Origin of the sequence: Angustibacter sp. Root456 (assembly GCF_001426435.1) — a bacterium.
GTDB lineage: Bacteria > Actinomycetota > Actinomycetes > Actinomycetales > Angustibacteraceae > Angustibacter.
Genome location: NZ_LMER01000020.1, coordinates 310054 through 365638, shown reverse-complemented (window position 1 = coordinate 365638; position 55585 = coordinate 310054). Strand labels below are relative to the sequence as shown.

Annotated in this window: 54 protein-coding genes and 1 pseudogene (2 of these 55 running past the window's edge); 36 read left to right on the top strand and 19 right to left on the bottom strand. The window is 73.8% G+C overall.

The genetic code is table 11. The features are described 5' to 3' along the window. The 5 genes from glyA to ASD06_RS16460 form a co-directional block, all read left to right on the top strand. On the top strand, positions 1–879 hold the 3' portion of the coding sequence (gene glyA, locus ASD06_RS16480) for a serine hydroxymethyltransferase (protein ID WP_056680165.1). The gene continues 429 nt to the left of window position 1, outside the view; the window shows 879 of its 1308 coding nt (coding positions 430–1308); its start codon lies beyond the left edge, outside the window; its stop codon occupies positions 877–879. A gap of 90 nt (positions 880–969) precedes the next feature. Further along, positions 970–1647: a DUF1345 domain-containing protein gene (locus tag ASD06_RS16475; RefSeq protein WP_082538145.1), complete on the top strand. Its 678-nt coding sequence runs from the start codon at positions 970–972 to the stop codon at positions 1645–1647. A gap of 59 nt (positions 1648–1706) precedes the next feature. After that, on the top strand, positions 1707–2303 hold the full coding sequence (locus ASD06_RS16470) for a TetR/AcrR family transcriptional regulator (protein WP_056680162.1): 597 nt from the start codon (positions 1707–1709) through the stop codon (positions 2301–2303). Between the two features lie 43 nt (positions 2304–2346). Continuing rightward, positions 2347–3255, top strand: a complete 909-nt coding sequence (locus ASD06_RS16465) for an NAD(P)-dependent oxidoreductase (RefSeq protein ID WP_056681157.1) — start codon at positions 2347–2349, stop codon at positions 3253–3255. A 66-nt stretch (positions 3256–3321) separates the two neighbouring features. Further along, positions 3322–3939 carry a phosphatase PAP2 family protein gene (locus ASD06_RS16460; RefSeq protein WP_056680159.1) on the top strand — a complete coding sequence of 206 codons (618 nt, stop codon included), beginning with the start codon at positions 3322–3324 and terminating at the stop codon, positions 3937–3939. Positions 3940–3948: 9 nt separating this feature from the next. Here ASD06_RS16460 and ASD06_RS16455 read toward each other — a convergent pair whose 3' ends face one another. Both ASD06_RS16455 and ASD06_RS16450 read right to left on the bottom strand, forming a co-directional pair. Continuing rightward, a complete protein-coding gene (locus tag ASD06_RS16455) occupies positions 3949–4851 on the bottom strand; it encodes a cation diffusion facilitator family transporter (protein ID WP_056680156.1) in 903 nt (300 codons plus the stop codon). Next, positions 4851–5243: a helix-turn-helix transcriptional regulator gene (locus ASD06_RS16450; RefSeq protein WP_056681154.1), complete on the bottom strand. Its 393-nt coding sequence runs from the start codon at positions 5241–5243 to the stop codon at positions 4851–4853. Before ASD06_RS16450 ends, ASD06_RS16455 begins: the two co-directional genes overlap by 1 nt. 109 nt (positions 5244–5352) lie before the next feature. Between ASD06_RS16450 and ASD06_RS16445 the strand changes: the two genes are divergently transcribed. Further along, positions 5353–6390 carry a cation diffusion facilitator family transporter gene (locus tag ASD06_RS16445; protein WP_056680152.1) on the top strand — a complete coding sequence of 346 codons (1038 nt, stop codon included), beginning with the start codon at positions 5353–5355 and terminating at the stop codon, positions 6388–6390. 4 nt (positions 6391–6394) lie between these two features. Here the strand turns inward: ASD06_RS16445 and ASD06_RS16440 are convergent, their stop codons facing one another. Next, complete coding sequence (locus tag ASD06_RS16440; protein WP_056680149.1) at positions 6395–7885, bottom strand: glycosyltransferase family 39 protein; 1491 nt, start codon at positions 7883–7885, stop codon at positions 6395–6397. A 174-nt stretch (positions 7886–8059) separates the two neighbouring features. On the opposite strand from ASD06_RS16440, the gene ASD06_RS16435 reads away from it, so the two are divergent. Beyond that, positions 8060–8491, top strand: a complete 432-nt coding sequence (locus ASD06_RS16435; protein ID WP_056680146.1) for a MerR family transcriptional regulator — start codon at positions 8060–8062, stop codon at positions 8489–8491. Positions 8492–8495: 4 nt separating this feature from the next. Further along, complete coding sequence (locus ASD06_RS16430; RefSeq protein ID WP_056680143.1) at positions 8496–10070, top strand: peptide chain release factor 3; 1575 nt, start codon at positions 8496–8498, stop codon at positions 10068–10070. 6 nt (positions 10071–10076) lie between these two features. Here ASD06_RS16430 and ASD06_RS16425 read toward each other — a convergent pair whose 3' ends face one another. Continuing rightward, on the bottom strand, positions 10077–11582 hold the full coding sequence (locus tag ASD06_RS16425) for a SulP family inorganic anion transporter (RefSeq protein WP_056681151.1): 1506 nt from the start codon (positions 11580–11582) through the stop codon (positions 10077–10079). A 297-nt stretch (positions 11583–11879) separates the two neighbouring features. On the opposite strand from ASD06_RS16425, the gene ASD06_RS16420 reads away from it, so the two are divergent. From ASD06_RS16420 to ASD06_RS16400, 5 genes are all read left to right on the top strand, one after another. Continuing rightward, a complete protein-coding gene (locus ASD06_RS16420; RefSeq protein WP_056680141.1) occupies positions 11880–12320 on the top strand; it encodes an EAL domain-containing protein in 441 nt (146 codons plus the stop codon). A gap of 165 nt (positions 12321–12485) precedes the next feature. Beyond that, entirely contained in the window at positions 12486–12962 is a 477-nt protein-coding gene (locus ASD06_RS16415) for a hypothetical protein (protein WP_056680138.1), read from the top strand. 178 nt (positions 12963–13140) lie between these two features. Continuing rightward, positions 13141–14196, top strand: a complete 1056-nt coding sequence (locus ASD06_RS16410) for a zinc-dependent alcohol dehydrogenase family protein (RefSeq protein ID WP_056680135.1) — start codon at positions 13141–13143, stop codon at positions 14194–14196. A gap of 79 nt (positions 14197–14275) precedes the next feature. Then, entirely contained in the window at positions 14276–15214 is a 939-nt protein-coding gene (locus ASD06_RS16405; protein ID WP_056681149.1) for an aldo/keto reductase, read from the top strand. Between the two features lie 75 nt (positions 15215–15289). Beyond that, entirely contained in the window at positions 15290–16582 is a 1293-nt protein-coding gene (locus tag ASD06_RS16400; protein ID WP_157371766.1) for a hypothetical protein, read from the top strand. Positions 16583–16585: 3 nt separating this feature from the next. Here the strand turns inward: ASD06_RS16400 and ASD06_RS16395 are convergent, their stop codons facing one another. Beyond that, entirely contained in the window at positions 16586–17437 is an 852-nt protein-coding gene (locus tag ASD06_RS16395) for a CAP domain-containing protein (protein WP_157371765.1), read from the bottom strand. After that, positions 17437–18144 (bottom strand): peptidoglycan-binding protein, encoded by a 708-nt coding sequence (locus ASD06_RS16390; protein ID WP_162248101.1) that lies wholly within the window; start codon positions 18142–18144, stop codon positions 17437–17439. Before ASD06_RS16390 ends, ASD06_RS16395 begins: the two co-directional genes overlap by 1 nt. A 148-nt stretch (positions 18145–18292) precedes the next feature. Here ASD06_RS16390 and ASD06_RS16385 point away from each other — a divergent pair, with 148 nt between their 5' ends. From ASD06_RS16385 to ASD06_RS16365, 5 genes are all read left to right on the top strand, one after another. Further along, positions 18293–19153, top strand: coding sequence for an Fpg/Nei family DNA glycosylase (locus ASD06_RS16385; protein WP_056680122.1), 861 nt, complete (start codon positions 18293–18295; stop codon positions 19151–19153). A 14-nt stretch (positions 19154–19167) separates the two neighbouring features. Further along, positions 19168–19491, top strand: a complete 324-nt coding sequence (locus ASD06_RS16380) for a rhodanese-like domain-containing protein (protein ID WP_056680119.1) — start codon at positions 19168–19170, stop codon at positions 19489–19491. A 156-nt stretch (positions 19492–19647) separates the two neighbouring features. Further along, positions 19648–20841, top strand: a complete 1194-nt coding sequence (locus tag ASD06_RS16375; protein WP_056680116.1) for an ATP-binding protein — start codon at positions 19648–19650, stop codon at positions 20839–20841. Positions 20842–20844: 3 nt separating this feature from the next. Beyond that, a complete protein-coding gene (locus ASD06_RS16370) occupies positions 20845–21768 on the top strand; it encodes an AEC family transporter (protein WP_056680113.1) in 924 nt (307 codons plus the stop codon). Positions 21769–21904: 136 nt separating this feature from the next. Next, a complete protein-coding gene (locus tag ASD06_RS16365; RefSeq protein WP_056681145.1) occupies positions 21905–23335 on the top strand; it encodes an amino acid permease in 1431 nt (476 codons plus the stop codon). A gap of 113 nt (positions 23336–23448) precedes the next feature. On the opposite strand, the gene ASD06_RS16360 is transcribed toward ASD06_RS16365, so the two are convergent. Continuing rightward, the gene (locus tag ASD06_RS16360; protein ID WP_157371763.1) at positions 23449–24234 is read right to left on the bottom strand and encodes a hypothetical protein; all 786 of its coding nucleotides are present in this window, start codon (positions 24232–24234) and stop codon (positions 23449–23451) included. A gap of 34 nt (positions 24235–24268) precedes the next feature. Here ASD06_RS16360 and ASD06_RS16355 point away from each other — a divergent pair, with 34 nt between their 5' ends. The 3 genes from ASD06_RS16355 to ASD06_RS16345 all read left to right on the top strand — a co-directional run bounded on the left by ASD06_RS16355 (position 24269) and on the right by ASD06_RS16345 (position 26628). Beyond that, positions 24269–25072, top strand: coding sequence for a glycerophosphodiester phosphodiesterase family protein (locus ASD06_RS16355; protein WP_056680107.1), 804 nt, complete (start codon positions 24269–24271; stop codon positions 25070–25072). Positions 25073–25214: 142 nt separating this feature from the next. Next, positions 25215–25634, top strand: a complete 420-nt coding sequence (locus ASD06_RS16350; RefSeq protein WP_056681144.1) for an ATP-binding protein — start codon at positions 25215–25217, stop codon at positions 25632–25634. 19 nt (positions 25635–25653) lie between these two features. Next, entirely contained in the window at positions 25654–26628 is a 975-nt protein-coding gene (locus tag ASD06_RS16345) for a DUF5926 family protein (protein ID WP_056680104.1), read from the top strand. A 12-nt stretch (positions 26629–26640) separates the two neighbouring features. Here ASD06_RS16345 and ASD06_RS16340 read toward each other — a convergent pair whose 3' ends face one another. Next, the gene (locus ASD06_RS16340) at positions 26641–26889 is read right to left on the bottom strand and encodes an SCO4226 family nickel-binding protein (protein ID WP_056680101.1); all 249 of its coding nucleotides are present in this window, start codon (positions 26887–26889) and stop codon (positions 26641–26643) included. A 140-nt stretch (positions 26890–27029) separates the two neighbouring features. On the opposite strand from ASD06_RS16340, the gene ASD06_RS16335 reads away from it, so the two are divergent. Further along, complete coding sequence (locus ASD06_RS16335; protein ID WP_056680098.1) at positions 27030–27914, top strand: aldo/keto reductase; 885 nt, start codon at positions 27030–27032, stop codon at positions 27912–27914. A 70-nt stretch (positions 27915–27984) separates the two neighbouring features. On the opposite strand, the gene ASD06_RS16330 is transcribed toward ASD06_RS16335, so the two are convergent. Then, positions 27985–29196, bottom strand: coding sequence for an arginine deiminase (locus ASD06_RS16330; RefSeq protein WP_056680095.1), 1212 nt, complete (start codon positions 29194–29196; stop codon positions 27985–27987). A gap of 177 nt (positions 29197–29373) precedes the next feature. Between ASD06_RS16330 and ASD06_RS16325 the strand changes: the two genes are divergently transcribed. Both ASD06_RS16325 and mptB read left to right on the top strand, forming a co-directional pair. Next, positions 29374–30105, top strand: a complete 732-nt coding sequence (locus ASD06_RS16325) for a glycosyltransferase (protein ID WP_056680092.1) — start codon at positions 29374–29376, stop codon at positions 30103–30105. A gap of 65 nt (positions 30106–30170) precedes the next feature. Next, positions 30171–31244, top strand: a pseudogene (gene mptB, locus ASD06_RS18995) (polyprenol phosphomannose-dependent alpha 1,6 mannosyltransferase MptB); the annotation flags it as partial. A 262-nt stretch (positions 31245–31506) separates the two neighbouring features. On the opposite strand, the gene ASD06_RS20065 reads toward mptB, so the two are convergent. Further along, positions 31507–33735, bottom strand: coding sequence for a hypothetical protein (locus ASD06_RS20065; RefSeq protein ID WP_369853771.1), 2229 nt, complete (start codon positions 33733–33735; stop codon positions 31507–31509). 62 nt (positions 33736–33797) lie between these two features. On the opposite strand from ASD06_RS20065, the gene ASD06_RS16310 reads away from it, so the two are divergent. Together ASD06_RS16310 and ASD06_RS16305 are read left to right on the top strand one after the other, a co-directional pair. Beyond that, positions 33798–35045: a glycosyltransferase 87 family protein gene (locus ASD06_RS16310; RefSeq protein WP_157371761.1), complete on the top strand. Its 1248-nt coding sequence runs from the start codon at positions 33798–33800 to the stop codon at positions 35043–35045. Positions 35046–35103: 58 nt separating this feature from the next. Then, a complete protein-coding gene (locus tag ASD06_RS16305; RefSeq protein WP_056680083.1) occupies positions 35104–35913 on the top strand; it encodes a PGPGW domain-containing protein in 810 nt (269 codons plus the stop codon). Between the two features lie 163 nt (positions 35914–36076). Here the strand turns inward: ASD06_RS16305 and ASD06_RS16300 are convergent, their stop codons facing one another. Genes ASD06_RS16300 through larB form a run of 3 tightly spaced genes read right to left on the bottom strand, consistent with a single transcriptional unit; the run spans position 36077 to position 38595 of the window. After that, complete coding sequence (locus tag ASD06_RS16300; protein ID WP_056680081.1) at positions 36077–36694, bottom strand: TMEM165/GDT1 family protein; 618 nt, start codon at positions 36692–36694, stop codon at positions 36077–36079. A gap of 33 nt (positions 36695–36727) precedes the next feature. After that, positions 36728–37930, bottom strand: a complete 1203-nt coding sequence (gene larC / locus ASD06_RS16295) for a nickel pincer cofactor biosynthesis protein LarC (protein WP_200942262.1) — start codon at positions 37928–37930, stop codon at positions 36728–36730. Continuing rightward, complete coding sequence (gene larB / locus ASD06_RS16290) at positions 37927–38595, bottom strand: nickel pincer cofactor biosynthesis protein LarB (RefSeq protein WP_056681138.1); 669 nt, start codon at positions 38593–38595, stop codon at positions 37927–37929. Before larB ends, larC begins: the two co-directional genes overlap by 4 nt. Before the next feature lie 108 nt (positions 38596–38703). On the opposite strand from larB, the gene ASD06_RS16285 reads away from it, so the two are divergent. The 3 genes from ASD06_RS16285 to ASD06_RS16275 are packed head-to-tail and all read left to right on the top strand — an operon-like array spanning position 38704 to position 40453. Next, positions 38704–39198, top strand: a complete 495-nt coding sequence (locus ASD06_RS16285) for a DUF4446 family protein (protein ID WP_200942261.1) — start codon at positions 38704–38706, stop codon at positions 39196–39198. Further along, positions 39195–40130 (top strand): prephenate dehydratase, encoded by a 936-nt coding sequence (gene pheA, locus ASD06_RS16280; RefSeq protein WP_056680079.1) that lies wholly within the window; start codon positions 39195–39197, stop codon positions 40128–40130. The genes ASD06_RS16285 and pheA overlap by 4 nt, the downstream gene beginning before the upstream one ends. Further along, positions 40130–40453: a hypothetical protein gene (locus tag ASD06_RS16275; RefSeq protein ID WP_056680077.1), complete on the top strand. Its 324-nt coding sequence runs from the start codon at positions 40130–40132 to the stop codon at positions 40451–40453. Before pheA ends, ASD06_RS16275 begins: the two co-directional genes overlap by 1 nt. 100 nt (positions 40454–40553) lie before the next feature. Here the strand turns inward: ASD06_RS16275 and ASD06_RS16270 are convergent, their stop codons facing one another. After that, positions 40554–41045 (bottom strand): hypothetical protein, encoded by a 492-nt coding sequence (locus tag ASD06_RS16270; protein ID WP_056680075.1) that lies wholly within the window; start codon positions 41043–41045, stop codon positions 40554–40556. 52 nt (positions 41046–41097) lie between these two features. Then, positions 41098–41418, bottom strand: coding sequence for an SHOCT domain-containing protein (locus ASD06_RS16265; RefSeq protein WP_157371760.1), 321 nt, complete (start codon positions 41416–41418; stop codon positions 41098–41100). A 246-nt stretch (positions 41419–41664) separates the two neighbouring features. On the opposite strand from ASD06_RS16265, the gene ASD06_RS16260 reads away from it, so the two are divergent. Beyond that, entirely contained in the window at positions 41665–43047 is a 1383-nt protein-coding gene (locus ASD06_RS16260) for a nitronate monooxygenase (RefSeq protein ID WP_056681132.1), read from the top strand. A gap of 108 nt (positions 43048–43155) precedes the next feature. Here the strand turns inward: ASD06_RS16260 and ASD06_RS16255 are convergent, their stop codons facing one another. Genes ASD06_RS16255 through ASD06_RS16245 form a run of 3 tightly spaced genes read right to left on the bottom strand, consistent with a single transcriptional unit; the run spans position 43156 to position 45739 of the window. Next, entirely contained in the window at positions 43156–43896 is a 741-nt protein-coding gene (locus ASD06_RS16255; RefSeq protein ID WP_056680070.1) for a phosphatase PAP2 family protein, read from the bottom strand. Continuing rightward, on the bottom strand, positions 43893–44657 hold the full coding sequence (locus tag ASD06_RS16250) for a phosphatase PAP2 family protein (protein ID WP_056680068.1): 765 nt from the start codon (positions 44655–44657) through the stop codon (positions 43893–43895). Before ASD06_RS16250 ends, ASD06_RS16255 begins: the two co-directional genes overlap by 4 nt. Continuing rightward, positions 44654–45739 (bottom strand): diacylglycerol kinase family protein, encoded by a 1086-nt coding sequence (locus tag ASD06_RS16245; protein WP_082538139.1) that lies wholly within the window; start codon positions 45737–45739, stop codon positions 44654–44656. Before ASD06_RS16245 ends, ASD06_RS16250 begins: the two co-directional genes overlap by 4 nt. A 43-nt stretch (positions 45740–45782) precedes the next feature. On the opposite strand from ASD06_RS16245, the gene serS reads away from it, so the two are divergent. The 4 genes from serS to ASD06_RS16225 are packed head-to-tail and all read left to right on the top strand — an operon-like array spanning position 45783 to position 50927. After that, positions 45783–47066: a serine--tRNA ligase gene (serS, locus tag ASD06_RS16240; RefSeq protein WP_056681125.1), complete on the top strand. Its 1284-nt coding sequence runs from the start codon at positions 45783–45785 to the stop codon at positions 47064–47066. Further along, the gene (locus ASD06_RS16235; protein ID WP_056680065.1) at positions 47063–47878 is read left to right on the top strand and encodes an HAD family hydrolase; all 816 of its coding nucleotides are present in this window, start codon (positions 47063–47065) and stop codon (positions 47876–47878) included. The genes serS and ASD06_RS16235 overlap by 4 nt, the downstream gene beginning before the upstream one ends. Then, positions 47875–48759 (top strand): hypothetical protein, encoded by an 885-nt coding sequence (locus tag ASD06_RS16230; RefSeq protein ID WP_056680062.1) that lies wholly within the window; start codon positions 47875–47877, stop codon positions 48757–48759. The genes ASD06_RS16235 and ASD06_RS16230 overlap by 4 nt, the downstream gene beginning before the upstream one ends. Before the next feature lie 41 nt (positions 48760–48800). Beyond that, positions 48801–50927 (top strand): bifunctional diguanylate cyclase/phosphodiesterase, encoded by a 2127-nt coding sequence (locus ASD06_RS16225; RefSeq protein WP_056680059.1) that lies wholly within the window; start codon positions 48801–48803, stop codon positions 50925–50927. A gap of 93 nt (positions 50928–51020) precedes the next feature. On the opposite strand, the gene ASD06_RS16220 is transcribed toward ASD06_RS16225, so the two are convergent. After that, positions 51021–53273 carry a SpoIIE family protein phosphatase gene (locus ASD06_RS16220; RefSeq protein WP_082538138.1) on the bottom strand — a complete coding sequence of 751 codons (2253 nt, stop codon included), beginning with the start codon at positions 53271–53273 and terminating at the stop codon, positions 51021–51023. A 319-nt stretch (positions 53274–53592) separates the two neighbouring features. Here ASD06_RS16220 and ASD06_RS16215 point away from each other — a divergent pair, with 319 nt between their 5' ends. Beyond that, positions 53593–54612 carry an acyl-CoA/acyl-ACP dehydrogenase gene (locus tag ASD06_RS16215; RefSeq protein WP_082538137.1) on the top strand — a complete coding sequence of 340 codons (1020 nt, stop codon included), beginning with the start codon at positions 53593–53595 and terminating at the stop codon, positions 54610–54612. Beyond that, positions 54606–55585: the 5' portion of a bifunctional PIG-L family deacetylase/class I SAM-dependent methyltransferase gene (locus tag ASD06_RS16210; RefSeq protein ID WP_056680048.1), read on the top strand. The gene runs 397 nt beyond the window's last position; the window shows 980 of its 1377 coding nt (coding positions 1–980); the start codon lies at positions 54606–54608; its stop codon lies beyond the right edge, outside the window. The genes ASD06_RS16215 and ASD06_RS16210 overlap by 7 nt, the downstream gene beginning before the upstream one ends.

Here is a 55585-nt window from a genome sequence, read left to right as displayed (position 1 = left end):
GACGTCGTGCCGTATCACACCGGGGCCGACGGCCGGGTCGACCTGGACGAGGTGCGCGCGCTGGCTCGCGAGCGCCGGCCCCGGATGATCGTGGCGGGCTGGTCGGCGTACCCGAGGGTCCTGGACTTCGCCGCCTTCCGGTCGATCGCCGACGAGGTGGGCGCGCTGCTCATGGTCGACATGGCGCAATTCGCCGGCCTGGTGGCCGCGGGCCTGCACCCCAGCCCGGTACCGCACGCGCACGTCACGACGTCGACCACCCACAAGACCCTCGGTGGGCCGCGCGGCGGGATCATCCTCACCGACGACCCCGCCCTCGCCAAGCGGATCAACTCCGCGGTCTTCCCCGGCATGCAAGGCGGACCGCTCGAGCACGTCATCGCGGGCAAGGCGGTGTGCTTCGCCCTGGCGATGTCGCCCGCGTTCCGCGACCGTCAGCAGCGCACCCTCGAGGGCGCGCGCCTGATCGCCGAGCGCCTGGCTCAGTCGGACGTGCGCTCGGCGGGCGTCGAGATCGTCAGCGGCGGCACCGACGTCCACCTGGTGCTGGTCAACCTCGTCGAGTCCGAGCTGGACGGCCGGCAGGCCGAGGACCGGCTGCACGCCCTGGGGATCACGGTGAACCGCAACGCGGTGCCGCACGACCCGCGACCGCCCATGGTGACGTCGGGCCTGCGCCTCGGCACCCCGGCGCTGGCCGCGCGCGGCTTCGGTGCCGCCGAGTTCGCCGAGGTGGCCGACATCATCGCGGCCGCGCTGAGCAGTGGTGCTGCCGAGCCCGCCGTCGCCGACCTGCGGGCACGGGTCGAGGCGCTGGCTGCCGCGCACCCGCTCTACCCCTCGGTGGCGCCGCTGTCGGAGCCGGCGCTCACGCACTAGTCGCGCCCGTCGGGGCGCCGGCCAGGCTCCTCGGCTCGGCACACGTGCTGGGTCGCGAGCGAGCCGGCGCCGTTGTGCCACAGTTCGCTCATGGCGTCCCGACAGGGTGCGAGCGCGCGGTCTCGCCACGTCTTCGCGCTGCGCGTCGGCCGGCGGCTGGCGGTGTCGGCAGCGGTCGGCGTGGTGGTGGGTGTGGCGGCGTGGGCGTTCGGCGGCGCGCTGTTCGCGCCGGCCCTCGCGTGGGACGCCGCCGCGGCGACCATGCTGGCCTGGACCTGGTGGATCATCTGGCCGCTGGACGCCGACGACACGGCGGCCCACGCCACGCGCGAGGACCCCAGCCGGGCCGCGAGTGACGCCCTGCTGCTCGGTGCGGCGATCGCCAGCCTCGCCGCGGTCGTGCTCATCCTGGTGCGGGCCAGCAGCACCAAGGGCGTCGCGGCCGACCTGCAGGCGGCCCTCGGCGTGCTCACCGTGCTGCTGGCCTGGCTCGTCGTGCACACGGTGTTCACCCTCAGGTACGCGCGGCTCTACTACTCCGGCACGGACGGCGGAGTCGACTTCAACCAGGATGACGAGCCCTGCTACAGCGACTTCGGCTACCTCGGCTTCACGGTGGGGATGGCGTTCCAGGTGTCGGACACGGCTCTGACCACTCGGGCGATGCGGTCCACCGCCTTGCGTCACGCCCTGCTGTCGTACCTGTTCAGCACGGTCATCGTCGCCACGACCATCAACCTCGTGGCCGGGATCGGCAGCTCGGGCTGAGCCGCGACGGCCCGGACGTCTGGGGGGCGCCTCGCGCTCGGGACTAGGGTGCGCACGTCATGAGTCCTGCAGACGCACTCGAACCCCACCCACGCACGCCGCGAGAGCGCCTCGTGCGCAGCGCGTTGGAGCTCGTGGGTCGCCAGGGTCCGAGCGGCACCGGGCTGCGGGCCGTGGTCGAGCGCGCCGACGCGCCGCGCGGGTCGCTGCAGCACTACTTCCCCGGCGGCAAGCGGCAGCTGGTGACTGAGGCGCTCGAGCTGGCGGGACGCGCGGGTGCGCGCTCGGCCCGTCCGGCGCATCCCGCCGGGCGGCCGTCCGAGGTGCTGGTGGCGCTTGTCGAGACCTGGCGGCGGTGGCTGACCGAGTCGCAGTACGCAACCGGCTGCCCGGTGGTGGCGACCGTCGTCGACGCCTCGGACGCCGACGCCGGGCTGCGCGAGGCCGCGGCCGCCGCCTTCGCGCACTGGCAGTCGGCGGTGGCGGACGAGCTGGTCACGGCAGGCGTCGACGTCGCGCGGGCGACGTCGCTGGCCGGCGTCGTCCTGGCCGCGCTGGAGGGAGCGATCCTGGTGTGCCGCGTGCGCCATGACGTCCAACCGCTCGACGACCTGCTGGCCGAGCTCGCTCCGGTACTGGACGCCGCGGCCGGCTGACACCGCACTATGACATCTGTCATAGTGCGTGCCGGAGGTGGTCATGGCCACGCACGGGCGCGCAGCCGTCGGCTTCGTCGGCACGGGGATCATGGGGCTTCCCATGGCGACGAACCTCGCGCGAGCCGGCGTCCCGCTGGTCGTCTGGAACCGGACGCCGCAGCGCGCGGCGCCCCTGACCGCCTTCGGGGCGTTGGTGGTGGACGACGTCGCAGAGGTCTTCGCGGGAGCCGACGTCGTCATCGCGATGCTGGCGGGCGAGCCGGCGCTGGACGACGTGCTGGGCCGGGGCACGCCGCGGCTGGCCGAGCTGGTGGCGGGCCGCACGCTCGTGGCGATGGGCACGACGTCGCCGCCGTACTCCCGATCGCTCGCCGCCGAGGTGCGGGCTGCTGGTGGCGAGTACGTCGAGGCCCCGGTGTCGGGGTCGCGAGCGCCCGCTGAGGCCGGCACGCTCGTCGCGATGCTGGCGGGACGCGACGCCGCCGTCGCCGCCGTCGAGCCGCTGCTGCAGCCGATGTGCCGTGAGGTGGTGCGCTGCGGTGACGTCCCCGAGGCGCTGCTGATGAAGCTCGCCGTGAACGTCTTCCTGATCGCCACCGTCACCGGCCTGGTGGAGGCGTGGCACTTCGCCGACCGGCACGGCCTCGACCTCGCGACGTTCCGCCGCGTCGTCGACAGCGGCCAGATGGCCAGCGACATCTCTCGGGTCAAGACCGCGAAGCTGCTCGCCGGTGACCTCGCCCCGCAGGCTGCGCTCGCCGACGTCCTGATGAACAACCGCCTGATCACGGCGGCCGCGCGGGAGGCCGGCATCTGCTCGCCGTTGCTCGACGTCTGTGACGGCTTGCTGAACGAGGCGGTTGACCTCGGGCGCGGAGCGCACGACATGGTGGCCGTGCAGGCCGCGCTCGAGGCCCGCACCGACCGATCGGCTCTCACCGATCTCTGAGGGAGCGCGCGTACGGTCGGCCGGATCGCGCGAGCCGCCGCGACGTCCGCCGCTCGAAAGGCCGCCATGCCCGTCACCACGTCGCTGCACCACCTCGACGACCGGCTGATGTACGCCGTGAACCGCCTCACCCGAGCCACCCCGGCGCTGCACGGTGCCGTCCTGGACTTCGCGACGTACGGGATCGCCGTGTTCCTCGTGCTTCTCCTGGCCGCGCTCCTCGTTGCTCGCCAGCGCTCGTCGCGTGACCTGGCAGCCACGGGCTGGACGGCGCTCGCGGCCCTGCTCGCGCTGGCCCTCAACCAGCCGCTCGGGCACCTCGTGCGCGAACCGCGCCCGTACGCCGTCCACCCGCAGCTGCTGCGCCTGGCCGACGTCACCAGCGACTTCTCGTTCCCCTCCGACCACGCGGTGATGGCCGGCGCGGTCGCCGCGGGGCTGCTCATCGCGCACCGGCGGCTGGGTGCGGTCGCCGTCGTCGCGGCGCTGGTCATGGCGTTCAGCCGCGTGTACGTCGGCGCGCACTACCCGTGGGACGTGGTGGCGGGGCTGCTCTTCGGCTCCCTCGTGGCCCTCGGCGGGTGGCTGCTGCTGCGGCAGCCGCTGACCGCCGCCACCGCTTGGCTGCGCAGCGCGCCTGGCGTGCGGTCGGTCTTCGGGGAGGCGTCAGTCGCGGTGGGCTGACGCCAGGCTTCAGATCGGGTTGACGTGGTCGCGGTGCGCCCGCGGCTCGCACTGGATCGTGGCGTGCGTGACGCCGTACTCCTCTGCCAGCAACGCGCAGACGCGGTCGAGCACGCTGTGCAGGTCGGCGTCGTCGTCCAGAACCACGTGCCCGGTGGCGGTCTCGAGGCCGGACGTGACGGTCCAGATGTGCAGGTCGTGCACCTCGGTGACGCCGTCGAGCGCGACGATCGCGCGCTCGACCTGCGCGACGTCGACGCCCGGCGGCGCGACCTCCATGAGGATCCGCAGCGCCTGGCCCATGAGCCGCCAGGTGCGGGGCAGGATGAACACGCCGATGGCGACGGCGACGAGCGGGTCGGCGTAGCGCCAACCGGTGGTCCAGATGAGGATCGAGGCCACGATGACGCCGACCGAGCCGAGCATGTCCGAGAGCACCTCGAGGTGGGCGCCGCGGACGTTGAGCGACTCCTTCGCGCCGGCCGACAGCAGCCGGAAGCTGATGACGTTGATGACCAGGCCGATGACAGCGACGACCAGCATGGGGACGCCGGGCACCTCGGGCGGGTGCGTCCAACGGCGCCACGCCTCGAACAGCACGTACCCCGCCACCGCGAAGAGCAGCAGTCCGTTGGCCAGCGCGGCGAGCACCTCGAGCCGGTAGGCGCCGTAGGTGCGCTGCGAGTGCGTGGCGCGCTGGGCGAGCGTGATCGCGGCCAGCGCCATGCCGAGGCCGAGGACGTCGGTGCCCATGTGGGCGGCATCGGACACCAGGGCCAGTGAGCCGGTCGCGATGCCGACGACGACCTCGACCACCGCGTACGTTGCGGTCAGCGTGAAGGCGACGAACAGTGGACGGCGGTGCCGGGCACCGGCGGACACCGCGCTGGTGTGGCTGTGGTCGTGACCCATCAAGCGTCCCCGGCCGACGGAGCGTGGCCCAGGTGCTCGCGCGTGACGTCGAGCAGCAGCCGCACGTGGCTGTCGGCCAGGCGGTAGCGCACCATGCGGCCGTCGCGGCGGTTCGTCACCACGCCGGCGGTGCGCAGCAGCCGCAGCGCGTGCGACAACGCCGACTGCGACATGTGCACCATCTCGGCCAGGTCGCACACGCACGCCTCGCCGACCTCGAGCAACGCGAAGAGCACGCGCACGCGGCTGGGGTCGGAGAGCAGGTCGAAGACGCCGGCGATCTGCACCGACTCCGCCTGGCCCAGCAGCAGCGGCTCGGCCGCGGCCACCTTGCCGCGGTCGACCTGCGAGGTCGAGCACGCGTCGAGCCCCACCACCTGCGCGCGACCCATCACCACTCCCGTACATGTGAACGATCTGTCATATGACGGTAGCAGCCGGCCCTACGATGGCGGCCATGTCGACCACCGCACTCACTCCGGCCACCGCGGTGGGGGCGTCATGACCCACGAGCTCGCCAAGGCCCACGACTCGCACGACGACCACGACCACGACGGCGATCACCACCACGATCACCCCACGACGTGGTGGGGTCGGGTCACGCACACCGCCCTCGAGCTCGTCGGCGCCGGCCACTCCCACGACGCCGCCGACCAGGTCGACGAGGCCCTCGAGGCTGACTCCCGTGGCCGCCGCGCGCTGTGGCTGAGCCTCGCGGCGCTCGCCGTCACCGCGCTGCTGCAGGCCGTCGTCGTCGTCCTCACCGGCTCGGTCGCGCTGCTCGGTGACACGCTGCACAACGTCGCGGACGCCGTCACGGCCTTGCCGCTGCTCGTCGCCTTCTGGCTGGCGCGCAAGCCCGCGAACGACCGGTACACGTACGGCTACGGCCGCGCCGAGGACCTCGCGGGCCTGTTCGTCGTGGCGATGATCGCGCTGTCGAGCGTGCTGGCGGGATACGAGGCGATTCGCCGCCTCCTCGATCCCCAGCGCGTCGACCACCTCTGGGCCGTGGCGGCGGCCGGGGTCATCGGCTTCGCCGGCAACGAGCTCGTGGCGCGCTACCGCATCCGCGTCGGGCGGCAGATCGGCTCAGCCGCGCTGGTCGCCGACGGGCTGCACGCCCGCACCGACGGTTTCACGTCACTGGCCGTGGTGGTCGGTGCGGGCGGCGTCGCCGTCGGGCTGCCGTGGGCCGACCCCGTGGTGGGGCTGCTCATCGCGGTGGCGATCCTCGGGGTGCTGCGCTCCGCGATCGCGCAGGTGGGCGCGCGGCTCATGGACGCCGTCAGCCCCGACCTCGTCCCCGCAGCGCGCGAGGCGATCGGGGCGGTCGAGGGCGTCGTGGCCGTCGAGAGCGTGCGGCTGCGCTGGATCGGCCACACCCTGCACGCCGACGCGGAGGTCGTCGTCCCGGCCGGCATCTCGGTGGCCGAGGGGCACGACATCGCGCACCACGCCGAGGCGCACCTGCTCGAGCGGCTGCCGCGGCTGCACTCCGCGGTCATCCACGTCGGGCCGGCCTCGGCGTCCGACTGAGCCGTCAGGCATCGAGGTGCCGCAGGCGCGGCCAGGCCTGCGCCCACGACCCGGCCGGCCCGTCGCACACCCAGACGCCGTTGCCGTCCTCCTCGTTGTCGACACCGGTGTCGAGCGTCGCCGCTCGGCGGCAGCCGGTGAGCGCGTCCGCCGACGGCGCGCGCGGCCCGACGTACACCACCGGCCCGGTCGACACCGGCGGCCCCCAGTCGCCGTACCCGTTGTGCCCGCTGAACACCGGCGCCGGAGCGCCGTACCACTGCAGCGCGCCCGCCTCGCCGTAGTTCGAGGTGAGCACCACCGCGTTCGCGCGCTGCTCATCCGGTAGCGCCGCGACGACGCCGCGCACCGTCGCGACGACGCGCGGCCACCCGATGGTCTCCATGCCGTCCTCGTTGAGCGCCGGGTAGAACGACGCGTCGAGCGCGTGCGGGGGCAGCACCGGAAGCAGCGCCGGTAGCGGCACCAGGGCCGTCAGGCCGAGCAGGACGGCGAAGCGGCGCACCTCGCGCACTCGCCGCCGTCCGGCGTCGATGACCGCGCCCACCGCGGCCAGTGGTGGGAGCAGCCCGAGCAGGTAGTAGTGCTTGCCGCCGAGCAGTACGAACACGGGCAGCAGGACGACGTAGGCGATCCCCACCGGGCGCACCGCGACCCACTGCGGCCGCAGCAGCGCCCCCCGCAGACCGCCCACCACCAGGACGAACGCCACCGGCCCGAGCAGGATCGCCTGGAAGCCCACGAGCATGAGCGCTCCCCCGAGCGAGCCATACTCCGCCCGGATGTCGGCCCCGAGCTCGAGCTGCGGCCAGCCGTGCACCTGCTGCCACCACAGGTTGGGAGCCCACAGGGCGAGGGCCAGCACCGCGCCCGCCCACGCCCAGGGCGAGCGCAGGTGGTGACGCAGCACCGGCGTCGCGGCGATGCCGATCACGAGCCCGGCGGCGAGGAACGCCACGAGGTGCTTGTTCTCCAGGCCCACGCCGAGCACGGCGCCGACGGCCAGCCACCAGCGAGAGTCGTTGCGCTGCAGGGCAGTGACCGTGAGGCGGATGACGGCAGTCCACACGAGCAGGTCGATCGTCGAGGTGCTCAGCAGGTGGCCGACGGCCAGGACTCCCGCTCCGCCACCGGTCGCCAGGGCCGCGAGCAGCTGGGCTCCCGGGCCGCCACCCAGCTGGCGGGCGAGACCGGCGACCAGCAGCACCACCGCCCCGATCGCGAGCGCGGGCACGAGCCGCAGCGCCAGCAGCGACCCCGGTGCGACGGCGTCCGCCAGTCGCGCGATGAGCGGCGTGAGCGGCGGCTGGTCGGGGTAGCCCCACTGCAGGTGGTGGCCGGCCGCGACGAAGTAGAGCTCGTCACGGTGCGGGCCGTAGCGGCCGGACAGCGCCAGCAGCAGGACCGTCGTGCCGGCGGCCACGGCGTAGGCGGTCCAGCTGAGCCGCGACGACTGCACCGGCGGAGTCGAGGCAGCGGTCGTGGCGGTGGTCACCGGCAGATCCTGGCACGCATGACACTGCGGGCGGCCACCTTGGCGTGCGCGGTCGCACACAGAGCGGCCCGGTGCCGGACTTCTTGCTGGATCCTGCTTGCGTCGTCGGCTCGGCGGTCCGCGGCACCGACGGTCCGTTCCAGCCAACTCTCACCAAGGGGTAGAGTCGCTGGCATGTCGGAGGGCCAGCACATGCAGATCGGCGAGGTCGCCGACCGCACGGGCCTCAGCCTGCGCACCATCCGCCACTACGAGGAGGTCGGGTTGGTGCCGCCGTCAGCGCGCAGCAAGGGCGGCTTCCGGCTCTACACCGAGGCCGACGTGGAGCGGCTGCTGCTCGTGCGCCGCATGAAGCCGCTCGACTTCACGCTCGAGGAGATGCGCGACCTGCTCGCCCTGCTCGACCAGCTCGACGCCGACGACCACCCGCGTCGCGCGGTCCTGATCGACCGGCTGTCGATGTACCACGAGGTGACGACCCAGCGGATCGACGCCTTGCGCGACCAGCTGACCGCTGCCGAGACCTTCGCCGGCGAGCTGCGTGCCCAGATCACCCGGCACACCCGGCCCCGGCGTCGGCGCGGCGAGCCCGAGCGGCCCCGCTGATCGCGTGACCGACGACCTGACCGCCGAGGCGCGGCGACGTCGCACGTTCGCGGTGATCTCCCACCCGGACGCCGGCAAGTCGACCCTCACCGAGGCGATCGCGCTGCACGCCAGCGTGATCGACGAAGCCGGTGCCGTGCACGGCAAGGCCGGGCGCCGTGGTGTGGTGTCGGACTGGATGGAGATGGAGCGTTCGCGCGGCATCTCGATCACGTCTGCGGCGCTGCGCTTCGAGTACGGCGATCACGTGGTGAACTTGCTCGACACCCCCGGACACGCCGACTTCAGCGAGGACACTTACCGCGTCCTGGCGGCCGTCGACTCCGCCGTGATGCTGCTTGACGCTGCCAAGGGACTCGAGCCGCAGACCCTCAAGCTGTTCGAGGTCTGTCGCACGCGCGGACTGCCCATCGTCACCTTCGTCAACAAGTGGGATCGCCCGGGCCTGGAGCCGCTGCAGCTGCTCGACGAGCTGGTGGAGCGGCTCGGCATCCACCCGATGCCGTTGACCTGGCCGGTGGGGGTCGCGGGGGACTTCCGCGGCGTGCTGGACGTCCGCACCGGCGAGCTGGTCGAGTTCGCGCGTACCCCGGGCGGCGCGACGCTGGCGGGCGTCCAGCGGCTCGACCCCGACACCGCGAAGCACCGCCACGGCGAGGTCTGGGCCACTGCGGTCGAGGAGTACGAGCTGCTGCGCGAGTCCGGTCACGGCTACGACCAGGCGGCGTTCCTCGCCGGGGCCGCGACACCGGTGATGTTCGGTGCCGCCGTCGTCAACTTCGGGGTCAACGACCTGTTGCGCGTGCTCGTCGACCTCGCGCCCGCACCGGGCGCGCGCATCGACGTCGACGGGCAGCCGAGGGCAGTCGACACGCCGTTCTCCGGCTTCGTGTTCAAGGTGCAGTCCGGTATGGATGCCGCGCACCGTGACCGCATGGCCTTCGTGCGGGTGTGCTCGGGACGGTTCACCCGCGGCATGGTGGTGACGCACGCGCAGAGCGGCAAGCCGTTCGCCACCAAGTACGCCCAGGCGGTCTTCGGGCGCAGCCGGGAGACGGTCGACCACGCCTACCCAGGCGACGTCGTGGGTCTGGTGAACGCGGCGGTCCTACGCGTCGGCGACTCCCTGTACGACGAGCAACCGGTGACCTTCCCGCCCATCCCGAAGTTCGCCCCCGAGCACTTCGCGGTCATCCGGTCGCACGATCCCAGCCGGGCTAAGCAGTTCCGCCGGGGCATTGAGCAGCTCGACCAGGAGGGCGTCGTCCAGGTGCTCGTCTCTGAGCGGCGAGGCGCGCAGGCGCCGGTGCTCGCCGCCGTGGGTCCGCTGCAGTTCGAGGTCGTCGAGGAGCGAATGCGTCAGGAGTTCTCGGCCCGCGTGATCCTCGAGCGCCTGGACTACTCGTTGGCGCGTCGGGTCGCGCCCGAGGTGCACGCCGACGTCGACGGACGGCGCGGTGCCGAGGTGCTGCAGCGCAGCGACGGCGTGCTGGTGGCGGTGTTCACCGACAGGTGGCGGCTGGGCTCCATCGCCGGCGATCTGCCGGAGGGGTCGCTGAGCAGCCTGCTCACCCTCTGAACCGCGTCAGTGGCCGCCGCCGAGGTGGCCGGCGAGACGGGCGTGGCGCTCGGTGCTCGACGCGTTCAGGCCCGTGATGGTCACCGTCTTGCCGTACCGCGCGTACTTGGTCTCGATGGCGTCGAGCGTCGCGACCGTGGACGCGTCCCAGATGTGCGACTGACTCATGTCGATGACGATGTTGCGCGGGTCGTGCGCGTAGTCGAACTGGTAGACGAGGTCGTTGCTGGACGCGAAGAACAGCTCACCGGTGACGGCGTACACGCGGGTGTCGTCGTCCGGGTGAGCGACGTCGACGACCTCGGTGAAGTGGGCCACGCGCCGAGCGAACATCACCATCGCCACGAGCACGCCGACCACGACGCCGATCGCCAGGTTGTGGGTGGCGACGACGACCGCGACGGTCGACACCATGACCGCGGTCTCGCTGCGCGGCATGCGCCGCAGGGTGGCGGGCCGGATGCTGTGCCAGTCGAACGTACCGACCGACACCATGACCATCACCGCGACGAGCGCCGCCATCGGGATGACGCCCACGACGTCGCCGAGCCCCACCACGAGCACCAGCAGGAACGAGCCCGCCAGGAAGGTCGAGAGCCGGGTGCGCGCACCGGACGCCTTGACGTTGATCATCGTCTGGCCGATCATGGCGCAGCCGCCCATGCCGCCGAAGAAGCCCGTGATGATGTTGGCGGCGCCCTGGCCCCAGGCCTCCCGGGTCTTGTGCGAGTGGGTGTCGGTGACGTCGTCGACGAGCTTCGCGGTCATGAGCGACTCGAGCAGCCCGACCAGCGCCATCGCCAGGGCGTAGGGCCCGATGATCCGCAGCGTCTCGAGTGTGAACGGCACGTGCGGCACAAACAGGCTCGGCAGACTGCGCGGCAGCTCGCCCTCGTCGCCGACTGTAGGCACCGACACGGCCACGAAGACGGTGAACAGCGTCAGGACCACGATCGCCACTAGCGGCGCGGGCACGGCCTTGGTGGCGCGGGGCAGCAGCACCATGACGGCGATGCCCACGGCGACGAGCGGGTAGACCGCCCACGGCACGTGCACGAGGTGGGGCACCTGGGCCAGGAAGATGAGGATCGCGAGGGCGTTGACGAACCCGACCATCACCGACCGCGGGATGAAGCGCATCAGCCGCGCCACGCCGCCGACGCCGAGGGCCACCTGCAGCACACCGGCCAGGATCACCGTGGCGACGAAGTAGTCGAAGCCGTGGTCGCGCATCACTGGGGCGATGACCAGGGCCACCGCGCCAGTGGCGGCGGAGATCATCGCGGGCCGGCCACCGAGGAAGGCGATCGAGACCGCCATGGTGAAGGAGGCAAACAGCCCGACCCGGGGGTCCACGCCGGCGATGATCGAGAAGCTGATGGCCTCGGGGATGAGAGCGAGCGCGACGACGAGGCCCGCGAGCACCTCGACGCGCAGGAGGCGCGGTGAGCGCAGGACCGAGGCGAGGGTCGTCTCCTCGTCCGCCTCGGGCGGGCGGACGGCAGCGGGCAGCGACGGTGGGGCGGTAGAGGGCACGAAGAAGCTCCAACAAGCGGGTGGGTGCCGGCTTCACAAGCGCGGCAGGCATGACGCGTCAACGCGTCGAGGACAGGAGGTGCGCAGCACGGGCTCGGCGCGCGCCGACGTCCAGACTCTACCCCAACGTGAAGGTAGAGTTGCCGGACGGTGGCTCTGGGGCGGGCTCAGCGACTCCGACGGTGTCGCACGGCAGCCACAGCCGCACGCTCGTGCCACCACCCTCGCGGGGTTGCACGTCGCACCATCCGCCGGAGGCCTGCGCCCAAGATCGTGACCCAGGGCGCCGAGACCTCGATCACCGAGAGCCTGCTCGTCGAGGACGCGCCCACCGCCCGCCGGGCCCTGCAACAGCTGCGCGACCTCGGCGTCCGGATCGTGCTGGACGACTTCGGCACCGGCTACAGCTCGCTCAGCTACCTTCGCGCCTTCCCCGTCGACGCGCTGAAGATCGACCGCTCCTTCATCGAGGCGCTGGGCAGTGGCCACGACGAGGCGGGCACGGACGGCGTCGCGATCGTCGAGGCGATCATCACCATGGCTCGCACGCTGGGGATGTCCGTGGTCGGCGAGGGTGTCGAGACCGAGCACCAGCACCGGGTGCTCGCCCAGCTCGGCTGCCCCCTGGGCCAGGGCTACTTCTACGGACGCCCGATGGCGGCCTTCGAGCTCGCAGGATCGTTGCAGCAGAAGGGATGCCTCCCGCTTCAGTGACCGACCGATCCTCCAGCCCCCGCCGGGCGCACCGCCCCTTCGGTGCTCGGCGGATCCCCTCTCGGGCCCACCCCCCTGACGGCCGAGAGGGAGGAGCGGGGCGCGCGGACCCCCCACCGCGCGCCCCGCTCCGTCATCGGGGGGCGGGCGACGTACGCTCCGCGTGTGAGCGGCGCCGACGATCCACCGCCCGTCGCGGCCGAGGCACCTGCTGACCACGCGGAGGCGCGCGTCGTGCGCTGGGTCGCTCCGGTGTTCGCCGTCTGCTCGGTCGCGCTGCTGCCGTGGGTCGCCGTCCTGGCGGTCTCGCTGCCGCACCGCGCCGTCTCGCACCACTACGCGCTCGCCTGGGCGGGGTACGACGTCGGGCTGGCCGCGGCGCTCGCGGCGACCGCGGTGGCGGCGGTGCGCCGCTCGCGTCTGCTGCCCGTGGCCGCTTCGGCCGCCGGCGCCTTGCTGCTCGCGGACGCGTGGTTCGACGTCGTGACCTCAGCGCCCGGCCGCGCTGTGCTCGAGTCGCTCGCGATGGCCGTGCTCGTCGAGCTGCCGCTGGCCGCGTTGTGCGGGTGGCTCGCGGTGCACAGCCAGGAGGTCACCGAGCAGCGGCTGGTGCTCCTGCGCCGCCGGGTCCGTCGGCACTAGCCGGGCGCTTGTCGAGGGTTCACGCNCGCTTGTCGAGGGGTGCACCCCTCGGCAAGCGGAGTGTCACCCACTGAACGTGATCAACGGGGCGGGGGCCGGGACGTTCGGCTCTGACGGGCCGGGGTGCCGGCCACGAGAGTCGGGGGCGAAGCCGAACACCGACCTCGGAGGTACCGCCATGAAGGCGCTCGTCTACCACGGACCCGGCCAGAAGGCCTGGGAGGACGTGCCGGACCCGAAGATCCTGCAGCCCACGGACGTCATCGTCCGCATCGACACCACCACCATCTGCGGTACCGACCTGCACATCCTCAAGGGCGACGTGCCAGCGGTGACGCCGGGCCGCATCCTCGGCCACGAGGGCGTCGGCACGGTCACCGAGATCGGCGACGCCGTGCAGACCATCGCGGTCGGCGACCGCGTCATCATCTCGTGCATCAGCGCGTGCGGGTCCTGCTCGTACTGCCACCAGGGCCTGTACGCGCACTGCCTCGCCGACGAGGGCGCCAGTGGCATCGGCTGGATCTTCGGCCACCTCATCGACGGCACCCAGGCCGAGCTCGTGCGCGTGCCGTTCGCCGACAACAGCCTCTACAAGATCCCCGCCGGCGTCACCGACGACGCGGCGGTCATGCTGTCGGACATCCTGCCGACCGGCTTCGAGATCGGCGTGCGGTACGGCAAGGTCAAGCCCGGTGACGTCGTGGCCGTCGTGGGCGCCGGCCCCGTCGGCCTGGCCGCGATGATGACGTCCGGCCTGTACGGCGCCGCGCGGGTCATCGCGATCGACCTCGACGACAACCGGCTGCAGCAGGCCCAGCAGTTCGGCGCCACCGACGGCGTCAACAGCGGCGCGGCAGACGTCGTCGAGCAGGTCAAGGCGATGACGGACGGGCTCGGGGTCGACGTCGCGATCGAAGCAGTGGGCATCCCCGCGACGTTCGACCTGTGCACCAAGCTCGTGCGGCCCGGTGGCGCCGTGGCGAACGTCGGGGTGCACGGCGCGTCGGTGGAGCTCGCGCTGCAGGACCTGTGGATCTCGGACATCCAGATCACCATGGGCCTGGTGAGCACCTCGACGACGCCGATGCTGCTGAAGCTCGTGGCGCAGCACAAGCTCGCCGCCGAGCGCTTCGGCACGCACCACTTCACGTTCGACCAGGTGCTCGACGCCTACGACACCTTCGCCCGCGCGGCGCAGACGAAGGCGCTGAAGGTCGTCATCAAGCGCTGAGCGCCCAGGCGGGAGGGCGGCCGGGGACATCGCGGCGGCGGCATACGCTCTCGGCGTGACGAACACGAACGAGACGGACATGACGTACCGACCCCTCGGCCGCTCCGGCCTGATCGTGAGCACGGTCGGCGTGGGCTGCAACGCCTTCGGCGCCCGGATCGACGCCGGGCAGACCCAGGCGGTGGTCGACGCGGCGATCGACTGCGGCATCACGCTCTTCGACACCGCGGACATCTACGGCCAGGGCGCGAGCGAGGAGCTGCTCGGCCGCGCGCTCGGCAGCCGACGCTCGGACGTCATCGTCGCGACGAAGTTCGGCATGGACATGCACGGCGCCAACGGCCCCGACTTCGGCGCCCGCGCGTCACGGCGATACGTGCGCAAGGCCGTCGAGGCGAGCCTGCGCCGCCTCGGCACCGACTGGATCGACCTCTACCAGCTGCACACGCCGGACGGCGTCACCCCCGTCGAGGAGACGCTCGCGGCGCTCGACGAGCTGGTCGACGAAGGCAAGGTGCGTTATGTCGGCAGCTCCAACTTCAGCGCCTGGCAGGTCGCGGACGCGGACTGGACGGCCCGCACCCGCGGCTTCGAGCGGTTCGTCAGCGCGCAAAACAAGTACTCGCTGCTCGACCGCGAGGTCGAGGACGAGCTCGTGCCGGCGTGCGAGCACTTCGGCCTCGGGCTGCTGCCGTTCTTCCCCCTCGAGTACGGCCTGCTCACCGGCAAGTACCGCCGCGGTGAGCCCGCGCCCGAGGGCTCGCGACTGCAGGCGCAGGCCGCCCGGCTCGAGTCGGCCGACTGGGACGCCATCGAGGCCGTCGAGGCCTTCGCCGCCGAGCGCGGGATCGGCGTCCTCGACGTCGCCATCGGTGGGCTCGCCGCCCAGCCAGCCGTGGCCAGCGTCATCGCGGGAGCCACGCGTCCCGAGCAGGTCCGGGCCAACGCCGCCGCCGGTTCCTGGCAACCGACGATCAGCGACCTGGCCGAGCTCGACGCCGTCACCGCGGCGTCCTGAGGCGGCCGTGCCGGGCCGGTGCCACCATGGGTCGACGGCTCGGGGTGGTGCCGTGGCGGTGACCGGGAGGTGCGCGTGGCCGACCCCGCCCGCCCGGTGACGCCGACGACGTCCCCCGCGCCACCGCTCGCGGTCGCGCCGTCCCCCGTGCCGCCGTCCCTGTCGGCGCGGGCCTGGCAGCGCTTTCGGGCCTGGCCCACGTGGGTGCAGGTGCTGGTGGCGTACGCCGCGTCGCGCGTGCTCTGCGGCGTGGTGATCGAGCTGGCGGCCCGGTGGGCGCAGAACCCGGCTGGCGTGGGGGCCCTGCACCCGCACTACGCTGACCTCGTCGGCATCTGGGACGGCGAGTGGTACCAGCGCATCGCCGAGCACGGCTACCCGAGCCGGCTTCCGCACGGCCCGGTCGGCGCCGTCGACTACAACGGCTGGGCGTTCTTCCCGCTCTTCCCGATGCTGGTGCGAGCGGTGATGGTGACCGGGCTGCCGTTCTGGCTTGCGGCGAGCGTGGTCAACCTCCTGGCCGGCGCGGCTGCTGCGCTCGTGATGTGGCGGCTCTTCGCCGCCGTCCCGGGCCACCGCCGACTCGCCGCCCTGGCGGTGGCGATCTGGTGCCTGCTGCCACCGGCACCGGTGCTGCAGGTGGCCTACACCGAGGCCCTCGCTGCGCTGCTGCTCGCCGGCTCGCTGCTGCTGCTGGTGCGCCGGCAGTACCTGTGGGCCGCGCCGGTCGTGCTGCTGCTGGGGCTCACGCGGGCCGTCGCCGCGCCCCTCGTGGTGATCGTGGTCTGGCACGGCGTGCGCCGCTGGCGTCGCCGCAGCCGCGACCCGGTCACCACCCGGGACCGCTGGTCGTGGACGGCGCTGCTGGCGGTCACGGCGGTGTCGGCGGTGCTGTGGCCGGCCATCGTGGGGGTGGCGACGGGCGTCCCGCGCGCGTTCTTCCTGACCCAGGCCGCCTGGGGGCAGCGGCCGGCCGACGGGCCGTTCGTGCCGTGGCTGACGTGGGCCTGGCAGGGCCTCGGGCTGGCCGGCGTGGGGTTGCTGCTCGGGGTCGTCGCCGCGGGCCTGCACGTGCTGCTCGGCCGGCACACCGCGTGGCTCACCCCAGACCTGCGGGCGTTCGGCGTCGTCTACCCGCTCTACCTGCTCGCGGTGGTGCGCCCCATCACGAGCATGTGGCGGTTCCTGCTGCTCGACCTGCCGATCGCGGCGGCCTTGGCCAGCGCGGCAGCCCGCGGCGCCCGTCCACGGGTGAGCCCGCACTGGCGCGGCCGGCTCGCGCTGGCCCTGCTCCTCGGCCTGGCGGCGCTGACCTGGTGGACGTTCGTCTACCTCACCCGCGTGCCGTGGAGTGACTCGCCGCCGTGAGCGTCAGGCGCCGATCGCCGTCCGGACGCCGAGCAACCGTCGCAGCAGCCACGCCCACGCGGCCACGGGGTCGCCCGACCCGGTGACGGCGAGGCGCGCGTGCTTCAGCACCGCTGCCAGGGTGAGCGGGGTCTGGGCGGCGGCCGGTGCGGCCGCCAGCGAGCCGCTCCGTGCCCCCGTGGCCTGGGGCGTGGGCTGTGCGCTGGACTTGGCGGTGGGCTTGGTCTTGGTCTTGGGCTTGGCGGTGGGCTTGGGCTTGGCGGTGGGCTTGGGCTTGGCGGTGGGCTTGGCTTTAGCCCGGGATGCGGTCTGGCGGGCCGCCCGCGTGGTGGTCGAGCTCGTGGGTCGGCTCGAGCTCTTCGAGGACGGCGCCTTGGCCGTGCTCGACGCCGGTGCGGACGCGCCGGTCGGCAGGCGGAAGACCTCGACCACCCACAACTGCCCGCCTGCGGTGGCGACGCCGACGCCGATCTGGGAGTAGCGAGCGCTGAGGATGTTGGCGCGGTGTGGCGCGGAGCCCATGAACGCGCGGTGGATCGCCGTCGCCGAACCCCCGGTGCCGACGTTCTCGCCGAGCACCTTCCAGCCAGACACCTGCGAGCTGAGGCGAGGGTTGTGCGCGAGCCGCTGGGACGCGGCCATCGAGGCGGCCCACGAGCGGGCCACCGACGCGAGCGTGGCGTTGCTGCTCAGGGGCGCCAGACCAGCCGAGCGGCGGGCGGAGTTGATGCTCGAGACGAAGGTGCCGGCGTCCGACGCCGCGGCGCTGGAGGCACCCGCGACACCGGTGAGCAGGCTCGTGCCCACGAGGGCGGCGGTCAGCAGCCCGCGAACCCGCAACCCGAGGCCGGGCATCACACGCCCATCCGGCGGCGCGTCGCGGTGTCGACCTTTCCGGTGGCGCGCAGGTGGTGGCGCTTCTGGAAGGCGACGACTCGCGAGCGCGTGACGGGGCCGTAGTAGCCGGTGGCGCGCACGTGCAGCTTGCGCTGGATCTTCTTCACCGTCGTCCCGCGGGCGCCGTAGCCGATGGTCCGCGCCGGGCGCTTGGCCCGGACTGCCGGACGCGCGAAGACCTCGACGACCCACATGCGGCCGTGGCCGTAGGCGACGCCGACGCCGACGCCGGTGTAGCGCGAGCTGACGACGTTGGCTCGGTGCGGAGCCGAGTGCATGAACGCCGAGTGCAGGCTGCGCTCGGAGCCCCCGACCCCGACGTTCTCGCCGAGGTAGCGCCACGACCGCACCTGGCTCGCCACCCGGGGGTTGTGAGCCAGGCGGTTCGAGCGCGCCATCGACTGGGCCCACCGCCGGGCGACGGCCGTGAGCGCCCCGGAGCCACGCAGCTGCGCGCGGTGACTCGCGTGCCGCGAGGAGTTGATGCTCCTGACGAACGCCCGCTCGGTCGAGGTGACGGACGGCGCGGCCTGCGCGGGCGCTGCGGTGAGCAGGCCAGTCAGCAGGGAACCGAGCAGCGCGAGCCCGGCGACAGAGGCGGTGCGCCGCCGAGCGAGAGGGGCGCGTCGGGGCGGGTTCAGGGCGGGCAGAGCGGTGTGCGGCATCGGGTACTGCTCCGTTCGGGTCGCTTCGAGGGCGGGACCGGGCATCCCTGGTGTCTTCGACCCGCCGATGGGGCGGTCTTGAGTAGGCCGTTCGGGTGAATCGCGAGCGATCACCCGGCGTGTCGGCTGGAAATGGCAGACTCTGCGCGTGCCTGAGTTGCCGGAGGTCGAGGGCCTCGTCGGGTTCCTGCGGGAGTCCGCCGTGGGCCGCGTGGTCGCGCGGGTCGACATCGGCAACATCAGCACGCTCAAGACGTTCGACCCGCCGCCGACCGCGCTCGCCGGGCTCGAGATCACGGGCGTCGACCGCCACGGCAAGTGGCTCGACGTCGACGTCGACGGCCTCCACCTGGTCTTCCACCTGTCGCGAGCCGGATGGCTTCGCTGGTCGCCGCAGGTCTCACCGACGCCGCTGCGGCCAGGCAAGAGCCCGATCGCCCTGCGGGTGGTGCTCGACGACGGCTCCGGCTTCGACCTCACCGAGGCCGGCACCCGCAAGCGGCTGGCGGTGTACGTCGTGCGCGACCCCCGCGAGGTGCCGATGATCGCCTCGCTCGGACCCGACCCGCTCGCCGCCGGCTTCGACCGCGACGCGCTCGCGCGCATCCTCGCCGGTCAGCGCACCCAGGTGAAGGGGCTGCTGCGCGACCAGTCGGTGCTGGCCGGCGTCGGCAACGCCTACTCCGACGAGGTGCTGCACGCCGCCCGGCTCTCGCCGTACGCGCTGGCGGCCACGCTGAGCGACACGCAGGTCGACGCCCTGTACGAGGCGATGCGCTCGGTGCTCACGGAGGCGGTCGCGGCGGCGGCGGGCAAGCCGGCCAAGGAGCTCAAGGACGCCAAGCGGGCCGGGCTGCGCGTGCACGGGCGGGCGGGTGAACCCTGCCCGGTGTGCGGCGACACCGTGCGCGAGGTGAGCTTCGCCGACTCCTCGCTGCAGTACTGCCCCACCTGCCAGACCGGCGGCAAACCGCTGGCCGATCGCAGGATGTCGCGGCTGCTGAAGTGAGGCACCATCGGGGCATGAGCGATGTCCCTGAGGTGAGCGTGACCGACCTTCCGCCCGGCGCCGCGCTGGTCGACGTGCGCGAGCACGACGAGTACGCCGCCGGTCACGTCGACGGCGCGGTGCACGTGCCGCTGAGCGAGGTGCCGCAGCGGATGAGCGAGCTGCCCGCCGGCGAGCCGCTCTACGTCATGTGCCGCTCGGGCAACCGCTCGGGCCGCGCCGCCGCGTGGCTCAACGCGCAGGGCATCGAGTCGGTGAACGTCGCCGGCGGCATGCTCGCCTGGGCGGCGGCGGGCAAGCCCATGACGTCGTCGGACGGCGCCCCCCGCGTCCTCTGACCTCTCCCCTCCCGGCAAATTCCCCGGAACTTGCACGCCTGAGCCCGCGTAGCCGTACAAGTTCCGGGGAATCTGCCGGGGGTGCGGCGGGCGACAAGGATTGAGGAGTCTGGCGATGTATTGGGTGATCGCTAGACATCTCGATACGGTGCGATCGTGGACCCCATCCGCAATCCCTACGCCCCCGGCGCCGGCCAGCGGCCGCCTGAGCTCGCGGGCCGCGACGGCGAGCTGACCGCCTTCGACGTCGTCCTGGAGCGCGTGGCCCGCGGCCGACCCGAGCGCTCGCTCGTGCTCACCGGCCTGCGCGGCGTCGGCAAGACCGTGCTGCTGGGCGCGCTGCGTTCGGCCGCGGTGCGCCGGGGCTGGGGCACCGGCAAGCTCGAGGCGCGTCCCGACACCTCGCTGCGCCGCCAGCTCTCGGCGGCGATCCACCTCGCCGTGCGCGAGCTCGGCTCCACCGGCGCCGGCCAGGCCGAGGCCGACCACGTGCTGGGGGTGCTCAAGGGTTTCGCCCTGCGCGACGCCGGCCCGAGCAGCAAGCTGCGCGACCGCTGGCAGCCCGGCATCGACGTCCCCGCCGTCACCGGCCGAGCCGACTCCGGTGACATCGAGATCGACCTCGTCGAGCTGCTCACGGACGTCGGCGGGCTGGCCGCCGACCGCGGCCGCGGCGTCGCGATCTTCATCGACGAGATGCAGGACGTCGGCCCCGACGACGTGTCCGCCCTGTGCGCCGCCGCGCACGAGATCTCGCAGCAGGGCCTGCCGCTGATCGTCGTCGGGGCTGGCCTGCCGCACCTGCCGGCGGTGCTGTCGGCGAGCAAGTCCTACAGCGAGCGGCTGTTCCGCTACGCCCGCATCGACCGGCTCGACCGCGCCGCGGCCGACGTCGCCCTGCGTTCGCCCGCGCGCGACGAGGACGCCGACTGGGACGACGCGGCGCTCGACGCGATGTACGAGGCAACGGCCGGCTACCCCTACTTCGTGCAGGCCTACGGCAAGGTCGCGTGGGACGTCGCCCCCCGCTCGCCCATCACCGCCGACGACGTGCGCGTGGCCGCCCCCGAGGCCGAGGCCGAGCTCGCCGTCGGCTTCTTCGGCTCGCGGTTCGAGCGGGCCACGCCGGGCGAGCGCGAGTACCTGCGCGCGATGGCGGACGTCGAGGACGCCGGCGCCGACGGGGTCGTCACCACCGCCGCGGTGGCCGACCACCTCGGGCGCAAGCCGCAGTCGCTGTCGCCCGCACGCGACGCGCTCATCAAGAAGGGCCTGGTCTACAGCGCCGAGCGCGGACGCATCGCCTTCACCGTCCCGCACTTCGGGCGGTACCTGCGCGCCCACGGCTGACCCGTGAACGGCGTGCTGCTGGGCTTCGTGACGATCGGCGCCGTCATCGCCGTCGGCATGCTGCTGGCGCACCTGCGGGTGCTCGACCTGACCGCCCAGCGCACGCTCACCGACGTGGCCTTCTTCGTGGCGAGCCCGGCGTTGATGCTGACGACCTTGGCCCGCGCGGACGTCGGCGCCGTGCTCACCCGCAACCTGCTCGCCACCGTGGCCGGGGTCGTCGTGGCGGGTGGCGCCTACGTCGTGGGCGCCCGGCTGGTGTGGCGCCGCGACACCGGCCACACGACCGTGGGGGCGCTGTGCTCGGCGTACGTCAACGCCGGCAACCTCGGCATCCCCATCGCGGCCTACGTCCTCGGCGACGCCGCGCTCGTGGCGCCCACCCTGCTGCTGCAGCTGGTGGTGCTGCAGCCGGTGGCGCTCGCGGTGCTGGACGCCGACCGGCACGCCGGAGGCACGGGGTGGCGGCGCACGCTGCCCCGCCCGCTGCGCAACCCGCTCACGGTCGGCTCGCTGCTGGGCGTGCTGCTCGCCGTCACCGGCGCCCGGCTACCGGACCTGGTCGAGGCGCCGCTGCACCTGGTCGGCAACCTGGCGGTGCCGGCCATGCTCATCGCCTACGGCGTGGCGCTGCGCCTGGGCCCGCGGCCCGGACGAGCTGGGTCGGTGGCCGAGCTGGCCACGACGTCGGTGCTCAAGGTGCTCGTGCAGCCGCTGGCCGCCTGGTTCGTCGCCGACATCGTGCTGGGGGTGCGCGGCCACGCCCTGCTAGCGATCGTCGTCACGTCGGCGCTGCCCACGGCGCAGAACGTCTTCGTGCACGCCACGCGCTACCAGCGGGCCACCGTGCTGGCGCGCGACACGATCCTCGTCACGACGGTGAGCGCGGTGCCCGTGATCGTCGGGGCGACGCTGCTGCTGCACTGAGCACGCGGCAGTCGGCGAACCCGTGAAGCGCTTGGCCTTGTACACGGCTGCGCGGATGTGGTTCGGTGCAAACCCGGACGCATGATCACAGTCGGGAGACATCGTGAGCGACGACCTGCAGGACCGCACGAGCAGCATGACCGGTCTGGGCATCTGGCGCCGCAAACCCATCGACGCGATCGAGGCCCCCGGGGCTGACGACTCGTCGCAGCTCACCCGCTCGCTCGGGCTGTGGCAGCTCACCGCGATCGGGGTCGGCGGCATCATCGGTGCCGGGATCTTCTCCCTGGCCGGCAGCGTCGCCAGCGGTTCGGACGGCGGCAAGGGCGTCGGCCCCGCGGTGGTGATCTCGTTCCTCATCGCCGGGATCGCGAGCGCGGCCGCCGCCCTGTCGTACGCCGAGTTCGCCGGCCTCATTCCCAAGGCCGGTTCGGCGTACACCTACGGCTACGCGGTGCTCGGCGAGGTCGTGGGCTGGGCGATCGGCTGGGACCTGCTGCTGGAGTACATCGCGATCGTGGCGGTCGTCGCGATCGGCATCTCGGGCTACTTCGGGTTCCTCCTGCAACAGCTGGGCATCTCGCTCCCGGCGTGGATGCTGGGTGCGCCGGGCACCGGCTCGGGCCACAAGGTCGACCTGTTCGCCATGCTGCTCTGCCTGCTCATCGCCTGGCTGCTCACCCTCGGCATGCGCAACGCCGCGCGCTTCGAGACGCTCGTGGTCGGCCTGAAGGTCGCCGTGGTGCTGCTCGTGATCGGGGTCGGCGTCTTCCACCTCAAGTCGGCCAACTACACGCCGTTCTCGCCCGCCGGCTGGGGCGGCGCCTTCACCGGCGCGGCGACCGTGTTCTTCGCCGTCTTCGGCTACGACGCCATGAGCACGGCGGCCGAGGAGTCCAAGGACGCCCAACGCCACATGCCCAAGGCGATCATCTACTCGCTCGTGATCGCGATGGTGCTGTACGTGCTCGCCTGCCTCACGCTGGTGGGCCTGCAGAACTACACCGAGATCGACCCCGCCGCCGGCTTCGCCTCCGCGTTCGACAGCATCGGGCTGACCGGCGTCGCCGACGTCATCGCCGTGGGCGCGATCATCGGCATCCTCACGGTGATGTTCACCTTCATGCTCGGCGTCACCCGCGTGTGGTTCGCGATGAGCCGCGACGGCCTGCTGCCGCGGTGGTTCGCCAAGACCCACCCCACGCGCCACGTGCCGGTGCGCGTGACCTGGCTGGCCGGCGTCCTGTCGGCGATCATCGCGGGGGTCATGCCGATCGCCGAGGCTGCCGAGCTGACGAACATCGGCATCCTGCTGGCGTTCGTGGTCGTGAGCTTCGCGGTGATCCGGCTGCGGTACAGCCAGCCCGACCTGCCGCGGGGCTTCCGCTGCCCGGGTGTGCCGTTCGTGCCGGCGATCGGCATCGTCTTCAGCCTGTGGCTCATCACGTTCCTCGACCCGGTGACGTGGCTGCGCTTCGCGGTGTGGTTCGCGCTCGGGCTGGTCGTGTACTTCTCCTACGGCCGCAAGCACTCGCTGATGAACGCCGAGTCGCCGCGCCACCAGTGACGGGGCGCTGACCTCGTCGTCCGTCGTGGTGGCTGGGCATCGCCGGTGATGCTCAGCCACCACGATGGCGGCTCGGCTCAGCGGCTCAGCGGCTCAGCGGTAGCGCGCGCTGCTCACGCCGCATCCGCGACAGCGTCGGAGGTGGGCTGCCACCGCACCCAGGCGATCGTCGCGCCGACGATGACCGCAGCCAGCAACGCGGCCACGTGCTGGTGCAGCAGGATGCCGAGCAGCGTGTCGCCGGCACTGTGCAGGAAGTCACGCGCGGGCTCGAGCACCCGGCGCGCAGCGGCCTGCGGCTGCGTCGGGTACCCGCTGCCCCGACGCACGTCGCCCCAGCCGTAACCGATCGCGAAGTGCACGAGCGTGAGAGCCAGCCAGAGCGCCAGGCTGCCGACCGCCGTCACGGCCGCGGCCACGGTGCGCCCGACGTCGCGGCGAGCATGCAGGCCCGCGCAGCCGAGCATCGCCACCAGCAGCACCGGCAGCCACCGCTCGGTGGTGGTGCTCGCGGCGAGCAGCGCCAGCCCGAAGGCGAGCCGGGCTGGGCCGCGTCGCAGCAACGTGCCCGCCACGAAGCCCAGCACCTGCCCGGCGGCCAGCAGCCCGGCCACGATCGCCGTCTCGTGCGGCACGGGGTCGGGCAGCGGGGTCACCGCCAGCCACAGCAGCCCGCTCGCCACCACCAGCACGATCGCGCGCGGCAGCCACCGCGTCACCACGAGCGACGCGCCCAGCGCCGCCGCGCACGAGCCGAAGAACACCTGGTCGCCGTGCAGCAGCTGCACCGCCGGCAGGCCGAGCGACGACACCGACCAGCCCGCCGGGTACCAGACCAGCGCCCCCACGAGCACCGATGCCGCAGGCCACCAGCGGGCGACGTCCCCCCGTGTCGTCATGCCGTCACCCTAGAGGTGGTGCCACGATGGCTGCGTGAACGCCGGACCCGAAGTGGTCGCTCACCGGGGATCGAGCGCGGAGAAGCCTGAGCACACGTTGAGCGCGTACCTACGGGCGATCGAGCAGGGCGCGGACGCGCTGGAGTGCGACGTCCGGCTCACGGCCGACGGGCACCTCGTGTGCGTCCACGACCGCAAGGTCGACCGGACCTCGAACGGCCGGGGCGTCGTCTCGACCCTCGAGCTCGCGCACCTCGAGGGCCTGGACTGGGGGTCGTGGAAGGCCGACTTCGACGACGAGGACGACCCCGAGACCCCCGACCGCGACCGCGGCCGGATCCTCACGCTGCGCAAGCTGCTCGACGCCGTCCGGGACTGCGGGCGCCCGGTGCGCGTCGCGATCGAGACCAAGCACCCCACGCGCTACGCCGGCCTGGTGGAGCGCAAGCTCGCCCAGCTGCTCGCCGAGTACGGCTGGGACGCCCCGCACCCGCAGTACCCCTCGCCGGTGCGCGTCATGTCGTTCTCGTCCATGGCCCTGCAGCGGATGCGCCAGCTCGTGCCGACGCTGCCGCTGGTGCTGCTGGTCGAGGACCGCGTCCCGCTGCGCATGCGCGACGGCTCGCTGCCCAAGGGGGTCGGCGCGGCCGGTCTCGACATCGCCCTGCTGCGCCGCTACCCCGAGCTCGTCCGGCGCTTCCAGCAGCGCGGCAACCAGGTGCACGTCTGGACCGTCGACCGCACCCAGGACGTCGACCTGTGCCTCGACCTCGGTGTCGACGCGATCATCACCAACCGCCCGCACCACGTCCTCGACCTGCTCGGTCGTGTGACGTGAGGGTGTGCAGAGACCGAAGTGTCCGGTTAGGGTGGCCGAGGTAGCGATACGTGACGTCGCGTGACTCATGGCTACCCTCCCGGGGGCTGTCGGTGCGCGAACCGGGGCAGACCCGCGGGGAGGACTCGTGACCCAGGCGACGATGGCGGTGACCACGCGCTCTCGCACGCTCCGCGTGCCCCACAGTGCAGCCTCCGTGCCGCAGACCCGACGAGCGGTCGTGGCCGACCTGCGAGCGCGCGACCTGCCGGCCGAGGTCGTCGACGAGGCCGAGATCGCGGTGTCCGAGCTGCTCGGCAACGCTGTGCGCCACGCCTCACCCTTGCCGGACGGCGCCGTGCGCGTGCACTGGATCGTGCGCGGCGGCGTCGTCGAGCTCGACGTCACGGACGGCGGCAGCCCCACCCAGCCCAAGCCCGTGCACGCGGGCACCTACGCGACGAACGGGCGGGGCCTGCGCATCGTGCGCTCGCTGGCGCACGAGTGGGGCGTGCTCGACGACGACCGCGGGCGCACGGTGTGGGTCAGCCTCGGCGGCCCGTCGCGCCGCCGGCGGATCTGACCTCATAGAGTCTGCGGCCATGGGCAAGTCCTCGCGCCGCGCACCCCGTCCCTCCGGCACCGCTCTGGCGGACGCCGACGTCCCCGTGGTCGGGCAGCGCGAGCCCTGCCCGTGCGGCTCGGGCAAGAAGTACAAGGCCTGCCACGGTCGTGCGCGCCAGGTGCAGCAGCCGGCGTTCGTCGTCCGGCCGTTCGAGGGACTGCCCAGCGAGCCGGACTGGGTGGCGCTGCGCGAGGTCGTCCCCGCCGCCACCGCGACCGTGCGGCTGACCGACGAGCTGCGCGAGCGCTTCGGCGTCGACGAGGTGGTGGTGGCGACCGTGCTGCCGCTCGCCTGGCCGGCGCTGCGGCGGGCCGACGGGCGCGTGCTGATCGGTCTGCAGACCGGTGGCGGCTCCGGCGACCCCAGCCGCGACGTCGGCGCCGCGCTCGAGCTCGCCCTGTCCGCCGAGCCGGGCAACCCGGTGTCGCTGGCCCAGGTGGCCGAGGGTGGCCGGCGGCTGCAGGAGCTGGTCGACGTCTCCGCGCCCTTCGAGGTGAGCGTGCACGACGGCTTCGACTTCTGGGTCGAGGGCGCCGACGAGCTCGACCGTGACGTCCGCGAGTCGCTCGAGCACGCCAACGCCGCCGTGATCCCCACCGAGCGGCTCACCGGCGTCGACGCCGCCTACTGGTGCCGCATCGGCGACCGCACGCACCTGCGGTGGGTGCTGCCGCAGCCCGAGGACACGCTGCTCGACGCCATCGCCCGCCTGCACGCGGCCGGTGAGAGCGGGCTCGGCGAGGGAACCCGCTACATCGGTGCCTTCCGTGCGCACGGGCTGCTCGTGCCGGTGTGGGACCTGCCGCAGGACGCCGTGGCGGCCGACGTCGAGGCGCCCGCGGTGGCGTTCGCCGAGCGGCTGCAGCAGGCGCTCGCCGTCGACGCGCCCCTGACGTACGACGAGCGGCGGGCGCGGGCCGGCGTGGTCAGCCGCCAGCTCACTTTGCGCTGACCCGGGGGCCGGTCAGGCGGTGACGGTGATCTCGTGCACCTCGTCGAACGGATGACCGGCGCGCTGGTGGATTCGCTGCACCGCCTCGGCGCTCGGTGCCTCCGAGAGGCAGAACACGTGACCGGTCGTGGGGTCGGCCCAAGCCTGCTTGAAGTCCACGCTCTCCTCGCCCTGGATCGCGAGGTCGGCCTGGTGAGCCGCGTGCAGCTGCTCCGCCGTCACGCCCTTCATGCTGGTGTGGACGTCCATGAACTGGGGCATCTGGTACCCCTCTCTGACGGGTCGCCCGGGGGCGGCGTCGAGTCCCGAGGACGACGAAGGTACTCGCGGCCGCGCGGCGGCGGAAGGGCCCGCGGCGTAGGCTCGGCGAGACGGTTTGGCAGCGCGCTGAGGAGGTCCCCATGGAGTATCGGCGACTCGGCCGACTCGGGCACGAGAGCTCGGTGATCATCTACGGCGCCGCCGCGCTCGCGGAGGTCGACCAGGACACCGCCGACGGCTCGGTGCAGGAAGCGCTGGACGGCGGCATCAACCACTTCGACGTCGCGGCCAGCTACGGCGACGCCGAGCTGCGGCTCGGGCCGTGGATGCCGAGGATCCGCGACCAGATCTTCCTCGCCACCAAGACCGGTGAGCGCGAGCGCGACGCCGCGTGGGCGCAGATCAACGCCTCGCTCGAGCGGCTGCAGACCGACCACGTCGACCTGCTGCAGCTGCACGCCGTCGGCGACCTCGACGAGCTCGACAAGGTCACCGGTGAGGGCGGCGCGCTCGAGGCCGCGGTCCGGGCGCGCGACGAGGGACTGGTGGGGGCGGTCGGCATCACCGGCCACGGGCCGATGGCGGCCCAGACGCACCTGGAGGCGTTGCGGCGCTTCGACTTCGCGACCGTGCTGACCCCGCTGAACCCCAAGCTGTACGACGACCCGACCTTCCGCGACGCGTACACCGCGCTGGTCGAGGAGGTGCAGCGTCAGGACGCAGGACTCATGACGATCAAGACGCTCGCGCGGCGCAACTGGCCGGGCGTGGGCGCGGGCGAGTCGGCCGCTGGGCAGGCGTACGCCACCTGGTACGAGCCGATCGACGAGGCCGAGGTGGTGCGCGCGGCCGTCTCGTGGGTGCTCTCGCACGGCGAGCTCACGGGCCTGGCGAGCGCGGGTGACGTCCGGCTGCTCGGGATGATCCTGCGCGCCGAGGCCGACCGGCTCACCGCCGAGGCCGCGGCCGAGCTGCTGCGGGGCGACGACGAGTACGCCTCACCCTTCCTGCGCATGCCCGCCTGANCTGCCGTGCATGATCACGCCCGGCGGGGATCTCCCTCGGGTGTGATCATGCACGCCAGCGCCGGCGGGATCAGGTCACGGCGTCGCGCAGGATCGGGCACGACATGCACCGCGGACCACCCCGGCCGCTACCCAGCTCGCTGCCCGCGATCGCGACGACCTCGATGCCCGCCGCTTCGAGCCGCGCGTTGGTCTCGCTGTTGCGCTCGTAGGCGACGGCGACCCGCGGGGCGAGCGCCAGGGTGTTGTTGCCGTCGTCCCACTGCTCGCGCTCGGCGGTGACGGGGTCGAGCCCGGTGTCGATGACGTGCAGGCGGTCGATCCGCATGGCGTTCGCGGCGGCGTCGAGGAACGGTCGGGGCGGGTCGACGCGCAGCACGCCGTCGTCGTCCAGGCAGACCTGCAGCGCGGTGAGCGTGTCGGCGACGTTGGGGTACATGACGATCGCGTCCGCATCGACCATCGTGCACACGGTGTCGAGGTGCATGGTCGCGCGCTCCTGAGCGATCGGCACCGCCAACACGGTGTGGGCCAGGCCGGAGCGCAGCAGTCGGCCGGCGAGGCGCTCGACGCCGGCCGGTGTCGTCCGCTCACCCGTGCCGACCGCCACGACGCCCGGCGCGAGCAGCAGGATGTCGCCGCCCTCGACGTGCTCGAGCTCAGGCTCGTAGGCGAGCGCGGTGCCGGCGAACCGTGGGTGGTAGCGGTAGATCGCGCGCGTCAGCGACGTCTCGCGGCGTCGCGCGGGCATCGCGAGGCTGGTCACGGCGACCTGGTCGCCGATCCAGGCGCTGGAGTCGCGCGTGAAGAGCAGGTTGGGCAGCGGGTCGATGACGAAGTCGTCGGGCGCCGCGAGGGCCGACACCACGCCCGGACGCCGGGCCGGACGCCGTGCTGACAGCTCGTCGTGCCGCAGCCCCGCGATGAGCACCTGGGCCAGGTCGTCGTCGGCCAGGTCGTCGAGCACCTCACGGGCGCGACCGGCCAAGCGCTCACCGACGTGGGGCTGGGCCAGAGCGTCGTCGATCGTCTCGCGACGCGCATCGGGCAGGGCCAGGGCCTCTCGCAGCAGGTCGGCGACGTAGAGCACCTCGACGCCGCGGTCGGTGAGGGCCTGGGCGAAGGCATCGTGCTCGTCCTGCGCGCGGTCGACCCACGGGATCCCGTCGAACAGCAGGCGGTCGTTGTTGCGGGGCGTCAGTCGCCGCAGCTCGGGGCCGGGCCGGTGCAGCATCACGGTGCGCAGGCGGCCGACCTCGGTGTCCGCTCCGGTCGATGGCATGCGCCGACCCTAGACGGTGCCGCCTTACGCCGCCTCCGCCACTCGCGCCAGGTTCCGCCACTCGCGCCGGGTTCCGCCACTCAGGCCGGGTCCGGCGGCCGGAGGCCGGCCGGGACGGCGCAATGCGGCCTGGGTGGCGGAAGGGTGTGGGTGGGGGTGGCCGCTAGGCTCGGCCGGGTGACTGCTGCACCCCGCCCTGTCGCCGTCGTCATCCCGGCGAAGGACGAGGCCGAACGCGTCGCCGCCACGGTGCGCGCCGCGGCCACCATCGACGGTGTCGACCTCGTCGTGGTGGTCGACGACGGCAGCTCGGACGACACCGCCGCCGCGGCCCGCGACGCCGGCGCCGAGATCGTGCGACACGAGCGCAACCACGGCAAGGGCACCGCCATGCAGACCGGCGCGGCCTACGTCGCGCGCCACGAGGGTGAGACCGACGACCCGCATGTCCTGCTGTTCGCCGACGCCGACCTGGAGCAGTCGGTGGTGCAGACGGCCGCCCTCACGGTGCCCGTCCGCGCGGGCCAGGCCGACATGACGATCGCGATCCTCCCGCCGCAGCGCACCGCAGGTGGTGGCCGCGGCTTCGTCGTCCGGCTGGCACGCGAGGGCATCGAGAAGCTGACGGGGTGGACGCCGACGCAGCCGCTGTCGGGCATGCGCTGCCTGAGTCGTGAGGCCTTCGAGGCCGCGCTCCCCCTGGCCCGAGGCTGGGGCGTCGAGGTGGGGCTCACGATCGACCTGCTGCGCCAGGGGATGCGCGTCGTCGAGGTGCCGTGCGACCTGCACCACCGCGTCACCGGCACCGACCTGCGCGCGCAGCTGCACCGGGCGCGGCAGTACCGCGACGTCTGGCGCGCGCTGGCCGTGCGCCGCGTGCGGCGTCCGAAGCAGGCAGCTCGGCCTTGAGCCAATCCCCCGCCGCGCCAGCGGCACGGCGCGCCCTGGCGCCGTGGGCGCTCGCGGCTGGGGCGGTGGCTGGCCTGCTCCTGCTCGCGACGGCGGCCCTGGGGCCGTCCGCCGCGTCGCCGGCTCTGCCTGCCGGAAGCGGTTGGCGTGCAGCGCTTCCGCCGTGGTCGCTCGGCCTCGAGGTGACGTCGGCGTTGACCACGTTGCTGCTCGACGCCGGCTACGTCGTCGGCGGCGCCGGTGTGGCGCTCGGCCTGTGGGCCTCCTACCGCGGCGAGCAGGTGCCCCGCCGTGCGCTGCAGATCGCCTGTGCCGCAGCGATCGTCGCCGCATTCGTGCCCCCGCTCGGCTCGGCAGACCACCTGAGCTACGCGGCCTACGGGCGGATCGCCGCCGGCGGTGGTGATCCCTACAGCGTGCCGCCCGTCGAGTGGGCCGGCGGACACGACCCGGTGACGAGCGCCGTCGAGCCGCCGTGGACCCGCACGCCCAGCGTCTACGGACCGGTCGCCACCGGCGTCCAGGCGCTCACGAGCCTGCTCGGTGGCGACAGCGTGCGCGCCACGGTGTGGTTCTGGCAGCTCGTGTGCCTGGCGGCCTGGCTCGCCGTCGGCTGGATGCTGTTGCGTTCTGCCGCAACGGTTGCCGGGCGGTCACGAGCCGCGTGGGTGTGGCTGCTCAACCCTGTGCTGCTCGGCCTGCTGCTGATCGGCGCGCACGTCGACGTCCTGGCCGCGGCCTTCGCGCTGGGCGCCATCGTGCTCGCCGGGCGCCGCCCCCTGGTCGCCGGCGTGCTGCTCGGCGCCGCCGTCGGCGTCAAGATCACCTTCGCGCTCGTCGGCCCGGCGGTGCTGTACGCGTTGTGGCGCAGCGGTCGTCGCACGGCGTGGCGTCCGGCCCTGCTTGGCCTGGCGGGTGCTGCGATCGTGCTCGTGCCGGCCCAGCTGTGGGCGGGTTCGAACCTGGTCGACCAGCTCGAGCGGGCCCGACGCTACGTCTCGCTGGCGAGCCCGTGGCGTCCCGTCGTGGAGCGCGTCACCGGCCCAATAGCCAACGACGTGGTGCGGCAGTGGGTGGTGACGCTCACGCCGTGGGTGCTCGGACTGTTCGTGGCCGTCATCGCCGTGGTGGTGCATCGCTGGTCGAGTGGCCCGGTGCGCACCACGGGCGCGGATACCGGCCGCGTCACCCAGGACGCCGCCACCGCTGCCGTGGTGCTGGGCGCGGCCTACGTGCTCGCCGCGCCCTACACGCTGCCGTGGTACGACGCGCTCGCGTGGGCGCCGCTGGCGCTCGTGGCCGTGCCGGTCGTCGACGCCGTGCTCGCCGTCCGGCTGGTGACCTACGCCGTCGCCTACGTGCCCGGCCGGGTGCTCGGCTCGTCGCCGCAGGTCGAGCGCCTCACGCTGGGCTACCGTCGCGAGGTGGCGCCGTGGGTCGGAGGCGGCTTGCTGCTCGCGCTCGTGGTGCTGGCGCTGTGGCCTCGGCCGGCGCGTCGTCGTCCTCGAGCGCCCGCAGGCTCGCCGCGATGACGAGCGGGATGGCCAGCGTGAAACCGACGGCCGGGATCGCCGTCCCGGAGTCGTTGACGGCGAAGCCGATGCCCAGCAGGAGCATGAGGCAGATCAGCCCGTGCCGCAGGGTGGGACTGCGGTCGTAGGCGCGCGCGAGTGCCCGCACGCCCCACGACGACGGGCGCATCAGCACCAGCGTCACGAACAGCGCCGCCACCGGCACGAGCAGCGAGAGCACGCTGCCGAAGAGGATCGAGAGGTTCTGCTCGCCCTTGCGGGCGATGACGTCCCACGCCCCACCGTCGATCACGGTCTGCACGAACCGGCCGAGGTGCGTGCGCTGCGCCGCCGGGCGCAGCCAGTCGACCACCGACACCGCCGTCAGCAGCAGCACCGTGCCGGCTGCGATGAGCAGCAGCTTGCGCCACGACAGCCGCACGCCCAGCACCAGCAGCGTCAGCACCGCGAACGCCGGCACCATGCCCAACGGGCCGCCGAAGTCGCTGCCCCAGGCGGGTGCGACGTCGAGCACCGTGGCCACGAGCCCGATCACCGCGACGGCGAGCCCGGCCAGCCCGCGGCGGCCGGCCCGCACCAGGCCGTCGGCCACGGCCACGGCCAGCAGCAGCGCGCCGGTGGCGAAGAGCGCGAACGCGACGTTCGAGAAGCCGTAGAAGCGCCCGGCCACCACGGGCTGCAGGCCCATCAGGCTCGAGGTCTGCAGCCGCGAGCCGGTCATGATGTCGGCCGCGAGCACGATGCTCGTCAGCGCGGCCACCGCGCCGAACGGCCCGAGCACCCAGCGTCGCCACGGGCCGAGCTGGGCTACGAGCGAGAGCACCACGACGTAGCCGGCGACGGCGAGGACGACGGCGAGCAGCGGGTGCGACGAGCGCCACCAGGGCACGGTGTTGGCCAGGTAGGTCGCCACGGGAACCGTCGCGAAGACGAGCGCGATGCGGCGCACGGTGCGCAACAGCGTCAGCCGGCGGCGGGACGCCCACGAGCGTCGCAGCACCAGCGCCGCCGCCCCGTAGAGCAGCAGCTGCGCGACGACCAGACCGTTGAAGAACGGCGCGACGAGCGACTGCACCTCCTGCGCCGCCTGCTCGAGGTCGGCCACCTTGCGCAGCCGAGCCTGGACGTCGGCGGGGGCCTTGCCCTCGGCGACCGAGAGGTTCTGCAGCGGCGAGCCCACCAGACCGGCCGGCCCGTCGACGTCCAGGAGCGACAGCAGCGTCGGGGTGATGTCGGTGGCTTGCACGAGCGCGACCTGCCGCGTCGAAGCCGTGCGCAGCCAGCCGGGTCCGTAGCCGGGGCCGGTCGCCGCGATGAGCTGCAGGTGCGGCGTCAGGCCGGCGTCGGCCAGCGAGGCCACGATCACCCGCGCGTTCGCCGGCGCGGCGGCGAGCACCTGGGCGACGACGTCGTCGACGGCGCGCAGCTGGGCGGCGCGGTCGCCCGGTGCGACGGCCACGCCCTGCTCGGCCGGCCCGTCGCCAGCGTCCGAGGGGTCGCGCACGGCGCCGGCGTCCACCACGGTGAGCGGGCAGTCGCCGTTCAGGGCCTCCGTCAGGCCGGACGTCGGCCAGTACCGCTGCACTGTGCCGTCCGGGCGGGCGAGGGCGATCGCGGCGCCGGGGCCGACGGCGGTGGCGCACAAGCCGGCGTCATCGAGCGCCGGTGCCACCACGCCGAGCTGGGCGTCGAACTTCTCGGCGGCGGCCGCGTCGACGTAGCGCTGCCAGTCGACGACGGTCGCCGACCCCCCGGGCACGGCGCCCCCTCGCACGCGGATCGGCCGGCAGGCGGGCACGGTGTCGCTGTCGGCCGGATCGACCGCGGAGTCGGCGGCGCGGCGTCCGGACGACACCGCCAGCCACCCGTCGACCGGGCACGCGGACCGCCGCACGCTGCGCACGGCGACATCGCCGATGGACCCCTGGCGCGGCAGCGACGCCAGCGCGGGAGTGGCGGTCGACACGTCGGCCCACTGCACGCCGCTCGTGCCGACGAGGATCACCGGGTCGGGGCCGACGGGCGCCGCCTGGGCCGAGGGCGCGAGCGCCACCGGCGCGGCCATGGCCGCCAGTGCGACGACGATACGAGTGATCACCCAGGTCAGCGGTCGGCGCGGCACCCGCACAGGCTACGGGCCTGGTCGGGGAGACTGGGCGGGTGAGTCGTGTGCGGACGGTGCAGATGGTGCTGGTGGTCGCCGTGCTGGCGATCGCCGCGATGCCGCTCGCCTGGCACTACCTCGTCGACTGGCCGGGCGACCAGTGGCAGGTCGACCTCGAGGTCTATCGCGAGGCGGCGCGCTCGGTGCTCTACGGGCGCCCGGTGTACGGCACGCTCACCGAGTCGCCGCAGCTGCTGCCGTTCACCTACCCGCCGTTCTCGGCGTTCGTCGCGCTGCCGCTGGCTGCGGTGCCGTTCCACGTGGCCGGCTGGCTGTGGACGGCCCTGCAGGTGGCGGCCACCTACGCCACGGTGCTCATCGCCTTCCGGCGGCTGCTGGTGCGCTTCGGGGCCTGGCGCTGGCTGGCCGGGGCCGTCGTCACGGCGCCGCTGCTGTACCTGCTCCCGGTCTCGGACGGTGTGCGCTTCGGCCAGGTCAACGCGTTCCTCGTGCTCGCGTGCCTGGTCGACGTCGCGGTGGTTCGGACGCCGGCCCGCCACTGGCTGGGGCAGCGCGGGCTGTGGGTGGGGCTGGCTACGGCGGTGAAGCTGACGCCTGGCGTGTTCTTCGTGCACTTCGCGGTGTGCCGGCGCTGGCGCGACCTGCGGACGGCGCTGCTCGCGGCCGCGGCGGCCACGGTGGGGGCCTTCCTCGTGCTGCCGTCGGCGTCGCTGGCGTTCTGGGGCGGCGCGCTCAGCGACCCGGCGCGGCTCGGGCCGAACCGCGGGACGTCCAACCAGTCCTTGCGGGGGGTGCTGCTGCGGCTCGGACCGGAGGGTGTCGCCGGGTCGGCGGTGTGGGTGCTGGCCGTCGTGGTGGTGGGCGTGGCGGGCTTCGCGGTGGCGCGCCGGGCCTACCGCGCGGGCGATCCCGTGGCCGAGGTGGCCGCCGTCGGGCTGATGGCGGTGCTGCTGTCGCCCGTGGCCTGGGTCCACCACTTCGCCTGGATGGTGGTCGTGGTGGGCGCGCTCGTCGGCTCGGGCGGCTCGCGCCGTCGGGTGGTGCTGGGGCTCGTGATGGCCACGTGGTTCTGGTGCCGCCTGCCGTGGTGGGGCATCACCTGGCTCGCGCAGGGGCGTCCGGGCGAGTGGTTCGGGCGGCTGCTGCAGAACGCGGACTGCCTGGGCGCCCTCGTGGCGCTCGGCATGCTGTGGTTGGTGACCGGTCGGGGCGCTGGCGAGCCGGACGGTGCGGGGCCGACGTCCGGCGAGCGTGCAGCCGTGGGTGCAGCCGAAGTGGGGTGATCACCCCAGAACCGCTGCATCCACGCCTGCACCGTCGCGCCTGCGGCACACTGAGCCGGTGTCCGAGCTGGCGGAGTTCGTGCTCGATCTCGACGACCTGGACGACGGCCAGCGAGCCGAGGTGGGTCGAGCTGTGCTTCGGGTGGTCGAGGCGTCGGCGTCCCGGTTCCAGGTCGACATCCCCGGCGGCCGGGACGACGTGCCGGAGCCCGCCGCCCGGGCGGCCGAGGTGCTCCGCCAGGCGGCGGGCAAGACGTCTAGGGACGACCGCGACTACGCCTTGTCAGGCTGGCTCGATGCCCGCGATGCGCACCTCTGGGACGCCCTGGTCACCTTCATGCCGTGGTCGTACGACGGTGACGTGTGGGACGGCGAAGGGCGACGCATCGCGAACCTGCACGACGGTGAGGTCTCCTTCGTGGCGGTCGCCATCGCGCAGGTGCCGGAGCTGACGGCGATCGTCGGGCCTGGTCGTCTGACCCCGTGGGCCGAGGTGCAGCTCGAACGGCGTGCTGCCGGACGGGCCTGGGCGCGCAGCCACTCCCTGTCCGCCCTCGGCTGGCTGGTCGTGGCGGCCGGGTTGCTGCTCGTACCGCTGCCTGGCCCGGGCGCGCCGATCGTGCTCGCCGGCGTCGTGATCCTGGTCGTCGGGGCGTTGGTGGGGCGCCTCAATCGCCAGGAACAGCCCGATCAACCTCAGCCGAGCGTGCCCGACGGGAGCTGTCCCGACTGCGGGCACACGTGGTGGGAGCACGCCGGCTCCGGCAACGACCGGAAGGGGATGTGCGGTGAGTGCGCCTACGAGTTCGAGCACCGCCAGCGCGACACCGACGCGCCCGGCTGCCGACGTCCGGTGCCTGGTGCATGAGCGCCGGCAACCTCATTCAGGTGGGGTCGCGTGCTTGCGTGGGTGCAGCGAAAGCGTCGTGATCGCAACCGGATCGCCGTACCCAGAGCCACACGCTCACGGTGCGTCCGCCCGTTCGGCCGCCGCTGGGACGACGCCAAGTGGCCTGGGGCGGAAGAGCAGGTCAGACGGGGAGGTCGACGCCGGCCACCTGGGCGATCGACAGGGCGGCCAGGATCAGGCACACGACCCCGCCGACCCGCTGCACCGTGGACAGCTTGACGTAGCGCAGCAGTGTCCGGCCGGCGGCGGCGCCCAGGCCCGACACCAGCAACAGCCCGAGCACCGCACCGACGAACACCGACACGGGGTCCTTCGTGCGCACCACGAGGCCGGCGGTCAGCAGCTGCGACAGGTCGCCCCACTCGGCCAGGAACAGCACCGTGAAGCTCGTCGCGACGGCGTGCCAGCCGCGCGCGGGGCCGGTCACCTTGGCGCCGAACTCCGCCTCGGTCTCGGCCTCCTCCTCGTCCGCGCGCTTGGCGCCCCGCAGCAGGACGATGCCGCCGATAAGGAACATCACGGCCGTGAACGCCACCACCGGCTGGTGCGGCAGCTTCGCGATGAGGCCACCCGCCGTCACCGCCACGACGGTCTGCACGATGAAGGCCGCGCCCACGCCGATCCACACCAGCAGCGGCCGGAACCTGGTGGCCAGCACCAGCGTCGCGACGAAGGTCTTGTCGGGGAGCTCGACCGGCACGATGAGGACCAGCGCGGTGAGCGCCACGGCGAAGTTCATGCGCCCAACCCTGCCAGGTCGGGGCGAATCGGCTCAGCCCAGGTGCGCCGTGGCAGCGGCCGACGCCCGGGCCAGCACCACCTTGAGCGGCAGGCCGAGCGCGGTCGCGGCTGCCGCCACGTCGTCGTGCTCGGGCTGGGCGTTCACCACCGCACCGTCGACCAGCGCGAGCTTGACGCGCACCGCCCGGCCGCCGACGTCCACGGTCTCCTCGCGGCGCTCCAGTGCGGTCTTGGTGACGGCCGTCGCGCGCAGGCCGATCGCGCTGGTCTGGGTGAACACGACGCGCTCCAGCCGATGCCGCACCACGGCCTCGTCGGCGCACAGCACGTGCAGCGTGTGCGCCGGACGCCCCTTCTTCATGAGGATCGGCGAGAGCCAGGCGTCAGAGGCACCGGCGTCGAGCAGTGCGGTGAGCACGTGCGGCCACAGGCGCGGGTCCAGGTCGTCGACGTTCGTCTCGAGCACCACGGCGGCCGAGCGCTCAGCTCCGGACGGCGCACCGCTGGCCGCCGCGCCGCCGCGCACGAGGCGCAGTGCACCCACGCGTCCCGGCAGCACGCGCGATCCCGCGCCCGCGCCCGAACCGTCGACGGTCATCGCCGGCATCGGCCCGTAGGCGTCGGCCAGGGTGGTGAGAAGCGCTGCGCCAGTAGGCGTGCAGAGCTCGACGTCCACCGGGCCGCCGTGCGCCGGTGCTCCGGACGCCTCGAGCAGCCGCACCACGGCCGGCCCGGGCACCGGGATCTCACCGTGCGCCGAGCGCGCCGTGCCACCGCCCAGCGCGATCGGCCCGACGACGACCCGTGCGGCCAGCCACGCGAAGCCCGCGCACACCCCCACGACGTCGCCGATCGCGTCGTGCGCGCCGACCTCGTGGAAGTGCACCGCGTCCGCAGACGTGCCGTGCACCGCGCCCTCGGCCTCGGCCAGCCGCGCGAAGGCCGCGTGCGCGAGCGCCCGCACCGGCTCGTCCAGGTCGGCGGCGTCGAGCAGCGCGCGGACGTCGGCCCAGGTGCGGTGCAGCACGTCTTCCTCGACCCCGCGGACGAAGGCGCGCCCGACGGCGAACCCGTGCCGCACCTCGCGGTCGAAGGTCACCTCCACCGGGGCGACGGCGCGCGCCGCACCGGCCATGACGTCGGCGGGAACGCCCAGGTCGTGCAGCGCGGCGAGCAGCATGTCGCCGCTCGCGCCGCTGGACGCGTCGACCCAGACGACGTCGCCGTCGCTCACGAGCCGGCCGGTCGAGCCCGCCGGGCGATGCGCGCGGCGTGCACCCCGGCGCCGTACCCGTTGTCGACGTTGACCACCGCGATGCCCGGCGCGCACGAGTTGAGCATCGAGAGCAGCGCCGCCTTGCCGTTCGCACCCGAGCCGTAGCCGATGGACGTCGGCACGGCCACCAGCGGGACGCCGGTCAGCCCGCCCACCACGCTCGCCAGCGCACCCTCCATGCCGGCCACCACGATGAGCGCGTCCGCCTCATCGAGCCGGTCACGCACGGCCAGCAGCCGGTGCAGGCCGGCGACGCCGACGTCATCCACGCGCTCAGCGCCGGCGCCATGCACCCGGGCGGTGATGAGCGCCTCGGACGCCACCGGCCCGTCGGACGTGCCGGCCGCGACGACGAGCACCCGGCCGGCCGGCTCGGGCAGCGGCCCGAGCACCGCGGTGCGAGCGACGTCGTCGACGTCGGCGTGCGGCAGCGCCTCGCGCACGGCGGCGCGGGCGGCGTCCTCGAGCCGCGTGGCGAGGATCGCGCGGTCGGGGTGGCTGGCCGCCAGCCGGGTCAGCGTGTCGACCACCTGCTCGGGCGTCTTGCCCTGGCCGAAGATCACCTCGGGGTCACCGGTGCGGCGGGCGCGGTCGACGTCCAGGCGCGCGTAGCCGACGTCGATGAAGCCGTTCGCGGCGGACTCGGCCGGGGACTCGCTCGAAGACTGGGACTCGCTCGAAGACACAGCCAGAGGGTACGGGGCAGTGGCGCGCCGCGTAGGCTCCGGGGCGTGCTGGACGCCACGCAGACCGACGCGGTCGCCCTGGGCGCTGCCGTCGTCGCCGTGCTGGCGCTCGTGGTCGCCGTCGGGGCGCAGCTGCGGCTGGGTCGGGTGCGCCGCGGCCTGCGCGTGCTGCGCGGGTCGTCCGGCGAGGGCGACGTGCTCGAGGTCGCCACCCGCCACGCGGCCGAGGTGTCGCTGCTGCGTGACCAGGTCGAGCGCCAGCAGGCCGAGCTCGACGCGATCCGCTCCGACGTCGCCGCCAGCCTGCGCCACGTGGCCGTGGTGCGGTTCGACGCCTTCGGCGACATGGGCGGCCGGCTGTCGTTCTCGGCCGCTCTGCTCGACGACGCCGGCGACGGCCTCGTGCTGACGTCGATCCACGGCCGCGGCGAGACCCGCACCTACGCCAAGGGGCTGGCCGGTGGTGGTAGCGAGCACGCGCTGTCGCCCGAGGAGCAGCAGGCCGTCCGCGCCGCATCGGCGGGGGAGGGTCAGCGATGAGCGCGCGCTACGGGTTCCTCGGCCCCGCCGGCACCTTCACCGAGGCCGCGCTGCGCCAGGTGCTGCCGGACGACGCCGACGCCGTCGCGATGCCCAGCGTCGACGCCGCGCTCGCCGCGGTGCGCTCCGGCGACCTCGACGCCGCCGTCGTGCCGATCGAGAACTCCGTCGAGGGCGGCGTCAGCGCCACCCTCGACGCCCTGGCCACTGGTGGCCCCCTGCGGGTGACCCGAGAGATGCTCGTGCCGATCACCTTCGTGCTCGCGGCCCGCCCGGGGACGGCGCTCGCCGACGTCCGCCGGGTCGCGTCGCACCCGCACGGCTGGGCTCAGTGCCGGGGGTGGGTGGGTGCGACGCTGCCCGAGGCGGTCTACGTGCCGGCGCTCTCGACCGCAGCCGCCGCCGAGGGCCTCGACGTCGCCCGTGACGACGCGCCGCAGTACGACGCCGCCCTGTGCGCACCCCTTGCGGCGGAGCGCTTCGGGCTCGAGGTGCTGGCCGAGGACGTCGGCGACAACGCTGCCGCGGTGACGCGCTTCGTGCTCGTGCAGCGGCCGGGTGAGGTGCCCGCACCGACCGGCGCCGACAAGACGACGCTCGTGGTCTACCAGGCCGACGACCACCCGGGCGGCCTGCTCGAGATGCTCGAGCAGTTCGCGACGCGCGGCATCAACCTCTCGCGCATCGAGTCGCGCCCGACCGGCGAGCTGCTGGGGCGGTACTGCTTCTCGATCGACTGCGAGGGCCACGTGGCCGACGCGCGGGTGGGCGAGGCGCTGATGGGCCTGCACCGCACGTGCCGCGAGGTGCGCTGGCTCGGCTCGTACCCGCGGGCCGACGCGCAGGCCGTGCAGGTGACCGCGGCCACCACCGACACCGCCTTCGGGCAGGCGAGTGAGTGGCTCAACCGCCTGCGCACCGGCGAGGCCTGATGCGCGGGCGGCGGCTCGTCGTCGCTGCCGGTGCCGTCGCGGTGGTCGCGGTCGTGCTCGTGGGCCGGCTGGTCGCCGTCCACCGTGAGACCTGGGACTGGCGGCTGACGCCCTCCGCGACTCCGGCCAAGCTGCACCACGACGGGCGCGACTACAAGCGCTCCGCCCCTCCGCCGAGCCGCCCCGAGGGCGTGCACGAGGTCGGCCGCACGGACGGCGGGGGCGTCGTGCTGTCGACCGCCACCGGCCCCGGCACCCCCACCGTGCTCTACGTGCAGGTGGGATCCGAGCTCACCGGCTACGCCCTTATGGGCGGCCCCTGAACCGCGGCCCCCACGGTGCAGGTGTGGATGCAGCCGATCCGGGGTGATCACCCCAGGTTCGCTGTACCCACGGATGCACCCATGCCCGTGCCCACGCCAGTCAGCCGAGGCCGGGCTCGCGCGGGTCGACCAGGTCGCTGAGCGGACGGCGCCCCGTGCGCCGGGTGTAGACCCGAGTCGCGAGCGCCACGAGGCCCCACCCGCTGGTGACCAGTCCGAGGGACGCCGCCGGCACGCCCAGCACCACGATGACCGCACCCGCGTCGTTGGCGACGCGCCCGACGGCGTCCTGCCCGAGCAGCGCCAGCACCGGCACCGCCGCGGACGTCGCGGTGCTGGCCAACCCGTGCCGCCAGGTCCGCTCCGCCGACGGCGACCGGTGCGGCCGCAGCACGCGTGCCAGCGAGTAGCACGACGGCGGGCCGAGCGTCAGGGCGAGCAGGACGGTCGATCCCGAGCGCCCGCTCCAGGCGAGCACCACCAGCCCCGGCAGCAGCGCGACGCAGAGCACCGCGAAGGCCCGCCGCGGTAGGTCCGCCACGCGCCACCCGAGGCGGGGGGCGAACGGCGTGACGAGCGGGTCGACGTCCACGGGTCTACGGGTCTACGGGTCTACGGGTCTACGGGTCTACGGGTCTACGGGTCTACAGGTCCGCGAGGATCCGGGCGCGCTGCGCTTCGTGCTCCTGCGCCGTGATCGCGCCGGTGCGCAGCAGCTCGTCGACCTCGGCCAGCCGCTCGGGCACCGGGCGCTGCGCCGTCGCGGGGGCCATGAGCTGCGAGCGGTGGAGCTGCCCCGCGAGCTGGATGTCGCCGGTGAGGGGGTCGAGCCCCTCCTCGCGGACGGCGCGCCCGCGCTTCACCAGGGCCACGACCATGATCACGAACACGGCGACGATGAAGAGCGTCACGAGCACGAAGATGACGCCGAACACCGCACCCATCGCACCGAATCCAGATGACACGCGGGACCCCCGAGCCTCAGCACGCCGGCGTCCGTCGCGGCGCGTCGTCCCGCATCCTGCCGCACCGCGACTCTGGCCGGACGCGAACACGCGGCTCTGCCGGGGACGAAGGTCCCTGGGCCGGGCGAGTGCCAGGCAGCAGGCTTCAGCACAACCTACGGTCCCGTAACCTCAGGAGCTCTCGTGCTGCCAGTCCTCGACGCCCCCACCGTCACCGCGACCCTCCCGCGCCTGATCCAAGGCGGTATGGGCATCGGCGTCTCGTCGTGGCGCCTGGCCCGTGAGGTCTCGTTGGCCGGCCAGCTCGGCGTCGTGTCGGGGACGGCGCTCGACACCGTGCTCGCGCGGCGGCTGCAGGACGGCGACCCCGGCGGCCACCTGCGCCGTGCGCTCGCCGCGTTCCCCGTGCCCGCGATGGCCGAGCGCGTGCTGCAGCGCTACTACCGCGAGGGCGGTCGGCGCCCGAGTCAGCCCTACCGGCCCAGCGCGCGCCTGACCCTGCGCCCCGGCCTGGCGTCCCTCGAGCTCGCGGTGGTCGCGAACTTCGCCGAGGTCTGGCTAGCCCGCGAGGGGCACGACGGCCTGGTCGGCGTGAACTTCCTCGAGAAGGTGCAGATGGCCACACCGGCTGCGGCGTACGGCGCGATGCTGGCCGGCGTCGACTACGTGCTCATGGGCGCGGGCATCCCCACGCAGATCCCGCGGCTGCTCGACGCGCTGGCCGGGCACGAGGTCGCGAGCCTCGACGTGCACGTGGACGGCGCGACGTCGAGCTACCGGACGACGCTCGACCCGGAGGTGCTCGGTACGAGCGCCCTCCCGTCACTGAAGCGCCCGACGTTCCTCGCCATCGTGTCGGCGCACGTGCTCGCCGCCTACCTGGCGCGCGACGACTCGACCCGGCCCGACGGCTTCGTCATCGAGGGCCCGCGCGCGGGTGGTCACAACGCGCCACCCCGCGGCCGGCTCGTGCTCGACGAGCACGGCCAGCCGGTCTACGGCCCGCGCGACGACGCCGACCTGGTGAAGGTCGCTGACGTGGGGCTGCCGTTCTGGTTGGCGGGTTCGTACGGCACCCCCGCGCGGGTGCAGGAGGCGCTGCGGGCGGGCGCGGCCGGCGTCCAGGTGGGCACGGTCTTCGCGCTCAGCGAGGAGTCCGGGCTGGCCGGCGACCTGCGCGGTGAGCTGCTGCACCGGCTCGGCCGCGACGACCTGGCGGTGCGCACCGACGCGTCCGTGTCACCCACCGGCTTCCCGTTCAAGGTCGCGCAGCTGCCTGGCACCCTCAGCGACGCCGAGGTCAGCGCCGCCCGGCCGCGCCTGTGCGACCTCGGGTACCTGCGCGTGCCCTTCGAGCGCGTCGACGGCAGCGTCGGCTACCGCTGCCCGGCCGAGCCGGTCGACGCCTACGTGCGCAAGGGGGGCGACGTCGCCGACACGGTCGGCCGGTCGTGCCTGTGCAACGCCCTCACCGCCGACATCGGCCTGGGGCAGCACCGCAAGGACGGGTACGCCGAGCAGCCCCTCGTCACCCTCGGCGAGGACCTCGACGGCGCCCGCGAGCTGCTCGCCACTCACCCGCGCGGCTGGACGGCGGCCACCGCCGTGGCCTACCTCCTGCCGTCCTGAACGCGCCCCCCTCGGCAAATTCCCCGGAACTTGTACGGCTGCGTCAGGCCAGGCGTACAAATTCCGGGGAATTTGCCGGGGGGGGGGAGGCAGAGGGGGAGGGAGGGGTCAGGCGGCGGTGCGGGAGTTGCGGGGGCGGAAGGCCAGGTAGGCGATGACCGCGCAGATGGCGCCGTTCAGCAGGCCGAACGTGACGTCGGTGGGGTGGTGCATGCCGCGGTAGAGGCGGGCGGTCGCGACGAGGAACGGCACGACGCCGAAGCCGATGATCGCCAGCACCTTGAGCCAGCGCCGGCGCAGCAGCGTGACGCACAGGATCACCAGCCCGATGTACAGCGCCGTGCCCGCGCCGGTGTGACCGGACGGGAAGCTGGACGTCGGCGGCGACTGGTCGAGCTTCGGGACGTCGGGCCGGGCCCGCGAGACCGCCAGCGTGGTGAACAGGAACACCAGCGCCTGGCAGGTGACGCCGATGATCAGCACCGCCGGCTCGCGGAGCCGCCGGCTCACCAGCCACACGATGAACGCGGCCGTGATCATCGTGATGATGATCGTGCCGGTGTTGGCCACGTGCGACATGACGTTCGTGGCGTCGTTCCAGAAGGGCGTGCGGCGGGCCAGGAACCAGCGGTTGACGCCGTCCTCGCCCGAGACGGCCTGCTTCAGCGGGTGAGCCAGCAGCAGCCCGACGCCGATGAGCACCACCAGCCAGACCACCACCGGCAACAGCACGTGCGTGCCGAGCCGCTTGACGAACTCGCCCAACGGCGGCAGCGAGCCGTCGTCGTCCTGGCTGCGCGCAGGTGCGCGGCGGCGGCGCGTGGCGCCGGGGTCGACCAGTCCGGTCATCGGGGCCTCCTCGGGGGCGTGGGGTCAGCCGACGCCCCCGCCTCGGCTGCGGCGGCCGCCGACGAGTCACCCTCGACCGCCTGCTCGGTGCCGCGCCGAGCACGTTCTCGCAGCACGGGCCCGAAGGCAACCCACGACGACACGACGACGAGGACGCCGACCAGCCAGCCGGCCACGACGTCGCTCGGGAAGTGCACGCCGAGCAGCACGCGGTCGAGCCCGGTGAGCACGACGAGCAGGCAACCGACGCCGAGCAGCAGCACTCGCAGGCCACGCTCGCCCGCCGGCCGCCACAGCAGCGCGACGAGCAGGCTCACCCCCAGCGCCGCGTTGAGCGCGTGCCCGGACGGGAAGCTGAAGCCGGTCGCCGTGACCACCGGGTCGTCGAGCGCGGGCCGCGCGCGCGACACGATGAGCTTGAGCGCCGCGCCGAGCAGGGTGCCGACGATCATCGTGCTGGCCGCCCACAGCGCCGCGGACCGCGCGCCCCGGCGCCAGAGCAGCAGCGCCGCCACGAGCACCGACACCCGGAACACCCACGGGTGCAGGACGACGGCCCCCACCTCTGCGGCCGTCCGCAGCCAGTGGTGGGTCAACGACCAGCCGGTGGTCACCCGCAGGATCCGCAGGTCGAGGCGCACCATCGGGTCGGCCGCGTCACGCACCAGCAGCGCGAGCAGCACCACGGGTACGGCGCTGGCCACCATCGCCGCGGCGCCGGCGAGCAGGCGCGGGCCGCGGTCGTCAGCGCGCGGGCTCATGCCGCCCGCCCCGAAGGCCCAGGGGGCAGGCGCAGCAGCAGCGCTCCCGGGTCGACGCGCGAGCGCAGCGCCCGCACCGTGCCGACCACGTCGCCGTCGAGCTGGGCCTCGGTGGGCCGGTCGACCCGAACGCTGATCTCGCGGCAGCGCAGGCGCTCGACCCGGGGGTGCCCGCGCCGGGTCAGCACCCGAGCGGCCACCGACGCCCAGCTGGCGAGTCCCTTGGGCGACAGCACGACGGCGTCCAGCCACCCGTCGTCCACGGTGGCGTCCGGCAGCAGCTGGATGCCGCCGGTGAGCGTGCCGCAGTTGCCGATCACGACGGTCTGGATGCGCCGGGTGGCGTCCGGTGCGCCGTCAGCCGACAGCCGCGCCTTGGCCCGCGGCGCGCGCAGGTTCTTGGCGCCCGACACCGCGTAGGCGAGCCAGCCGACCCGGTTCTTCAGCCGCTCGGGCGCGCCGCGCATCATGGCGGCGTCGAAGCCGAGACCGGCCATGACGAGGAAGACCTTCTCGTCGGGCCGCTCGTGCTCGCCGGAGGGGTCGAAGGCCACGAGCCCAACATCGATCGGCCGGTCCTCGCCCGTCAACGCGATGGCGAGGGCCGCGTCGAGGTCGTCGAGCGGCAGGTCGAGGTTGCGCGCCAGCAGGTTCCCGGTGCCGCCGGGCAGCAGCCCCAGCGGCACGCCGGTGTGCACGAGCGCCTCGGCCACGTCGCGCACCGTGCCGTCGCCGCCCAGCGAGCAGACCAGGTCGACGCCGGCGTCCAGGGCCTGCTGGGCCTGGCCCTTGCCCGGGTCGTCCTCGGTGGTCTCGAGGAACATCGGCTCGTCCCACCCGTGCTCGCGGAACCCCCGGGCCACCTGCTCGCGCACCGCGCCGACGTCGCTGAACTTGGTGGGGTTGATGATGACGGCCGCGCGCCGCTGGGCGCCGTCGCCTGACTCGGCTGAGCTCATCGTGGGCTGCTCCTCGATCTCCTGAACCCGCCGCCGGTACCGCACGAGCAGCGTCACCAGCACGGCGAACGCGACCAGCACGACCAGCGCCACGACGACCACGATGATCGGGTGCACGGTCATGGCTGCTCAACGTAGTGCCACGGCCGCCGATACGCTCGACCTCGTGATCGATCTGAAGGTCCTTCGGGACGACCCGGACGCCGCCCGAGCGAGCCAGCGCGCGCGGGGCGAGGACGTCGACCTGGTCGACGCCGTCCTCGCCGCTGACGAGTCCCGCCGGTCGACGCTCGCCGAGTTCGAGCGGGCCCGCGCCGAGCAGAAGGCGTACGGCAAGAAGGTCTCGGCCGCGCCGAAGGACGAGAAGGCCGCGCTGATCTCGCACGCCAAGACCCTCAGCGAGCAGGTCAAGGACCTCGAGGCCCAGGCCGGCGACGCCGCCGAACGCCTGCAGAGCCTGCTGCGCCGCGTGGGCAACCTCATCGAGCCGGGCGTCCCCTCGGGCGGCGAGGACGACTACGTCGTGCTGGACGAGGTCGGCACGCCGCGCGACTTCGCCGCCGAGGGCTTCGAGCCCCGCGACCACCTCGAGCTGGGCGAGCTGCTCGGCGCCATCGACACCGCCCGCGGCGCCAAGGTCAGCGGTGCGCGGTTCTACTACCTCACCGGCCAGGGCGCGCGCCTGGAGCTCGGGCTGCTCAACCTCGCCATGGCGCGCGCGATCGAGGCCGGCTTCTCGCCCATGGTCGTGCCCACGCTGGTCAAGCCAGAGGTCATGGCCGGGGCCGGGTTCCTCGACGCCCACGCCAGCGAGGTCTACCGGCTCGAGGCCGACGACCTCTACCTCACCGGCACCTCGGAGGTGGCGCTCGCGGGCTACCACGCCGACGAGATCGTCGACCTGTCGGACGGCCCGATCCGCTACGCCGGCTGGTCGACCTGCTACCGGCGCGAGGCGGGCTCGCACGGCAAGGACACGCGCGGCATCATCCGGGTGCACCAGTTCCAGAAGATCGAGATGTTCAGCTACTGCGCCGTCGAGGACGCCGCCGCCGAGCACCAGCGGCTGCTGGCCTTCGAGCGCAGCCTGCTCGACGCCGTCGAGCTGCCCTACCGCGTCATCGACGTCGCCGCGGGCGACCTCGGTGGGCCTGCGGCGCGCAAGTACGACTGCGAGGCGTGGGTGCCCACGCAGGGACGCCACCGCGAGATGACCTCGACGTCGAACTGCACCACCTACCAGGCCCGGCGGCTCGGCGTCCGTGAGCGCGACCCCGAGCGCGACGGCGCCACCCGCCACGTCGCGACGCTCAACGGCACCGCGGCCACGACCCGCTGGCTCGTCGCGATCCTCGAGAACCACCAGCAGGCCGACGGCTCGGTGGTCGTGCCCGAGGCGCTGCGCCCGTACGTCGGCCTGGAGGTCCTCGAGCCGGTCGCTCGCCGGTGAGCGACTGGACGCCGGCCCTCGTCGCGCTCGACGTCGACGGCACGATCCTCGACCACGACGGCGAGCTGAGCGACCGCGTGCGCTCGGCCGTGCAGGCGGTGGCGGCGTCCGGGCGGCACGTGGTGATCTCGACCGGACGCTCGCTCATCGCGACCACTCCGGTGCTCGACCGGCTCAGCCTCACCGACGGCTACGCCGTCACCAGCAACGGTGCGGTGACGCTGCGTCTCGACCCGTCGCTCGACGACGGCTACGAGCTCGCCGACGTCATGACGTTCGACCCGCGCGAGGCGCTGACGCTGCTGCGCGAGCACCTGCCCGAGGCGGTCTACGCCGTCGAGGACCTCGGCCTGGGCTTTCGGCTCACCGCGCCGTTCCCCGACGGCGAGCTGATCGGCACGATGAGCGTCGTGCCGTTCGACGAGCTGCTCGAGGGGCCGGCGACGCGCGTGGTGGTGCGCAGTCCCGAGCACACGCCCGAGCAGTTCCTCGAGATCATCGAGCGCATCGGCCTGCACGGCGGCAGCTACACCGTCGGCTGGACGGCCTGGCTCGACATCGCGCCCGACGGCGTGAGCAAGGCCCACGGGCTGCAGGTGGTGGCCGAGGCGCTGGGGCTGGCCGCGTCCGACGTCCTCGCAGTGGGTGACGGTCGAAACGACCTGGAGATGTTCGCCTGGGCCGGGCGCAGCGTGGCCATGGGCCAGGCGCCGCCGGAGGTGCAGGACGCGGCCGACGAGGTGTGCGCCGACGTCTACGCCGACGGGCTGGCCGACGTCCTGGAGCAGGTGCTCACCGAGGAGCTGCCGTGACCGACCGCGCGATCGACACCGACCTGGTCACCTGGGGACGCCGGGCCTGGGCCGCGCTCGAGGCGGTGCACGTGCCGTCGTACTTCTCGGCGGAGTCGCGCGAGGAGCTCAAGGCCCTCGGCCTGCGCCCCTCGCTGGCGTACTTCCCGGTGCGGGCGGCGGCGATGGGCGCGGTGCCGGCCCAGGTCGTCGAGGCCACCTTCTACGTCTTCGCGCCCGCCCTCGTGCGCCACGTCGTGCCCGCGTGCTGGTCGGTCGCCTCACCCGAGGCCGTGCTGACGGCGCGTCACCGCGGCGTCGAGCGCACGCTGCACCGGATGCTCGACCCGGTCGTGGCGGAGGCACCACAGTCCCTCGACGAGGCCGTCGCCCTGGCCCGCGAGGCGTGCGTCGGCCTGAGCGCCGCGGGTCACCCGCTGTACGCCGGGCACGCCGCACTGCCCTGGCCCGACGACCCGTTCGGGCAGCTGTGGCTCGCCGCGACGCTACTGCGCGAGCACCGCGGCGACGGCCACGTGGCGGCGTTGGTGACGCACGACCTCGGCCCCATCGAGGCCATGGTGACGTCGCTGCTCGCCGGCTCGGCCGTCTCGGAGCACTTCCTGCGTCGCTCGCGTGGCTGGACGGACGACGAGTGGCTGGCGGCCACGCGGCGACTGCTCGACCGCGGTCTGGTCACCGACGTCGGCGGCTCGCTCTCGCTGACCCCGGCCGGCGTCGCGCTGCGCCAGGCCGTCGAGGCGGCCACCGACGCCGGCGTCCTGGGCGCCTGGGAGCACCTCGGTCTCGAGCGCACCCGCCGGCTCGCGGAGCTGGTGCTGCCGCTGCGCCGGGCAGTGGAGGCGTCCGGCGTGCTCGACGTCACCCGCTCCACCGCGTGACCCGACTCCAGGCGGGGCCCTCGGATGCCGACACCACGAGCATGTCCCGAGCTCGTCACGCCGCGGTCGGCGCGCTGCTGCTGGCCGTGGCGGCGTACGTGGTGCTGCCGCTCGGCGAGGGCGTGCGCGGCTGGGCGTACGAGGCCATCGGTGTGACGGCCGTGGCGCTCGGCGGGTGGGGCGTTCGCCAACAGCGGCTGCCGCGGCGCCGGGGCTGGCTGCTCGTGCTGTCCGGTTTCGCGTTGTGGGTCGTGGGCGACCTGGTCTGGGACGTCGAGCAGCTGGTGCTGCACCTCGACCTGCTGCCCGCACCGTCCGACGCGGTGTACATCGCCGGGTACGTGCTCCTCGGGGCCGGCGTGCTGGTGCTGGCGCGGGCCCGGCGGGAGTCCGGTCACCGGATGGCCCTGCTCGACGCCGCGATCGTCACCGTGGGCGTCGCCGTGCCCACGGCCGTGTTCCTCATCGTGCCGGCGGCGTCCGACTCGACCCTGACGCTCGCGGGTCAGGTGACGACCTCGGCGTACCCCCTCGGTGATCTGTTCGTGCTCGCGGTGCTCGCACGGCTCGCCCTGACGCCTGGGGCCTCGACCCCGGCCTTCCGCTGGCTGGTCGCGGGTCTGCTGAGCACGCTCGTCGCGGACATCGCGTACCAGGTCGGCACCATCACGGGCCGGTTCGACGACTCGGTGTGGATGGACCTGGGGTGGCTCCTCGGGTACGTCGCCATCGGCGCCGCGGCCCTGCATCCCTCGATGCGGACCCTCGCCGAGCCTCCCCCTGACCGCGCGGGCGCTCCCTCGTCACGACAGCTCGCCGTGCTCACCGCGGCGTCGGTGCTGCCCGGGGTCACGCTCCTCATCGAGGGCTTCACGGGGCGCACGATCGCGTGGGGCGTCATCGGGGCCGGCATCGTCGTGCTCGCCGGACTCGTGCTGGCCCGCATGGGCACGCTGCTCGACCAGGTGCAGGTGCAGGCGGTGCAGCTCGCCGCGCTGGCCCGCGTCGACTCGCTCACCGGTGCGCCCAACCGCCGTACGTGGGACCACGAGCTGTCACGGGCGTGCGCGCAGGCGCTCGACCGGGCCGAACCGCTCGCGCTCGCGATCATCGACCTCGACCACTTCAAGCGGTACAACGACGCCCACGGCCACCAGGAGGGCGACCGGCTCCTGCGCGGGGCCGTGGCCGCGTGGAGCGCCGAGCTCGGCGAACGGCAGATGCTCGCGCGCTACGGCGGGGAGGAGTTCGCCGTCCTGCTGCCCGGTCACGACCTGGTGAGCGGCCGTGAGCTCGTCGACGCGTTGCGCCGGCTGACCCCGGGCGGCCAGACGTTCTCGGCCGGGGTGGCGGCGTGGGAGCCGGGCACCGAGCCGGCGTCCGCGGTGGCAGCGGCCGACGCGGCGCTGTACCGCGCGAAGCGCTCGGGGCGCGACCGGGTCGAGGTGGCCGACCGTCCCACCGCCGACATCGCGACGGCGGTGATGCGCGGCATGCGGATCGTCGTCCAACCCATCCGGGACGCCGCCACCGGTCGGGTCGTGGGTCACGAGGCGCTGACCCGGTTCGCTGAGCCGGGCGACGTCCGTGAGCGCTTCGCGGAGGCGCACGCGCTCGGCTTCGGTGACCTGCTCGAGGCGCACGCGATCCGCTCGGCCGTCGCGCTGCCGCAGCGGCCGGTCGACCAGCTGCTGTTCGTGAACGTCAGCACGGACGCCTTGACGTCCGAGCGCTTCTGGGACGCCCTGCCCGAGCGGCTCGACGGCGTGGTCGTCGAGCTGGTCGAGGACGCCCGGGCCGTCGACTGGAGCGCGCACAGCGGGCACCTCGACCGGCTGCGCGCCCGCGGCGCCCGACTCGCCGTCGACGACCTGGGGGCCGGTGCGGGCGAGCTCGCGCGGCTGCTCGTGGTGCGGCCCGACGTCGTCAAGCTCGACCGGCACGTCACCCGCGGCTGCGCTGACGACGACCTGCGCGCCGACCTCATCGCCATGATCGTCGGGCTCGCCGACGCCAGCGGCGCCCAGGTCTGCGCCGAGGGAGTCGAGGCGCCCGCAGACCTCGAGCGCCTGCAGGCGGTGGGCGTGCAGCTGGCGCAGGGCTTCCTGCTCGGTCACCCTGAGCCCACCTGGGCGGCCCCCCAACCCGACCCGGCGCCGTCCCGTTGATCACGTTCAGTGGGTGACACTCCGCTTGCCGAGGGTTGCAGCCCTCGACAAGCGGGCGGAACCCTCGACAGGTGCCGCAGCTGAGCCGGCCGCCTACGGCGCCGGGACCTCGCGCGACAGCTCGAACCACACGACCTTGCCGGCGATGTCGTCGGCCACACCCCACCGAGTCGCCAGCAGGTCGAGGATGTCGAGCCCGCGGCCGTCCAGGGCGTCGTCCTGCCGCTCGATGCGCTTCGGGTGCCGCGAGTTGTCGTCGCCGACCTCGATGCGCACGGCGTCCGGCCGGATCAGCAGCCGCAGCCGCGCCTCGCTGCGCCCGTGGATGAACGCGTTGGTCACGGTCTCGCTCGTCAGCAGCACCAGGGTGTCGCAGAGGTCGTGGTCGACCTCGGCGGCCTGGCAGTGCTGGCGCACGAAGGCGCGTGCCCGACGGACGCCGGACACGTCCAGTGGCAGCACCATCGACACGTCCGGACGACGCCGCACCGCAGGCATCGGCACGTCGTCCCGGGCGACGTCCGTCGTGCTCGGGTGGGCCGCGCCGCCCGTGGCCGTCACGCCGGGCCGCACCGCGCGCACGGCCAGGATCGCGATGTCGTCGTCGACGTCACTGGGCAGCTCGGTGAGCAGCGTGTCGCACAGGACGTCGAGGGGCAGCGCAGCCAGCGAGGTCACCCTGCGCCGCAGCCACTCCAGTCCCTGCGACAGCGACTCACCCCGCCGCTCGACCAGGCCGTCGGTGAACAGCAGCACCGTCGTGCCGGGCGGCAACGCCAGCTCGTGGTCGTGGCGGGCGGTGACCGGCAGGACGCCGAGCAGCAGGTCGGCCTCGCGGTCGAGCACCTCCACCGCGCCGTCCGGGCGGATCACGACGGGCGGGAGGTGACCCGCGCTCGACCAGGTGAACGCGGCGGGTCGCGCCGCCGTCCGGACCCGCGCCAGCACCGCGGTGACCAGCGCGTCGATGCGCAGGTCGCGCATGGCGTGGTCGAGCCCGCTGAGCACCTGCGCCGGTGAGGCGTCGAGGCTGTGGGCCACCCCGCGCAGCACCCCCCGCACCTGCGCCATGGCGGCCGTGGCCTGCCGGTCGTGGCCCGCGACGTCGCCCACCACCAGCAGCGTGTCGCCGCCCGGCACCTGGAAGGCGTCGTACCAGTCGCCGCCGACGTACGCCTCGCGCGCCGCCGGCAGGTAGCGGGTGACGACCTGCATGTCGTCCGGCTGCGCCGGCTCGGTGAGCAGGCTGCGCTGCAACGACTCCGACAGCAGTCGCGACGACACCATGGCCTCGCGCTCGGCCTGTCGCACCCGGATGCGCAGCAGCGCCTGCGCGCACTGAGCAGCGAACGCCGCGAGCAGCGCCTTCTCGTCGTCGGTGAACGTGCGCGCCTCGACCCAGCTCACGGTCAGCGAGCCGAGGTGCTCACCCTCGGCGAGCAGCGGCAGCGACGCCCACGCCTCGCGACCCGAGGTCGTGTAGACGAGGTCCATCTCCGGGCCCCACGCCAGGCCCTCCTCGCGCGTGCCGAGGAAGATCGGCTCTGGCACGATCGCCGCGACCACCGACGGCAGGTGCGTCGAGTACGGCATCTCCTGGCGCAACCGCTGACCCTCGCGCCAGGTGTCGGTGATGGTCAGACGCACGACCTGCTCGTCGTCGTCGCGGACGGCGACCCCGCCGCCGTCGCAGCCCATGGCGGCCACGCCCCGCACCACGACCAGGTCGGTGAGCTCCTCGACCGAGTCGGCGGCCGCGAGCTCGAGCGCCACGAACGCCAACCCCTGCAGGCGGCGTCCGGCCTGCCGCTCGGCGGCGGCCAGGGCGCTGCGCTCGCGGGCGCTGGCGTCGAGGTCGTACTCCAGGCGCTCGGTCCGGGCGAGCAGCTCGTCCTCGCGCTGCTGCTGACGGCGCTGCCGCTCGCGGGCCTGCACGAGGTGCGTGACGTCGTCCACGGAGTTGAGGACGACGCGCGGGCGGCCCGCGGCGTCCGGCACCGGCGTGTTGCGCACCCGCCACCAGCGCTCCTCGTAGCGGCCGTTGCCGGGAGTCTGCTCGATGTCGTACCGGATGCGGTCGATCTCGTCGGGTGCACCGGTGGTGAGGGCGCGGCGAGCGGAGTCCTCGAGGGCGCGCCGCGCGCTGGCGGCCTCGGGGTGACCCGGCCGGTCGGGAAAGCTCGCGAGCATGGGCCGGCCGATCACCTGCTCGCGCGTGCGTCCGGTCAGGCTCAGGAACGCGGCACTCGCTTCGGTGACCTCGAGGTGCTCGTCGAGCAGCACGCAGGCGGTCGGCAGCGCGTTGAGGAAGGCGCGGTAGTCCACCTCGGCCGTCCTCTCGGTCACCGCACTCCCCCCGGCTCAGGCGCCGGCCCCGATACCGGCCCCCAGAGTGTCGCGCAATCCGGGCACAACGGGTAGTCACCCGGACGCCCACCGTGCCCTGCCGTCGTGTGGCGCGGTGGCACCCTGCTCCACTCTGATGGGAGCTGGGTGCCCCCGCTGCCATCCACGGGTGGAGTGATCCTCCCCAGAGGTGGGCTGGCGTGCATGATCACGGACGGCGGGGGTGGGCTGGCGTGCATGATCACGGACGGCGGGGGGTGCGCTGGCGTGCATGATCACGGGAGGGGTGATGAGGTGGCCTCACCGAGAGGAGCACCGAGTGCTGCAGCCTGACGCCGACCCGGACGTCGCCCGCGCCGTCGCCGTCGTGACCGGCCCGGACGTCGGGCACGCCCTCGCGCTGGCCGCCGACCTCACCGCGACGGCGCCCCTGCCCGGTAGCGGACGCACCCTCGCGCGCTGGGACCTGCTCGCCCGCCTGGCCGCCGCCGACCTCACCACCGCCCGCGTGGTCGAGGCGCACCTGGACGCCGTCGCGATCCTCGCCGAGGCGCACGCGGCCGGCGTCGAGACACCGGCGGCGGCGCCGGGCACGACGTGGGGGGTGTTCGCCGCCGAGGGCCCGGGTGTGCGCCTGGACGCCCACGAGACCCCCAGTGGCTGGCAGGTCACCGGCGACAAGCCCTGGTGCTCCCTCGCCGGACGCCTCACTCACGCCCTGGTCACCGCCCACGACGGTGACGAGCGGCGCCTGCTCGCCGTCGACCTGCACGCGCCCGGCGTCACGGTGCACGAGGGCACCTGGCACGCCCGCGGCCTCACCGACGTGCCGTCGGGACCCGTCACCTTCGACGCCGTGCCGGCCGAGCCGGTCGGTGATCCCGGCTGGTACCTGCGCCGTGCCGGTTTCGCGCACGGCGGCATCGGCGTGGCCGCGGCATGGTTCGGCGGTGCGGTCGGCGTCGCCCGAGCGCTGTGGCGCGCCGCCGAGCGCCGGCCGCCCGACCAGGTGGCGCTCATGCACCTCGGCGACGCCGACCTCGACCTGCACGCCGCTGCCACGGTGATGCGCGCCGCGGCCGCCGACGTCGACGCGGGTCGGGCCGATGGCGACGCCGGCATCGTGCTGGCCCTGCGCGCGCGGTCAGCGGTGGTGCGCGCGGCCGAGGCGGTGCTGCACCGGGTCGCACACGGTCTCGGGCCGGCGCCCCTCGCCCTCGACGACGCCCACGCGCGGCGCGTCGCCGACCTCACCGTCTACCTGCGCCAGCACCACGCCGAGCGCGACTCCGCCGCGCTCGGCCGGGCGCTGCTCGACGCCGGCTCACCGCCGTGGTGACCTTCCGCCACGACGACCCCGGCACGCCCGAAGCGCTGTGGGACGCCTGGCGCGGCCTGCGCGAGCTCCCCGTGGTCGGTCCCGCCCGCCCGACCGTGCTGCTCGCCGCGCACCCGGACGACGAGACCCTCGGCGCCGGTGGACTGCTGGCGCTGACGGCCCGCGCCGGCGTCGACGTCCACGTCGTGGTGGCCACGGACGGCGAGGCGTCGCACCCGCACTCGCCCACCTGCTCGCGGGCTGACCTGGCGCGCTGGCGCGCCAAGGAGGTGGAGCAGGCCGTCACGCTGCTCGCACCGGACGCCCACCTGCACCTGCTGCACCTGCCCGACGGCGCGCTCGACCACCATGCCAGAGCGCTGGAGCAGGCTCTCGATGCGTTGGTGCACCACGGTTCTCGTGTCGTAGCACCGTGGCGAGCAGACGCCCACACCGACCACGAGACCGCGGGCCGCGTCGCGGCGCAGGTCGCGGCCGACCGGGGAGCCGAGCTGCTCGAGTACCCGATCTGGGCCTGGCACTGGGGTGCGCCGGGTGACGTCCGGTTGCCCTGGCCCCGCGCCGTGCGCCAGCCACTGGACGCCGTGGCCCGCGCCGCCAAGGCCCGCGCCCTGCGCGAACACCGCTCGCAGATCGAGCCGCTGTCACCGCAGCCGGGCGACGAGGTGCTGCTGAGCCCCGCTCTGCTCGCCCACTTCGAGCGCGAGGACGAGGTCTACTTCCGCACTGCCGCAGACGATCTGACGGCACAGAGACCGACAGCGAGTCTCGACGCCACGTTCTTCGACGACTTCTACGCGACCAACGGCGACGACCCCTGGGGATTCACCGACCGCTGGTACGAGCGACGCAAGCGGGCCCTGACGTTGGCCGCGCTGCCGCGCGAGCGCTTCCGTCGCGCCTTCGAGCCCGGCTGCTCGATCGGCGTCCTCACGGCCGAGCTCGCCTCGCGCTGCGACCAGCTGCTGGCCGT

Excerpts from the sequence above, each read along its gene's own strand:
- ASD06_RS16470 (WP_056680162.1), top strand. The coding sequence starts at position 1,707 with ATGAGTCCTGCAGACGCACTCGAACCCCACCCACGCACGCCGCGAGAG.
- ASD06_RS16340 (WP_056680101.1), bottom strand. The coding sequence starts at position 26,889 with ATGCCCCAGTTCATGGACGTCCACACCAGCATGAAGGGCGTGACGGCG.
- ASD06_RS16475 (WP_082538145.1), top strand. The coding sequence starts at position 970 with ATGGCGTCCCGACAGGGTGCGAGCGCGCGGTCTCGCCACGTCTTCGCG.
- ASD06_RS16250 (WP_056680068.1), bottom strand. The coding sequence starts at position 44,657 with ATGAGCCCGCGCGCTGACGACCGCGGCCCGCGCCTGCTCGCCGGCGCC.
- ASD06_RS16435 (WP_056680146.1), top strand. The coding sequence starts at position 8,060 with ATGTCGGAGGGCCAGCACATGCAGATCGGCGAGGTCGCCGACCGCACG.
- ASD06_RS16465 (WP_056681157.1), top strand. The coding sequence starts at position 2,347 with ATGGCCACGCACGGGCGCGCAGCCGTCGGCTTCGTCGGCACGGGGATC.
- ASD06_RS16410 (WP_056680135.1), top strand. The coding sequence starts at position 13,141 with ATGAAGGCGCTCGTCTACCACGGACCCGGCCAGAAGGCCTGGGAGGAC.
- ASD06_RS16245 (WP_082538139.1), bottom strand. The coding sequence starts at position 45,739 with ATGACCGTGCACCCGATCATCGTGGTCGTCGTGGCGCTGGTCGTGCTG.
- ASD06_RS16395 (WP_157371765.1), bottom strand. The coding sequence starts at position 17,437 with ATGCCCGGCCTCGGGTTGCGGGTTCGCGGGCTGCTGACCGCCGCCCTC.
- ASD06_RS16345 (WP_056680104.1), top strand. The coding sequence starts at position 25,654 with ATGGGCAAGTCCTCGCGCCGCGCACCCCGTCCCTCCGGCACCGCTCTG.
- ASD06_RS16275 (WP_056680077.1), top strand. The coding sequence starts at position 40,130 with ATGCGCGGGCGGCGGCTCGTCGTCGCTGCCGGTGCCGTCGCGGTGGTC.
- ASD06_RS16335 (WP_056680098.1), top strand. The coding sequence starts at position 27,030 with ATGGAGTATCGGCGACTCGGCCGACTCGGGCACGAGAGCTCGGTGATC.
- ASD06_RS16390 (WP_162248101.1), bottom strand. The coding sequence starts at position 18,144 with ATGCCGCACACCGCTCTGCCCGCCCTGAACCCGCCCCGACGCGCCCCT.
- ASD06_RS16300 (WP_056680081.1), bottom strand. The coding sequence starts at position 36,694 with ATGAACTTCGCCGTGGCGCTCACCGCGCTGGTCCTCATCGTGCCGGTC.
- pheA (WP_056680079.1), top strand. The coding sequence starts at position 39,195 with ATGAGCGCGCGCTACGGGTTCCTCGGCCCCGCCGGCACCTTCACCGAG.
- ASD06_RS16380 (WP_056680119.1), top strand. The coding sequence starts at position 19,168 with ATGAGCGATGTCCCTGAGGTGAGCGTGACCGACCTTCCGCCCGGCGCC.
- ASD06_RS16450 (WP_056681154.1), bottom strand. The coding sequence starts at position 5,243 with ATGGGTCGCGCGCAGGTGGTGGGGCTCGACGCGTGCTCGACCTCGCAG.
- ASD06_RS16460 (WP_056680159.1), top strand. The coding sequence starts at position 3,322 with ATGCCCGTCACCACGTCGCTGCACCACCTCGACGACCGGCTGATGTAC.
- ASD06_RS16225 (WP_056680059.1), top strand. The coding sequence starts at position 48,801 with ATGTCCCGAGCTCGTCACGCCGCGGTCGGCGCGCTGCTGCTGGCCGTG.
- ASD06_RS16255 (WP_056680070.1), bottom strand. The coding sequence starts at position 43,896 with ATGACCGGACTGGTCGACCCCGGCGCCACGCGCCGCCGCCGCGCACCT.
- ASD06_RS16360 (WP_157371763.1), bottom strand. The coding sequence starts at position 24,234 with ATGACGACACGGGGGGACGTCGCCCGCTGGTGGCCTGCGGCATCGGTG.
- ASD06_RS16455 (WP_056680156.1), bottom strand. The coding sequence starts at position 4,851 with ATGGGTCACGACCACAGCCACACCAGCGCGGTGTCCGCCGGTGCCCGG.
- ASD06_RS16405 (WP_056681149.1), top strand. The coding sequence starts at position 14,276 with ATGACGTACCGACCCCTCGGCCGCTCCGGCCTGATCGTGAGCACGGTC.
- ASD06_RS16330 (WP_056680095.1), bottom strand. The coding sequence starts at position 29,196 with ATGCCATCGACCGGAGCGGACACCGAGGTCGGCCGCCTGCGCACCGTG.
- ASD06_RS16350 (WP_056681144.1), top strand. The coding sequence starts at position 25,215 with ATGGCGGTGACCACGCGCTCTCGCACGCTCCGCGTGCCCCACAGTGCA.
- ASD06_RS16445 (WP_056680152.1), top strand. The coding sequence starts at position 5,353 with ATGACCCACGAGCTCGCCAAGGCCCACGACTCGCACGACGACCACGAC.
- ASD06_RS16365 (WP_056681145.1), top strand. The coding sequence starts at position 21,905 with ATGACCGGTCTGGGCATCTGGCGCCGCAAACCCATCGACGCGATCGAG.
- ASD06_RS16260 (WP_056681132.1), top strand. The coding sequence starts at position 41,665 with ATGGGCATCGGCGTCTCGTCGTGGCGCCTGGCCCGTGAGGTCTCGTTG.